Source organism: Pseudomonas parafulva NBRC 16636 = DSM 17004, from assembly GCF_000730645.1.
Lineage (GTDB): Bacteria > Pseudomonadota > Gammaproteobacteria > Pseudomonadales > Pseudomonadaceae > Aquipseudomonas > Aquipseudomonas parafulva.
On record NZ_BBIU01000016.1, the window covers coordinates 170,692 to 226,711 of the forward strand.

The window sequence follows — 56,020 nt, forward strand, 5'->3', positions numbered from 1 at the left end:
TGGAACACGCCACTCAGGTACTCGGCCAGATCTTCCGCAAGTATTTGCTGGAACTGCAGAACGCCGACGGCCGCTCTCCGTTCTCGCCATTGCCCTGAGTGCTGCATAGCCGGCAGCGCCGATCGGGGCTTTCGCCACTGCCATTCAAGGGTTATTCTTGGGCTCACACCCATTGCCGTCGAGCGGCTAAAAAAGACCTTGAACGCACCCATAGAACCCCATCGTTTCATCCTCGAGCCCTTCGAGGCCCCCCGTTTCGCCAACTTGTGTGGCCAGTTCGACGAGCATCTGCGCCTGATCGAACAACGCCTGGCCATCGAGATCCGCAACCGCGGCAATCAGTTCGAACTGATCGGCGACCCCAAGACCACCAGCGCTGCCGAGCAGCTGCTGCGCCGTCTTTACCGTGAAACCAAGGCCACCGAGCTGTCACCGGAGACCGTGCACCTGTACCTGCAGGAATCGGCCGTCGAGAACATCGACAACCCGGCGGTCAACGAGGTCAGCGTTTCGCTGCGCACACGCAAGGGCAATATCCGCCCCCGTGGCGTCAATCAGCAGCGCTACGTGAAGGAAATTCTGGCCAACGACATCAACTTCGGCATCGGCCCGGCGGGCACTGGCAAGACTTACCTGGCCGTCGCCTGCGCTGTCGACGCCCTGGAGCGTGAACAGGTGCGGCGCATCCTGCTGGTACGTCCGGCGGTTGAGGCCGGCGAGAAGCTCGGCTTCCTGCCGGGTGACCTGGCGCAGAAGATCGACCCGTACCTGCGACCGCTCTACGACGCACTGTATGAGATGCTGGGTTTCGAGCATGTGGCCAAGCTGATCGAACGCCAGGTGATCGAGATCGCTCCGCTGGCCTACATGCGCGGGCGCACCTTGAACAACAGCTTCATCATCCTCGACGAAAGCCAGAACACCACGCTCGAACAGATGAAAATGTTCCTTACCCGTATCGGCTTCGGTTCAACGGCGGTGATTACCGGTGACATCACCCAGGTAGACCTGCCGCGTGGCACCAAGTCGGGCCTGGCCCACGTGATCGAGGTGCTCAGGGACGTACCGGGTATCAGCTTTACCCACTTCCAGCCCAAGGACGTGGTCCGTCACCCACTGGTACAGCGCATCGTCGAAGCCTACGACCGCTTCGACGCCCGCCAGGCCAAGCCCGAGGCGCCTGGCAAAGATGCTTGAACTGGACATGCAACGGGCGACCGACGCGGCCGCCCCGGATGACGCGGCGTTCCGCCGCTGGTGCGAACTTGCCTTGCGTCAGCGCCAGGCCGATTCCGAGATGACCATTCGTCTGGTCGACGAAGCCGAAGGGCGGGAACTCAATCACACGTACCGGCACAAAGACTACGCCACCAACGTGCTGTCGTTCCCTGCAGACGTGCCCGATGACCTGCTCGATATCCCGCTGCTGGGCGACCTGGTCATTTGCGTGCCCGTAGTCGAACGTGAGGCTGCCGAACAAGGCAAGCCGCTGGAGGCCCACTGGGCGCACCTGGTCATCCACGGCTGCCTGCACCTGCTCGGCTACGACCACATCGACGATGACGAGGCCGAAGAAATGGAAGGCCTGGAACGGGATTTGCTGGCGGAACTGGGTCACCCCGACCCGTATGCCGACGATGAAACCGACTCAATCACACACTGATACACCAAGGATCACGAGAACCGCCATGAGCGAAGATCGATCGAGCAACGGGCAAAAGTCCTGGCTGGGCAAACTGACCCAGGCTTTTGCCCATGAGCCGAAAAACCGCCAGGAGCTCCTAGAGCTGCTGCGCGAAGCCCACCAGAACAAACTGCTGGACAGCGAAGCGCTGACTATCGTCGAGGGCGCCATCCAGGTGGCCGACCTGCAGGTACGCGACATCATGGTGCCGCGCTCGCAGATGAACAGCATCCGGGCGGGCCAGTCGCCGCGCGAATTCCTGCCGGCAGTGATTGATGCGGCGCACTCGCGCTACCCGGTCATCGGCGAAAGCCACGACGATGTGCTGGGCGTGCTGCTCGCCAAAGACCTGCTGCCGCTGATTCTCAAAGAGAATGGCGACAGCTTCAATATCAAGGACCTGCTGCGCCCTGCCACCTTCGTGCCGGAGTCCAAGCGCCTGAACGTGCTGCTGCGTGAATTCCGCGCCAACCACAACCACATGGCCATCGTCATCGATGAGTATGGTGGCGTGGCCGGTCTGGTCACCATTGAGGATGTGCTGGAACAGATCGTCGGCGATATCGAAGACGAGCACGACGTCGAGGAAGACAGCTACATCAAACCGCTGCCCAGCGGCGACTTCCTGGTCAAGGCGCTGACGCCCATCGAGAACTTCAACGAATTCTTCGACAGCGGCTTCTCCGATGACGAGTTCGATACGGTCGGCGGCCTGGTCATGAGTGCGTTCGGGCACTTGCCCAAACGTAACGAGACCACCGAAATCGGCTCGTACAAGTTCCGTGTCCTGAATGCCGACAGCCGGCGCATACACCTGCTACGCCTGACCCCGATCAACCGTTAAGGACAAACATGCACTGGATCACCCGCCCCGGCTGGCCCGGTAACCTGCTGGCCCTGGCGGCCGGTGCTTCCACCCTGCTGGCGCTGGCGCCCTTCGATATCTGGCCGCTGGCGCTGCTGTCCATAGCGGTGCTCTACCTGGGCCTGCGCGAGCTCAGCCCGCGCCAGGCCCTGTGGCGCGGCTGGTGGTTCGGCTTTGGCCTGTACGGGGCCGGCACCTGGTGGATCTACGTCAGCATGACCACCTACGGCGGCGCTTCGCCGGTGCTGGCGATCGCCTTGCTGCTGGCATTCTTTGCCGCCCTGGCCTGGTTTTTCGCCTTGCCCACCTGGTTGTGGGCCCGGTGGCTGCGGCGCAACGAGGCACCGTTGGCCGATGCCCTGTGCTTCGCGGCATTGTGGCTGGTGCAAGAGGCCTTCCGTGGCTGGTTTCTCACTGGCTTCCCGTGGCTTTACGCGGGTTACAGCCAGCTGGACGGCCCACTCGCAGGCCTGGCACCGCTCGGCGGCGTGTGGCTGGTCTCGTTCACCCTGGCTTTGACAGCTGCGCTGTTGTGCAACCTGCACCGCCTGCGTGCGCGCCCGGCATTCCTGGCTATAGCGTGCGTGCTGCTGCTCACCCCCTGGGGCCTTGGCCTGGCGCTTAAAGGCCACGCCTGGACTACCCCGGCAGGCGACCCACTGAAGGTGGCTGCCATCCAGGGCAACGTCGAGCAAGACGTCAAATGGGACCCCGCACACATCGACGCGCAACTGGCGCTGTACCGTGACCTGAGCTTCAGCTCCCGGCCAGTGGACCTGCTGATATGGCCGGAAACCGCAGTGCCGGTGCTCAAGGACCAGGCCCAGGGCTACATCGACATGATGGGCCGCTTTGCCGCCGAACGTCATTCGGCGCTGATCACCGGGGTGCCGGTGCGCGAGGTGGTGCACCGCCAGCGCCGCTATTTCAATGGCATTACGGTTGCTGGCGAGGGTGACGGTACGTACCTCAAGCAGAAGCTGGTGCCATTTGGTGAATACGTGCCGCTGCAGGACATGCTGCGTGGCCTGATCGAGTTCTTCAACCTGCCCATGTCCGACTTCGCTCGCGGGCCGGAAGACCAGGCTTTGCTGCAGGCCAAGGGTTACCAGATTGCACCTTACATCTGCTACGAAGTGGTCTACCCGGAGTTCGCCGCAGGCCTTGCCGCGCGCAGCGACCTGCTGCTGACCATCAGCAACGACACCTGGTTCGGCACCTCCATCGGCCCGCTGCAACACCTGCAGATGGCCCAGATGCGCGCACTCGAAGCCGGGCGCTGGATGATCCGTGCCACCAACAACGGCGTCACGGCCCTGATTGACCCATATGGCCGCATCACAGCCCAGGTGCCTCAGTTCCAGCAGGCGGTGATGTATGGCGAAGTGGTGCCGATGCAGCAGCTCACGCCGTACCTGCAGTGGCGCTCATGGCCATTGGCAATCGTGTGCGGCCTGCTGCTGGGCTGGGCGCTGCTGGCCGGGCGGGTTGCCAGGGCTGTCTAAACCTGCACCCAAAAAATGTAGGAGCTAGCGCAGCTCGCGATGCGCCGCGCGAGCGGCGCTGGGTACCTCAGGCTCTGCTCGCCCCGCACGCGGGCGCGGGCGCGGGCGGTTCAATAAAACAACCGGTAGCCTGCCAAGCCTGCCATTTCATTGATTAGCTGCCCGTTCTGCCACACCGATCGGCTCTCGGGCAGCAAGCCAGCGAAGGGGCGGCCATGTTCGCGCCCCAGGAACCCCACCGGTGCTGGCACCACCGTGAACCCCGCCTGTTCGAAGCTCCAGCGCGAGCGCTGCATGTGCCAGGCTTGCGTCACCACCACCACCCGGCGCACGCCAAGCGGCTGCAACAGCGCTGCGGTCAGCTGGGCATTCTCCCAGGTGGTACGGCTGGCTTCTTCACGCCACTTCACCTGAACCCCGAAATCTTCGGCCAGGCTATCAGCCATCAACCGGGCTTCGCTCGGCGGCGTGCCGTAATGCAGGCCACCGCTGGTCACTACCGGCAGCCCCGAAGCCTTGGCCAGGCGCGCCGCAAAACGCAGGCGCTCCAGCGCAGTCGGCGTCGGCTGGTCAGCCCCGGCCCAGGCAGGGTCGCCGCGCTCACGGCCAGCCCCCAGCACCACGATGGCATCGGCCCGGCGGCTGAGGTTCGCCCACTCGCCAGGCTCCAGCGCCGGCTCGGTTTCCAGCAACCGTGCCGCTTGCTGCACCGTCACTGGCAGGCTCATCAACCACAGGCCGCCGAGCCCCAAGGCGAAGCACAGCGCAGCAAGCCTGGGCCGTGTTCGCCGCAGCCACCAGGCGGCACCCAGTAACAGCAGCAACAGGCCAGGTGGCAGCAGCCATTGTTTGATGAAGTATCGGATGGGCATCAGCTACACCTCCTGGGCAGGCGTGCAGCCTAAAAGCATCGGCGCCGGCCAACAAGGGCAGACCGGCACCGATGGAGTACGCTCAGAAAATGGACCCAGGCCCGACGATGGCCTGGTCAGCGATGAGACGTTGCTCTTGAACGCGGCGCATGCGCGGGGCGTTTTCTGTCCTTGAGCCAGATGATCCTGGCCGATGCCGGCTCCGCTTGTGGGTAACTGCCGGCACAGCCCTCGGGGCGCGCCCGGAACGATTCCAGGTAAGCCCTGATCACCTCGAACTCGGCGTGGCTCAAACCACGCAATTCCAGTTCCGCAGGCATCTCGTCACGCAACTGCACCGACGCCCTGGCCGTCTCCAGGGCCAGCCCAAGGCGGTCGATCAGCCGTTCGTAAAGTTCTGGTTTGATTGCAGGTAGCTGCGACTCTCCCATCCGTTCACCTCATTGAAGATAATGACCATATCTCCCCCCACCACTGAGCTTAGCGTCGATGCCAAAAGCAGCCGGGCGCCGCGACCAGCGGGCATTCGCAACGAAGGTTTCCCACGATACGCAGCGCTGCTGTATGCTACGGCGTTCACTCCAGGCGACACCGGAGTGCCGGATGCAGCTAGGTTTCGCTGCCTGCAACAAGGTCTTTTCTCTCTCAGCCAAAAGTAGCCATGCACGAACAATACACGCCCCGTGACATAGAAGCCGCCGCCCAGACGTTCTGGGACGAGCAACAATCGTTCGCTGTTACCGAACAGCCAGGCAAAGATACCTACTACTGCCTATCGATGTTCCCGTACCCGAGCGGCAAGCTACACATGGGCCACGTGCGCAACTACACCATCGGTGACGTGATCGCCCGCTACCAGCGCATGCTGGGCAAGAACGTCCTGCAACCGATGGGCTGGGACGCTTTCGGCATGCCTGCTGAAAACGCGGCGATGAAAAACAACGTCGCCCCGGCCAAGTGGACCTACGAAAACATCGACTACATGAAGACCCAGCTCAAGAGCCTGGGTCTGGCCATCGACTGGGCCCGTGAAGTCACCACCTGCAAGCCTGACTACTACCGTTGGGAGCAGTGGCTGTTCACCCGCCTGTTCGAAAAAGGCATCATCTACCGCAAGAACGGCACCGTTAACTGGGACCCGGCTGACCAGACCGTACTGGCCAACGAGCAGGTCATCGACGGCCGTGGCTGGCGCTCGGGCGCGCTGATCGAAAAGCGCGAAATCCCGATGTACTACTTCCGCATCACCGACTACGCCGACGAACTGCTGGAAAGCCTCGACGAACTGCCGGGCTGGCCCGAGCAGGTCAAGACCATGCAGCGCAACTGGATCGGCAAGTCCCGCGGCATGGAAGTGCAGTTCCCGTACGACCAGGCCAGCATTGGCCATGCAGGGGCGCTCAAGGTCTTCACCACGCGCCCTGACACCCTTATGGGCGCCACCTACGTTGCCGTTGCCGCCGAGCACCCGCTGGCCACCCAGGCCGCGCAGGGCAACCCGGCGCTGCAGGCGTTCATCGACGAATGCAAGGGCGGCAGCGTTGCCGAGGCCGACATGGCCACCCAGGAGAAGAAAGGCATGGCCACTTCCCTGCTGGTGGAGCACCCGCTCACCGGCGAGAAGCTGCCGGTCTGGGTCGCCAACTACGTGCTGATGCATTACGGCGACGGCGCCGTCATGGCAGTGCCGGCCCACGACGAGCGCGACTTCGAGTTCGCCCACAAGTACAACCTGCCGGTCAAGGCTGTGGTGCGCACCAGCGCAGGCGATGAAGTGGGCACCGAATGGCAGCCTGCCTACGGCGAACATGGCCAACTGATCAACTCCGGCGAATTCGATGGCCTGGACTTCGCCGGCGCCTTCGATGCCATCGAAGCCGCCTTGCTGCGCAAGGACCTGGGCAAGTCACGCACCCAGTTCCGCCTGCGCGACTGGGGTATCAGCCGCCAGCGCTACTGGGGCTGCCCTATCCCGATCATCCACTGCCCGTCCTGTGGCGACGTTCCAGTGCCGGAAGACCAATTGCCGGTCACCCTGCCAGAAAACGTGGTACCCGACGGTGCCGGCTCGCCGCTGGCGCGCATGCCTGAGTTCTACGCGTGCACCTGCCCTAAATGCGGCGCCGAGGCCAAGCGCGAAACCGACACCATGGACACCTTCGTCGAGTCGTCCTGGTATTTCGCCCGCTACGCCTCGCCCAACTACGAAGGCGGCATGGTAGACCCGAAAGCCGCCAACCACTGGTTGCCGGTCGACCAGTACATCGGTGGTATCGAACACGCCATCCTGCACCTGCTTTACGCACGCTTCTTCCACAAGCTGATGCGCGACGAAGGCCTGGTCACCTCCAATGAGCCGTTCAAGAACCTGCTGACCCAGGGCATGGTGGTGGCCGAAACCTACTACCGTGTGGCCAGCAACGGCGGCAAGGACTGGTTCAACCCGGCCGACGTCGAAATCGAGCGCGATGCCAAGGCCAAGATCATTGGCGCACGCCTGAAAACCGACGGCCTGCCGGTTGAAATCGGCGGCACCGAGAAAATGTCGAAGTCGAAGAACAACGGCGTTGACCCGCAGTCGATGATCGACCAATACGGCGCCGACACCTGCCGCCTGTTCATGATGTTCGCCTCGCCGCCTGATGCCAGCCTGGAGTGGTCCGACTCCGGCGTCGAGGGCGCCAGTCGCTTCCTGCGCCGCGTCTGGCGCCTGGCCCAGGCCCATGTCGCCCAGGGCCTGCCGGGCAAGCTGGACGTCGCCGCCCTGGACGACGCGCAGAAGGTCATCCGCCGCGCCATCCATGCCGCCATCAAGCAGGCCAGCACCGACGTGGGCCAGTTCCACAAGTTCAACACCGCCATCGCCCAGGTGATGACCGTGATGAACGTACTGGAAAAAGCCCCGCAGGCCACCGAACAGGACCGCGCCTTGCTGCACGAAGGCCTGGAAGCGGTAACCCTGCTGCTGGCACCGATCACCCCGCACATCTCGCATGAGCTGTGGCAGCAACTGGGCCACCAGCAGGCGGTAATCGACGCAGGCTGGCCGGCCGTGGACGAAGCTGCCCTGGTGCAGGACAGCATCACCCTGGTGGTGCAGGTCAACGGCAAACTGCGCGGTCAGGTCGAAATGCCGGCCGCCGCCAGCCGCGAGGAAGTCGAAGCCGCCGCTCGCAGCAACGAGAATGTCCTGCGCTTCATCGATGGCCTGACCATCCGCAAGGTCATCGTGGTACCGGGCAAACTGGTCAATATTGTCGCCAACTGATGGCAACGTCGGCCCGCAACCACTGCGGGCCGACGGAACAGGCTCACGAGGGAGCATCAACATGATCAAACGCAATCTGCTGGTAGTCGGCCTGGCGGTCATGCTCAGTGCCTGCGGTTTCCAGCTGCGCGGCACCGGTTCCAACGAACTGAACATCAAGGAAATGGACGTCAGCGCGCGCAACGCGTATGGCCCGACCGTGGTACAGGTACGCCAGGTGCTGGAAAGCAGTGGCGTGAACGTTCACGCGGGCGCACCGTACCGCCTGGCCCTGACCAACGAACAGGAGCGCGAGCGCTCGGTTACCTACAACAGCGGCAACCGCACTGCTGAATTCGAGCTGACCACCGAGCTGGACTACAGCATCCAGGGCCTGAACAACCTGGAACTGCTGAGCGACAAGGTGCAAGTGCGTAAAGTCTATGTGCGTGACGCCTCCAACATCACCGGCTCCGAGCAGGACGCCAAGCGCGCCCGCGACGAGATGCGCCGGGACCTGGTAAACGCCCTGATGGTGCGCCTGCAGAACCTGACGCCGTCGCAGTTGGACGAGCTTCAGCGCAAGGCAGACGCGCGCGCCAAGGCGGAAGCTGAAGCACTGGAGGCTGCTCGCCGCCAGCAGGCCGAGACGCCGCAGCAGTCGCCATTGGAAGTGCCGGGCAACTAAGCCCGTGCAGGGCGCCTTCGGGCGCCCTGCTCATCGCCCATGAAGCTCGCCCCCGCCCAGCTCAACAAACACCTGCAAGGCACTCTGGCCCCGGTCTACGTAGTCAGCGGCGATGACCCGCTGCTGTGCCAGGAGGCCGCCGATGCCGTGCGCAATGCTGCCCGCCAGCAGGGCTTCGATGAGCGCCAGGTGTTCAGCGCCGATGCCAATTTCGATTGGGGCACACTGCTGCAGGCTGGGGCCAGCCTGTCGCTGTTCGCCCAACGCCGCCTGCTGGAGCTGCGCCTGCCATCGGGCAAGCCGGGCGACAAAGGTGCCGCTGCGCTGATCGAGTACTGCAACAACCCTGCTGAAGACACCCTGCTGCTGATCAGCTTGCCCAAGCTGGACGGCAGCGCGCAAAAGACCAAGTGGGGCAAGGCGCTGGTCGAGGGCGCTCACTGCCAGTTCATCCAGATCTGGCCGGTGGACGTGCACCAGTTGCCGCAGTGGATCAACCAGCGCCTGCAGCAGGCTGGCTTGAGCGCACAGCGTGACGCAGTGGACCTCATTGCTGCCCGTGTCGAAGGCAACCTGTTGGCTGCCGCCCAGGAAATCGAAAAGCTCAAGTTGCTGGCCGATGGTAGCCAGATCACGGTTGAAACCGTCCAGGGCGCGGTCGCCGACAGCGCTCGTTTCGATGTGTTTGGCCTGGTCGATGCCATTCTCAACGGCGAAGCGGCCCATGCATTGCGCATGCTCGAAGGGCTCCGCGGGGAAGGCGTGGAGCCACCGGTAATTCTGTGGGCCCTGGCGCGAGAGCTGCGCTTGCTGGCCGGCTTGGCCCAGCAATACAGCCAGGGTGTGCCACTGGACAAAGCGTTCAGCCAGGCGCGCCCGCCCGTATGGGACAAACGCCGCCCGCTGGTTAGCAAGGCCCTGCAACGGCTGACCGCGCAACGCTGGTCACAATTGCTGCAGGACGCCCAGCGCATCGATGCGCAGATCAAAGGGCAAGCCCAAGGCTCGCCCTGGCCCGGCCTGGCACGGCTGTGCCTGCTGATGGCTGGCCAACGCCTCGCCCTGCCGCCCCTGTAGGCGCGAAGGCCACCTTGCAACAGGTCACCCGGGTTGAAGCCGGACCATAAACACAATCAATTAGCCTCACCCGGCTGCAACCCCTACAGTGCGCCGCGAACCCACCCACACCGGGAGCTCCGCCATGAGCAAAAAGCCGAAAAAACACGGCCCCAACAAGGCCAAGTCCATCGTCGCCCAACCGCTGTTCCGCTGCCGCCAGGAACAACCGGAAAAAGGCAAAGGCAGCTACCGCCGCGAAGCCTTCCAATCGAGAGATTGGGAGGCTTCCTACTTTTTGGCTGCATGAAAGCATCCGGGCTGCAGGCATGATATGGTCTTCACCTGACCTGTAATTCTGGATCTGTGCATGCTCCTCCGTCCTCTTCCTCGTTGGGATACCCGCCAGCTGATCGCGGCGTCCAGCTTCATCCTGCTGGTCGCGTGTGCCGAAAAGCCCACGGCAGCCGACGCACTGCAGCTTGCACCTGCGCAACCGGCACCTGTGGTGAACGTGCCTGGCGCTGCACCTGACACCAGCACCGATATCCAACCCCTGCAAACTTTCGCCCAATGGCAGGCAGGCTTCCGCCAACAGGCCCTGCAAGCGGGTATCGCCCCGTCCACGTTCGACCGCGCCTTCATTGGCGTCACACCCGACATGGACGTGATCAAGGCCGATCGCAGCCAGCCCGAGTTCAGCCGACCAGTGTGGGAGTACCTCGAGGGCGCGCTGTCCCCTCTGCGGGTGCGCAACGGCAAAAAACTGTTGGAGCAGAACGCCGAGCTGCTGACCCGCATCGAGCAGCGTTATGGCGTGGACCGCCAGGTACTGGTTGCGGTCTGGGGCATGGAGAGCAATTTCGGCCAGTTCCAGGGCAACAAGTCCGTTATCCGCTCACTGGCCACCTTGGCTTACGAAGGCCGCCGCCCGCAGTTCGCCCAGGACCAGCTGATTGCCGCGCTGCAGATCATCCAGCACGGCGATATCCAGCCAGAGGCCATGCGTGGCTCCTGGGCCGGCGCCATGGGCCAGACCCAGTTCATCCCCACCACCTACAACACCCACGCCGTGGACTTCGACGGTGATGGCCGCCGTGACATCTGGAACAGCACACCCGATGCGCTGGCCTCCACGGCCCACTACCTGCAAAGCTCAGGTTGGAAGCGCGGTCAGCCATGGGGCTTCGAAGTGCAGGTGCCGGCCGGCTTCGACTACTGGCAGGCAGACGGCACCCAGCGCAAGCCGGTAGCCGAATGGCTGGAGATGGGCGTGAAACTGCCCGCAGGCACGCAATTGCCGGCCGGCAGCAACCAGCTGTCGGCAGCCCTGCTGCTGCCCGCAGGTGCCAAAGGCCCCGCGTTTCTGGTGCTGGACAACTTCCGCGCCATTCTCAAGTACAACAATTCTTCGGCTTACGCGCTGGCAGTGAGCCTGTTGGGTGACCGCTTCACCGGCTGGGGTTTCATTGCCGGTAGCTGGCCGAAAGAGGACCTGCCCCTGAGCCGCAGCGAGCGTGTGGAGCTGCAAAACCTGCTCAATGCCAGAGGGCATGAGGCGGGCAACGCGGATGGCATCATCGGCGCCAATACCCGTAAGGCAATACGCACCGCCCAGCAAGAGCTGGGGTGGCCGGCAGACGGCTACCCGACCCAGAAGCTGCTCGAAAGCTTGCGCCAGCAGTAACGCTACCGGGCTGCGGCGCTACCCTGCAGCCCCGGCACGCTCACACCTCGAACAGGTTCTGCTCCAGCACCAGCGCCTGAGCATCGCTGTCCAGGGTCACCCGTGCGCCAAGCGGCAGGCACACGTTGGGGTCGCAGTGGCCGCTGCGCCACCCCGCCAGCACCGGCACACCCAACGGCGCAAATGTATCACGCAGTAACGGCGTCAACGCCGCCGTGGTGATGCCGGCAAAGTCACCCACCAATACCCCTTTCACCCCCTGCAGCTTGCCCGCCAGACGCAACTGGGTCAGCAGGCGATCAACCCGGTAGAGCGGCTCATTGACGTCTTCGATGAACAGGATGCAGCCCTGGGTGTCTAGCTCCGCCAGCGTGCCCATCGTCGCGCCCAGCATCGACAGGTTGCCACCCAGCAGCGGCCCGCTGGCAGCACCTGGCAGTACGGTCGTCAGCGCGAAGTCAGCTGGGTGCACGATCGGCTCCCCTGCCCTCACCAGCCCGCCCAATTGTGCCAACAGCGACGCCTCGGTGGGTGCCCGCTTGGCACCCAGCAAGTCGGCATTGAGCATGCCACCGTGGAAGGTAATCAACCCCGTGTGCCGGTAGAAAGCGGTGTGCAGCGCCGTGATGTCGCTGTAACCGATCAAAGGTTTAGGGTTGCCCCGCACCTGCTCGAAATCGAGCTGATCGAGCAGGCGCATACTGCCGTAGCCCCCGCGCATGCACAAAATGGCATCGACCTCAGGGTCGGCAAACGCACCCTGCAGGTCGTGCAACCGCTGGCTGTCCGCGCCCGCCAGGTACCCCTCGGCCTGGATGGCGCCCGGGAAAACACGGCAGCGGTAACCGCGATCGGCAAACCACTGCATCGCCTTCTGCGTGTCCAGGCGTGCCGGGCCCGCAGGGGCAACCACCGCAAAACAGCTACCCGGGCGGACCGGCCTGGGCAACGCAGTGGCAAGGGCTTCAACACAGTTCATCATGCAACTCCGAATAGCGTATGCCCGACAGCTTAAGGCCTGTGAGCCGCAAAAAAAATGCCGATGCTACCCCAGGGCGCACCGGCATTTTTGCACACGCTATAACTCAGAGCTTGATCTTGGCTTCGTGCGCCTGCTGGTCGGCATGGTAGGACGAGCGCACCAGTGGCCCGGACGCAACGTTCTTGAAGCCCATCTTGTAGCCTTCCTCGGCGAACCAGGCAAAGGTATCCGGGTGCACGAAACGCTGCACCGGCAAGTGGCTGCGGGACGGTTGCAGGTACTGGCCCAGGGTGAGCATGTCGATGTCATGCTCGCGCATGCGGTGCATCACCTCGATGACTTCTTCGTCGGTTTCACCCAGGCCCAGCATCAGGCCCGACTTGGTCGGTACATGGGGCACCAACTGCTTGAACTTCTGCAGCAGGTCCAGGGACCAGTCGTAGTCCGAACCGGGGCGCGCGGCCTTGTACAGGCGCGGTACGGTTTCAAGGTTATGGTTGAACACGTCTGGCGGCTCTTGCGCGGTGATTTCCAGCGCAACGTCCATGCGGCCGCGGTAGTCCGGCACCAGGGTTTCCAGCTGCACACCCGGCGACAGGGCACGAATTTCGCGGATGCAGTCGGCAAAGTGCTGGGCACCACCGTCACGCAGGTCATCACGGTCTACGGAGGTGATGACCACGTACTTGAGCCGCAGGTCGGCGATGGCAACGGCCAGGTTCTTCGGCTCGTCCACATCCAGTGGCTTCGGCCGACCATGCCCCACGTCGCAGAACGGGCAGCGACGGGTGCAGATGTCGCCCATGATCATGAAGGTGGCGGTGCCGCCCGAGAAGCACTCGCCCAGGTTAGGGCAAGAGGCCTCTTCGCAGACGCTGTGCAGCTTGTGCTTGCGCAGCAGTTGCTTGATACGGTCCACCTCGGGCGATACCGGGATGCGCACACGAATCCAGTCGGGCTTCTTCGGCAGCTCGTCGGTGGGGATGATCTTCACCGGAATGCGGGCTACTTTTTCGGCACCCCGCAGCTTGACCCCGGCTTCCACCTTTTTTGGCGCCGGGCGTGGGGTGACGTCCTGGGTAGGGATCAGGTTCGGCACGGCTTCTTGCACAATAGTCATATTCAGTCGATTCCGCCCGTGAGGGTCGTCTGCTCAGCGTAGTCGAGGTGCTTGACCAGCTGTCCGCGCAGCCTCGTCCTGACCTCGTCGAGTTCGATCGGGCCTGCCAGGTCACGCAGCTGGGTCATGGCCAGCCCCGCATAACCGCAGGGGTTGATTCGGCGGAATGGCGCAAGGTCCATGTCCACGTTCAGGGCAAGGCCATGAAACGAACGGCCGTTGCGAATGCGCAGGCCGAGGGAGGCAATCTTGGCTCCGTCGACGTAGACACCCGGCGCGTCGGGCTTGGCGGCAGCCTGCACGGCGTAACTGCCCAGCAAGTCGATCAAGGTGCGCTCGATGCGGCTCACCAGGTCACGCACACCAAACCCAAGCCGACGCACATCCAGCAGCAGGTAGGCCACCAGTTGCCCGGGGCCATGGTAGGTCACCTGGCCACCGCGGTCGGTCTGCACCACCGGGATGTCGCCCGGCACCAGCAGGTGCTCGGCCTTGCCAGCCTGGCCCTGGGTGAACACCGCTGGGTGCTCGACCAGCCAGACTTCGTCCTGAGTATCCGGGCCGCGCTGCTCGGTAAAGCGCCGCATGGCCTCCAGCACCGGTTCATAGGGCTGCAGGCCAAGCTCGCGAAAACCGAGACAGCCGGGCATCACAGTACCATTTTCACGATGCCGGTCGCGCGCAAGGCGCTGTTGATATCGTGCAGCTGGTTTTCGCTTTCCGCCACGATGTGCAACTGCACGGTGGTGTACTTGCCTTCCTTGCTTTGCCGCTCGGCCAACGTGGACAGATCGACCTTGGCGTACTTGCTGAGGATTTCGATCACGGTGTCCTTGAAGCCGACAACGGTGTCGCCAATGACCTTGATCGGGTAATCGGCGCAGGGGAATTCGATTTTATGGGATTTGACGTCTGGTTCGCTCATGGCGGAAACGGCCTCACAAGCCGTGGCAACAACAACGCCCCCGCGGCTGCGCGGGGGCGTGCAGGTCACGTATCAGTTGAACAACCCGAAGAAGAATAGGCGGATGCTATCCCACATACGGCGGAAGATACCACCTTCCTCGACGCCATCGAGGGCGATCAGGTCGGCGCTGTGAACCACTTTGTCGTCCAGTTTGACTTCGACCTTACCAATCACGTCGCCTTTGGCGATGGGGGCAGTCAGCTGCGGGTTCATGGTCATCGAAGCCTGCAGGCGCTTGAGCTGGCCTTTAGGCATGGTCATGGTCAGGTCTTCTGCCAGGCCGGCCTTCACTTCGCTGGTAGCACCCTTCCACACCGGGGCCTTGGCCAGTTCGGTACCCTTCTGGTAGAAGGTCTGGGTTTCGAAGAAGCGGAAGCCGTAGGTCAGCAGCTTCTGGGTTTCAGCAGCGCGGGACTGCTCGCTGTTGGTACCGAACACCACGGCAATCAGGCGCTGGCCGTCACGTACGGCGGAGGCCACCATGCAGTAGCCGGCTTCCTCGGTGTGGCCGGTTTTCAGGCCGTCGACCGTCTTGTCGCGCCACAGCAGCAGGTTGCGGTTAGGCTGCTTGATGTTGTTCCAGAAGAACTCTTTTTGCGAGTATATGGCGTAGTGGGCCGGGTCGACGTTGATGATCGCACGGGCCAGGGTCGCCATGTCGTGGGCAGAGGAATAGTGCTCTGGGTTCGGCAGGCCGGTGGGGTTCATGAAGTGGCTGTTGGTCATGCCCAGGTCGGCAGCCGTCTTGTTCATCATGTCGGCGAAGGCATCTTCGCTGCCGGCGATGTGCTCGGACAGGGCCACAGACGCGTCGTTGCCCGACTGAATGATGATGCCGTGCAGCAGGTCGCTGACGGTGACCTGGCTGCCCACCTTGATGAACATGCGCGAACCACCGGTACGCCAGGCGTTCTCGCTGACGGTAACGGGGTCGTTTTCACCAATTTGGCCACGACGGATGTCCAGGGTGGCGATGTAGGCGGTCATCAGCTTGGTCAGGCTGGCTGGCGGCAGGCGCTCGTCACCGTTGTTCTCGACCAGCACGTTGCCGCTGGACGCGTCCATGAGTACATAGGACTTGGCTGCCAACTGGGGTGGTGCCGGGGTCATCTGCTCGGCCGCGAAGGCGGCCGGCGTGATCATCAGCAGTACGGGCAGGCAAAGTCGTTTGGCAAGGTTGGTGATATTCATCCGTCTCTCGAAAATCGCTAATGGTCTGAGATGTTTCCTGGGCAAGCGCATGCGCCCAGCACCCGTCATTCTGCTTGTATGGCCGTCGGCCTGATGCGGCATCATGCCGCTGCGGGCAAAACCGGCATTGTACATGGCCGGCACCGGCAGTTCATGACAAAAGCGGCAAGCTGCAAGCTTCAAGCTGCAAGAAAAGGCAGATTGGCTTTTCCTTGCGGCTTGCAGCTTGCGGCTTGCAGCTGGCGGCGTGCCGCCTGCCGCCCGCCGGTCAGTCTGTGACCAGCTTGGCCTGGCCCAAGTTCGCCAGGCGGATGCTGTTCTGCGCCTGCTGGATTTCACCTTGGCTGTTGATCGGCCCCAGGCGCACGCGGTGCAGGGTCTGCTGGTTGCGTACGATCGAGCTGATGAACACGGGCGCGCTGACCATGCTGCTCAACTTCGAGCGCAACAGCTCGGCGGCGTCCGGGTTGGCGAAGGCCCCCACCTGCAGGAAGCTGCCGGCGTTGCCACCCGGCACGTTGTTGCCACCCACCTGCACCGGCACCACAGGCGCCGCGTGCTGCTGCGGCGGCGGGGTCCACTGCTCTACACGCCCGGTGTTGGCCGGCATGGCCTGGGTCTGGGCTACCTGCGGCTCCTTGAGCACCAATGGCGGGGTCTGTCCACGCTGGGCCCACCACTGCTGAGGGTCGATGCCTTCCACACGCACGTGCGCGGTGCCGGTTTCGGCGTAGCCAAGCTTTTTCGCAGCCGCATACGACAAGTCGATGATGCGGTCCGAGTAGAACGGGCCACGGTCATTTACCCGCAGGATGACGCTGCGGCCGTTGGCCAGGTTGGTGACCCGCACATAGGCAGGCAGCGGCAACGTCTTGTGCGCGGCGCTCATGCCGTACAGGTCATACAGCTCGCCGTTGGCGGTGTTCTGGCCATGGAACTTGGTGCCGTACCAAGACGCAGTACCCTCGGCGCGGTAGTTGCGCGCATCCTGCATCGGGTAGTAGGTCTTGCCCAGCACCGTGTACGGGTTGGCCTTGTAGTTGCCGGTGTGCACGGTGGGGGTGGCGTCCGGGATTTTGTTGACATCCACATCCCACCAGGGCGCGCCGTCTTTGTGCGCCCGGTTGATGTCAAGGCCAGGCTGGCTGCGCACCACATTACCACCGCTGCTTTGCGGTGCCGGGCGGCTGGAGGAGCAGCTGGCCAGCACCAGGCCGACGGCCAGGCAGGTGAACAGCTTGAAAGAAGTGGCAGAGATGATTGCGCGCATTTACTTGACGCCCCGTGCTTGGACCAGCTGTTCCGAAAGCTGATGCACCGCCATGGCATACATCACGCTGCGGTTGTAGCGAGTGATCGCATAAAAGTTCTTCAGGCCCAGCCAGTACTCAGGGCCGTTTTCACCCTCCAGGCGGAAGGCGGTTACTGGCAGATCGTCACGCAGCGCATCATGAACCGACCAGCCAAGGGCACGCAACTGCCCCACTGTGCTCGCCGGTTCGATGCCGGTGGTCAGGCCCTGGTCGGCACGCTCACCCTGCACCGTGGCACGGCTGACTACGCCTTGTCCGGCAACCCAGCCATGGCGCTTGAAGTAGCTGGCAACGCTGCCAATCGCATCGTCCGGGTTGGTCCAGATGTTGATGTGGCCGTCGCCGTCGAAGTCCACCGCGTAGTTGCGAAAGCTGCTCGGCATGAACTGCGGCAGCCCCATGGCGCCGGCATACGAGCCCTTCAGCGTAAGCGGGTCCAGCTGCTCATCGCGGGCCAGCAGCAAGAACTCGCGCAATTCCTTGCGGAAGAACTCCGCCCGTGGCGGGTAATCGAAGCCCAGGGTCGACAGGGCATCGATCACCCGGTAGTTGCCGGTGTTGCGGCCAAAGAAGGTTTCCACGCCGATGATGGCGACGATGTACTGCGCCGGCACGCCATATTCCTGCTCGGCCCGCGCCAGTACCGCCTCATGCTGCCGCCAGAAGTCCACGCCCCGCGCGATGCGGGCATCGGTGAGGAACATCGGCCGGTATTCCTTCCACGGCTTGACCCGTTCGGCCGGCCGCGAAATGGCGTCAAGAATCGACTGCTTGCGCTGCACTTCACGGAACACGCCCATCAGTTGCTCGGGGGCAAAGCCATAGTCGCGGCTCATCTCGGCAACCAGCTCGGCCACCTGGGGCGAATGCTCATAGTCGCCGGCATGGGCCAGCTGTACAGCGCCGAACAGGCCCACCGCACCAAACCACGGCGCACAACGGGCAGCCCAGTTACGCACTGCTTGCATCAAATTCTTCACCTTTTTCAAACCTGTGCGATCCATTTGCGGTGCGTATGGATCGACATCAAAACGCCAAACGCTGACAGCAGCGTCACCAATGAAGTTCCGCCATAGCTGATGAAGGGCAGCGGTACGCCTACTACCGGCAGAAGGCCGCTCACCATGCCGATATTGACGAATACGTATACAAAGAATGTCATGGTCAGGCTGCCGGCCAGCAGCTTGCCGAACAGGGTCTGGGCCTGGGCGGTGATCATCAGGCCGCGGCCGATCAGCAGCAGGTACACGATCAACAGCAGGCAAATACCCACCAGGCCGAATTCCTCGCCGAGCACGGCGATGATGAAGTCGGTGTGGCTTTCGGGCAGGAAGTCCAGGTGCGACTGGGTGCCCAGCAGCCAGCCTTTGCCAAATACCCCGCCCGAGCCGATCGCCGCCTTGGACTGGATGATGTTCCAGCCGGTACCCAGGGGGTCGCTCTCCGGGTCCAGGAAGGTCAGCACGCGCTGTTTCTGGTAGTCGTGCATCACGAAGAACCACATCGCCACGGCCACCGGCACCGTGGCGGCCAGCACGCTGAGAATCCAGCGCCAGCGCAGGCCACCCATGAACAGCACGAAAGCCCCGGATGCCAGAATCAGCAGCGCGGTGCCCAGGTCTGGCTGGCGCACGATCAGGATGAACGGCACGCCGATCAGCACCAGGCTGATGGCCACGTGCTTCAAATGGGGCGGCAGCGTGCGCTTGGACAGGTACCAGGCGATGGTCGCCGGCATGATGATTTTCATGAACTCCGAAGGCTGGAAGCGTATGACCCCCGGAATGTTGATCCAGCGGGTCGCACCCATGGCGTTATGGCCCATGACGTCCACCACCACCAGCAGCAACACCCCCGTGAGGTAGGCCAGCGGCACCCAGCGGGCCATGAAACGCGGCTCCAGTTGGGCGATGACGAACATGGACACCAGCCCGATGCCGAACGAGGTGGCCTGCTTGAGCAGCAGGTCCCAGTTCTTGCCACTGGCCGAATACAGCACGAACAGGCTGCCCGCCGCCAGGGTGAGCAGAATGATCAGCAGAGGGCCGTCAACGTGGATGCGCTGCAGGAAGCTGGCGCGGCGACGCATCACATCCTCGCTGGAGAGCATGCGGTCGAAATTGTTCATCACAGGGGCGATTCCTGGGTAACGGTGGCAGGTGCGAGCTCAGGCTTGAGCCGCCCATTTTCATCGAGCAACCAGGCATCCATGATCTGGCGTACCACCGGCGCCGCCACACCCGACCCCGACTCGCCGTTCTCGACCATGACCGACACCACGATCTTCGGGTCGTCAGCCGGCGCAAAGGCGACGAACAGCGCGTGGTCGCGGTGGCGCTCCTGAAGCTTGTTGCGGTCGTACTTCTCGCCCTGCTTGATGGCCACTACCTGGGCGGTACCGCTTTTGCCGGCAATGCGGTACTGGGCGCCGAGGGCTGCCTTGCGCGCGGTGCCGCGGGCGCCATGCATCACCTGCTCCATGCCGTGGGTAACCCTGCCCCAGTCGGCCTTGTCGCGCAGCACGATGTTGTCCATGGGGTTTTCGTCCACCGGTGGCTGGCCTTCGATGGTCTTGGCCAGGTGCGGGCGGTTCCATACCCCCTTGTTGGCGATCAGCGCCGTGGCCTGGGCCAGCTGCAGAGGCGTTGCCTGCATGTAGCCCTGGCCAATGCCCAGAATGAGGGTTTCACCCGGGAACCACGCCTGCCTGCGGGTGGCGCGTTTCCATTCGCGGGACGGCATCAACCCGGCAGACTCCTCGAACATGTCCAGCGACACCCGCTGGCCGATGCCGAACTTGCCCATGTAGCTCGACAGCCTGTCGATGCCCATCTTGTGCGCAAGGTCATAGAAGTAGGTGTCGTTGGAACGCATGATCGCGGTGTCCAGGTCTACCCAGCCGTCGCCGGTGCGGTTCCAGTTACGGTATTTGTGGTCGTAATTGGGCAGTTGGTAGTACCCCGGGTCGAACACCCGGCTGCTGGCGTTGACCACGCCGCTGTCCAGGCCGGCAATGGCCACGGCAGGCTTGATGGTCGACCCCGGCGGGTAAAGGCCACGCAGAATGCGGTTGAACAGTGGCCGGTCGATCGAATCGCGCAGCTCGGCATAGGCCTTGAAGCTGATGCCGGTAACGAACAGGTTGGGGTCGAAGCTCGGCTGGCTGACCATGGCCAGCACCTCGCCCGTGCGCGGGTCCAGCGCCACCACGGCGCCACGTCGGCCCGCCAGGGCAGCCTCGGCGGCTTCCTGCAGCTTGATGTCCAGGCTCAGCACAATGTCCTTGCCCGGCTTGGGGTCGGTGCGCTTGAGTACCCGCAGTACACGGCCACGGGCGTTGGTCTCGACCTCTTCATAGCCCACCTGGCCGTGCAACGCATCTTCGTAGAACCGCTCGACACCGGTCTTGCCGATGTGATGGGTACCGCTGTAGTTCACCGGGTCGAGGGTTTTCAGCTCTTTCTCGTTGATGCGCCCCACGTAGCCTACCGAGTGGGCGAAGTGCGCACCCTGGGGGTAATGCCGCACCAGTTGGGCAACCACCTCCACCCCAGGCAGGCGAAACTGGTTCACGGCCACCCGGGCGATCTGCTCTTCGTTCAACTCGAACAGGATGGGCACCGGCTCGAACGGCCGGCGGCCCTGGCGCATGCGCTTCTCGAACAGGGCACGGTCGTCGGGGGTGAGTTCCAGCACCTCGACGATGCTGTCCAGCACCTCCTGCCAGTTGCCGGCACGTTCGCGGGTCATGGACAAACTGAAGCTAGGGCGGTTGTCGGCGACGACCACCCCGTTGCGGTCGAAGATCAGCCCGCGGGTGGGCGGGATCGGCTGCACATGCACCCGGTTGTTCTCCGACAGCGTCGAATGGTAGTCGTACTGGATGATCTGCAGGTAATACAGCCGCGCAATCAGCACGCACACCAGCAGCATGACCGCCACGGCGCCGACCACGACGCGGTTGCGCACAAGACGGGCGTCTTTCTCGTGGTCCTTGAGGCGGATCGGCTGCGACATCGGGCTGCTTACAGGTTCATTTGTGGTAAGGGTGCCCGGACAATACCGTCCAGGCGCGGTAGATCTGCTCGCCGATGAGTATCCTTACCAACGGGTGCGGCAATGTCAGCGGCGACAATGACCAGCGTTGCTCGGCCCGTGCACACACCTCAGGCGCCAGGCCTTCCGGGCCACCGACCATCAGGTTGACCGTGCGTGCATCGAGCCGCCAGCGGTCCAGCTCGCCTGCCAATTGCTCGGTGCTCCAGGGCTTGCCATGCACCTCGAGCGTGACGATGCGCTCGCCCTGCTGCACCTTGCCGAGCATGGCCTCGCCCTCCTGACGAATCAGGCGGGCGACGTCGGCATTCTTGCCGCGGGTATTCAGCGGAATTTCCACCAGCTCCAGCGACAACTCCGCAGGCAGGCGCTTGGCATATTCGTGCCAGCCTTCCTCCACCCACTTCGGCATGCGCGAGCCGACCGCGATCAGGCGCAGACGCATGGCGCCTTACTCGCGGTCTTTGAGCTTGTCGGTGAAGTAGTCACTGGTGTTTTCCGGGCTGTGATGCTTGGCATCGGCGGCGCGGCTTTGCTCGGCACCCACCCACAGGCGCTCCAGGTCGTAGAACTGGCGGGCAGCGGCGGTCATCATGTGCACGATGACATCGTTCAGGTCCAGGAGCACCCAATCGCTGTCGCCCTTGCCTTCTTCACCCAGTGGCTGGGCGCCTTCTTTCTTGACCGCTTCACGGACCTTTTCCAGCATCGCGTTGATCTGGCGGTTGGAGGTACCGGTGGCGATGATCATGTAGTCGGTCAGGCTGTGCTTTTCACGCACGTCGATGACCTGGATATCTTGTGCCTTCACGTCTTCCAGTGCGCTGATGGTCAGTTTGACCAGGTCTTCGCCAGCGATGCCGTTGGTTTTCTGCTTGCTCATATAAAACTCGTTCAACTCGTTGAATGAGGCGCCAGGGGCGCCGTCAGTTGGGTGCACGATACAGCTCGTGCGCCTCGATGTAGGCCAGTACGGCGTCCGGCACCAGGAACCTCACCGATCTGCCGCTGGCCAGCAGCTGTCGGATCTGTGTAGCCGACACCGCGAGCGGCGTCTGCCAGACGAACGAAATATTTCCCGCCGGGCCGGACATGGCGGTGGGATCGCTCTCGGAGCGCGCAGCCAGCAGGTTGCGCAACTCGTCAGGGGGTTCTACGTCGGCATCCGGGCGCTGCAGCACCAGGATGTGACAGTGTTGCAGCAGTTCGTCCCAGCGGTGCCAGCCAGGCAGCCCGCAAAAGGCATCCCAGCCCAGCAACAGGAACAGCTGGTCGTCAGCGGCCAGTTCGGCGCGCACCGACTCCAGGGTGTCGATGGTGTACGACGGCTTGTCTCGTGCCAGTTCGCGCGCATCCACACGCAGCCCTGGCACACCTTGTACAGCACGTTGCACCATGGCCAGGCGATGCTGCGCGGTCACCTGCGGGGTATCGCGGTGCGGCGGCCGGGCGTTGGGCAGCAGGCGCAGCTCATCCAGCCCCATGAACTCGGCCACTTCCAGCGCACTGCGCAGGTGGCCGATGTGCACGGGGTCGAAGGTGCCGCCAAGAATGCCGACGCGCCGGGTAGCCTGGGCCTTGCTCAACTCAGCAGGACTCCTGGCCACGCAGTTGGCCATCACCGATGACCACGTACTTCTCGCACGTCAGGCCCTCCAGGCCAACCGGACCGCGCGCGTGCAGCTTGTCGGTGGAAATGCCGATTTCAGCACCCAGGCCGTATTCGAAACCGTCAGCGAAGCAGGTAGGGGTATTGAGCATGACCGACGCCGAGTCGACTTCTGCCATGAACCTGCGCGCTTCACCTTGATGCTCGGTGAGGATCGAGTCGGTGTGGTGCGAACCGTAGTGGTTGATATGTTCGATGGCCTGGTCCAGGCCGTCGACCACACGAATGGAGAGCACTGCGTCGAGGTATTCGGTGTGCCAGTCCTGCTCGGTGGCGGCCTGTGCGTCAATCAATGCGCACGTGCGCTCGCAGCCGCGCAACTGCACGCCCTTGTCCTGGAAGCGGCGGGTCATTTCCGGCAGGAAGCGGGCCGCCACCTGCTGGTCGACCAGCAGCGTTTCCATGGCACCGCAGATGCCATAACGGTAGGTCTTGGCATTGAACGCCACAGGCCAGGCTTTCTCCAGGTCGGCATGCTGGCTGACGTAGATATGGCAGATACCGTCCAGGTGCTTGATGACCGGCACACGGGCATCGCGGCTGATACGCTCGATCAGCCCGCGCCCACCACGGGGCACGATGACATCGACGAACTCGGGCATGCTGATCAGCGCGCCCACCGCTTCGCGATCGGTGGTTTCCACCACCTGCACCACGGCAGCTGGCAACCCCGCAGCCGCCAGGCCACGCTGAATGCACGCAGCAATGGCGCGGTTGGAATGAATGGCCTCGGAGCCGCCGCGCAGGATGGTGGCGTTACCCGACTTGAGGCACAGGCTGGCCGCATCGATGGTCACGTTCGGCCGCGATTCGTAGATGATCCCGATCACCCCCAGCGGGACGCGCATCTTGCCTACCTGAATACCGGACGGGCGGTAGCTCATGTCACGGATGGCACCGACCGGGTCGGGCAGGCCGGCCACCTGACGCAGGCCAGTGATCATGCCATCGATGCGCGCAGGGGTGAGCGCCAGGCGATCGAGCAGCGCCGGCTCCAGGCCATTGGCGCGGCCTTGGGCGAGGTCCTGCTCATTGGCAGCCGTGAGTTCGGCACGACCGGCGTCCAGAGCGTCGGCAGCCGCTTGCAGCGCGCGGTTTTTCTGCGCGGTGGTGGCACGGCCGATCACCCGGGACGCTTCGCGTGCGGCGCGACCAAGGCGGGTCATGTAGTCAAGAACGGACTCAGTCATGGGTTCGGTGTCTTGTCGAAGGGGAAATCGGCTGATTATAACTGTCATGCAGGTGTACGCCCAGCGGCGGGTGGCGGATGGTCGAAATAAGGGTGGGCCTGGATTGCAGCGTTCAGCCTCGATTAAGCATTTCATTGCTATCATTGCGCCTTCCCACCCGCGAACCGCCCGCATGCCAGCACTGCCCGACAGCTTCTTCGACCAGGATGCCCAGGCCTTGGCCAAGGCCCTCCTGGGCAAGGTCATCCGCCACCGCCAAGGCAACCTGTGGCTGGCCGCCCGCATCATCGAAACCGAGGCCTACTACCTCACCGACAAAGGCAGCCACGCCTCGCTGGGCTACACCGAAAAGCGCAAGGCGCTGTTTCTCGAGGGCGGCCACATCTACATGTACTACGCCCGTGGCGGCGACTCGCTCAATTTCAGTGCCCAGGGCCCCGGCAACGCCGTACTGATCAAGTCTGCCTACCCCTGGCAGGACGCCCTGTCCGGCCCCGACAGCCTGGCGCAGATGCAACTCAACAACCCCGATGCCAGCGGCAACCTGCGCCCGCCCGAGCGCCTATGCGCCGGCCAGACCTTACTGTGCAAGGCACTGGGCCTGAAAGTGCCGCACTGGGACGCACAGCGGTTCGACCCCCAGCGGCTCTATGTGGAAGACTGCGCCAGCCCAGTACCCCGGGTGATCCAGGCCGCCCGCCTGGGCATCCCCCATGGCCGCGACGAACACCTGCCCTACCGCTTCGTCGACGCCGAGTACGCCCGCTTCTGCACACGGAACCCGTTACGCCGCGGCCAAGTCGAAGGCCGCGACTTCTTTACTCTGCAACAAGGGAGCTGAACCATGGACCAATGGCTCGACAGCCTCACCGGCTGGCTGGGTGCCAACCCCCAATGGCTTGGCCTGGCGATTTTCGTGGTGGCCTGCATCGAATGCCTGGCCATCGCCGGTATCATCGTGCCGGGTACCGTGTTGCTGTTTGCAGTGGCAGTGCTGGCCGGTAATGGCGCCCTGAGCCTGGGTGAAACACTGCTGCTGGGTTTTCTCGGCGGCCTTCTCGGCGATGCACTGTCCTACACAGTGGGCAAGTACTTTCACCAGAACATTCGGCGCCTACCCTTGCTGCGCCACCACCCCGAGTGGATCGGCGGCGCAGAAGCCTACTTCCAGCGCTACGGCATCGCCAGCCTGCTGGTAGGCCGCTTCATCGGCCCGCTGCGGCCTATGCTGCCGATGGTGGCCGGCATGTTCGACATGCCGCTGCTGCGCTTCGCTGCTGTCAGCCTGCTGGCGGCCGCCGGCTGGTCGGTAGCCTATCTGCTGCCCGGCTGGGCCACGGGTGCAGCCATGCGCCTGCCGTTGCCCGAGGGGTTCTGGCTGCAAGCCGGCATCGTCGCCGGCACCCTGGCGGTGATTATCGGGGTGAGCCTGAGCACCAGCATCCGGGACCACCGCCACGGCACCCGGGTAATTGCCGGGCTCAGCCTGCTGGCCTTGACCGGTGTGTTCCTGGGGTGGCCTTACCTGCACGCGTTCGACCAGGGGGTGCTGACGCTGGTGCAGGAACACCGCAGCCAGGCCTATGACGGCACCGTGGTACTGGTGACCCGCCTGGGAGACTTCCGTACCCAGCTGTTTCTGGGCGGGCTGCTGACCGGGCTGCTATTGCTGGCCCGCCAGTGGCGCCATGCCTTCTTCGCCGGCGGCGCGCTCATGGGCACCGCCATCGCCAACGGTACGCTGAAGTGGCTGTTCGCCCGTGCCCGCCCGGAGGTACTGACCGACCCACTGACCAGCTACAGCATGCCCAGCGGGCACAGCTCTGCTTCGTTCGCGTTTTTTCTGGTAATGGCAGTGCTTGCCGGGCGCGGCCAACCGCCGAGAATGCGCCTCACCTGGGTAGTGATCGGCTGCATCCCTGCCTTGTCGATCGCGCTGTCGCGGGTGTACCTGGGTGCACACTGGCCCACCGACATTCTGGCAGGGGCCTTGCTGGCCTGTTGCGTGTGTGCGATAAGCCTGACACTGGTGCAGTATCGCCAGCCTTTGGCGCCACTGCCGCAAAAGGTATGGTGGCTGATACTGCCAGCATGCCTGGCCCTGTTCGCCTACTTTGCCACCCACTCGTTCCCCCACGCCCTGCTGCGCTATCAGTATTCGTGAGGCAGCAGCCTAGGCGAACAGCTCGCCCTGTATCCGCTCCAACAGCTTCTGGATTTCGCCCAGCCGCTGCTGGGGCGAATCGAGGCTGAGCAAGTCCAGCTTGTCTTCTTCCATGAACGGCAGCAGGTAAGCCAGCTGGTTGGCCAGCGCCTGCCGCCCGTCTACCGGGCGCGGCATGTCCAGCGCTTCGACCATGGGGTGTTCACCCAGCGCCACCAACAGCGCCAGCAGGTCGTCGTCCGCGTCCTGCAAGGGGCTGTCTGGCGCCTCTGACAGCCACTGCACCTGCCCCACCAGCAACTGGTCCTTCTGCACCTCGGTGGCATCCAGGGTGAAACGCCGCACACCTTCCACCCGGATACCGAGCAAGCCATTGTCCTGCTGGGCGAAGTCGCGGATCACCGCTTCGCAACCAATGGAGGCGACCACCGGCGGTGCCTTGCCCACCTGCTCACCTTCGACGATGCACACTACACCGAAGCCCTCGCCCTGCTTCATGCAGCGCCCGATCATGTCCAGGTACCGGGCCTCGAATATCTGCAGGTCCAGGAAGCAGCCCGGGAACAGCACGGTATCGAGGGGAAACAGCGGTAACGTCATTTCAAGTCCTCATGCCACCAGGCTGACAGCCAGCGGCAGGAACACCGCAGTCGCCACGCCCATCAGGCTCATCGCCAGCGCGGCAAAGGCGCCGCATTCGTCACTTTCCTGCAAAGCCACCGACGTGCCGACCGCGTGGGCGGTCACCCCCAGCGACATGCCACGGGCTTCTGGGCTGTGCACACCGCAGCGGCTCAGCAAGGCCGGGCCAAATATGGCCCCGAGCACCCCGGTGATCAGCACGAACACCGCCGCCAGCGCCGCCACGCCGCCGATCTGTTCGGCCACCAGCATGGCGATGGGCGAGGTGACCGACTTGGGCGCCATGGTCATCAGGATCATGTGTTCGGCACCAAACCACCAGCCCAGCAGCAGGCAGCACAGCGTGGCGAACAGCCCCCCGAGTACCAGCGTAGTAAAGGTTGGCCAGAACAGCTGACGAATGCGCCGCAGGTTCAGGAACAGCGGTACCGCCAGGGCGACCGTAGCCGGGCCCAGCAGGATATTCATGATTTCAGTGCTCTTGCGGTACTCGCGGTAGTCGATACCACAGACAAGCAGCACGCCGATTACCAGGGCCATCGACACCAGCACCGGTTGCAGGAAAATCCAGCGCGTCTTCTCGTACCCTGCCAGCACCAGTTGATACGCACCCAGGGTGATGCCGATACCGAACAGTGGATGATGCACCACGGCGTCGAGTGCGCCCTGCCAGTCGAGCATCATGGCTGCTCCTCGCGCCTGGCCTGGCGATGGATGAGCTTCTGCATCAACACGCCGACGAACACCAGGGTGAGCAGGCACGAAATCAACAGCGCGCCCACAATCGCCCAGAAGTCATCGGCGATGTCACGGGCATACACCATCACCCCTACCGCAGGCGGCACCAGCAGCAGCGGCAGGTACCGCAGCAGGCTACCAGCCGCCAGGTTCAGGGGCTCGCCCACCTCGCCGCGCACCATCAGGAAGCACAGCAACAGCAACAGGCCCAGGATCGGCCCCGGCAAGAACGGCAGCAGCAGGTGATTGAGCGCCGTACCCAACAGCTGGAACAGCACCAGCCAGGTCAAACCACGCAACAGCATAAGCATCTCCCTATGGCATGCGGCCCATTATAAGCATGCCCCTGCAGTAGTCATCGAACCCTGCGTAACTTGACTGAGCGCAGGGTGCGTGCTGACCTTGCACTTTCGTACCAACTACAACAGTGGAGACATTGCGATGCCCCAGGTACCGGTAACAGCGCTGTCGCAGTACGTTGGCAAGCCACTGGGCCATTCGGCCTGGCTGAAAATTGACCAGCAGCGTATCAACCTGTTCGCCGAAGCGACCGGGGACTTCCAGTTCATTCACGTCGACCCGCAGAAGGCCGCTCAAACGCCTTTCGGCGGCACCATCGCCCATGGCTTCCTCACCTTGTCCCTGATACCCACACTGATCGAGGACATCCTGGTGCTGCCGCAGGGCCTGAAGATGGTGGTGAACTACGGGCTGGACAGCGTGCGCTTCATGCAGCCGGTAAAGGTAGGCAGCCAGGTGCGGTTGAAGGTGGACCTGGCCGGGGTGACGGAGAAGAAACCGGGGCAGTGGTTGCTCAAGGCAATTGCCACCCTGGAAATAGAGGGTGAAGAAAAGCCTGCCTATATCGCGGAGTCGCTTTCGCTGTGTTTCGTCTAGGCACCACGGGGGCTATCCCAGGCTTCTCTACAAACCCTCTGCACTCGCGTAAACTGCCTGCCTTTGTGCAGCCCAGGCTGCCCCTGTCGATTTAGCAAAGGTGCCCGCCATGCCCTGGCTGCAAGTACGCCTGGCCATCAGCCCGGAACAAGCCGAAACCTACGAAGATGCGCTGCTGGAAGTGGGCGCAGTTTCGGTGACCTTCATGGACGCCGAAGATCAGCCGATCTTCGAGCCAGACCTCAACACCACGCCACTGTGGTCGCATACTCACCTGCTGGCCCTGTTCGAAGCCGATACCCAGCCCGAGCAGGTGTTCGCCCACCTGCGCCTGCTGACCGACGACGAGCTGCCGCAACACCAGGCCGAGGTGATCGAGGACCAGGACTGGGAGCGCAGCTGGATGGACAATTTCCAGCCGATGCGCTTCGGCCGTCGCCTGTGGATCGTGCCCAGCTGGCACGACGCCCCGGAAAAAAACGCCGTCAACCTGCTGCTCGACCCGGGCCTGGCGTTCGGCACTGGCACCCACCCCACCACCGCGCTGTGCCTGGAATGGCTGGATGGCCAGGAACTGCAGGGCACCCAGGTACTGGACTTCGGCTGCGGCTCGGGCATCCTGGCCATTGCAGCCCTGCTGCTGGGGGCCCGTGAAGCCGTGGGTACCGACATCGACGTGCAGGCCATCGAGGCCTCGCGGGACAACGCCCAGCGCAACGGCATCGCCGATGACAAGCTGGCACTCTACCTGCCTGAGCACATGCCGGCCATGCAGGCCGACGTGCTGGTCGCCAACATCCTGGCCGGGCCGCTGGTCTCGCTCGCACCGCAGTTGTCCGGGCTGGTTCGCCCAGGCGGTCTGCTGGCATTATCGGGCATCCTCGCCGAACAGGGCGAAGAAGTGGCCGCCGCCTATGCTGCCGATTTCGAGCTCGACCCCATCGTCGTTCGCGACGGCTGGGTGCGTATCAGTGGTCGCCGCCGCCCAGCGCGCCCATAACCGTCCCCTGCACAGCCTCCGGATTGCCGCATGACCGACAGTTTCGTCACCCAGTGCCCGCATTGCCAGACCAGCTTTCGCGTCACTCACCACCAGTTGAGCGTGGCCCGTGGCGTGGTGCGCTGCGGCCAATGCCTGCAGGTGTTCAACGCCGCCAAGCAACTGCTGGAGCAAAACCGCGCCCAGGCAGGCAGCACACCGGTGGCACCCGCAGCCGACAGCGAGGGTGCAGCAGCGCCCGCCAGCCAACCGGTGGTGGCTGCCGCGCCCGTAGAGCCCGTCGCGGGCGAGCCGGCCGATACGCCAGAAGCCGCCCTGGCCCGCACCACCCAGGCCCTGGACGAACTCGACCTGGACATGGAACTGGAGCGCCTGGAGCGCCGCGGGCAGTCACCGCAATCGCGCCCGGCCAATGCTGACGGCGGTTTGCAGGCACGGCGCGACGAGCCCCATGCACAAGACCCTGCAGACGATCTGTTTGGTACCGCCACCGACGAGCCGCTGGAGCCGCAACAGGCCGCAGCCGCCCCGCTGCTAAGCGAACCACCGCCCCCAGGCCTGGTGCCCGGTGAGCGTACCGAACCCACCTTTACAGGCAGCCTGGACCTCGACGCCGACGATGAGCCCACCCTGCAGCGCGGGGTCGTGATCGAGGATGAACCGCACCGCGACCCGCCCATGCGCACTGACCCTGACGATGTTCCCATCCAGGGCCTGAGCGCCCTGGATGACGAACCGCCGGCACTGCACATTTCCGCCCGCGACGACGATGACGCTACCCCACACACCGTGGCAGGCGAGCGCCTGGAGCCCGGCCTGTCCGGCAAGCCCGAGCGCCCACGGCGCAAGGAGCCGTTGGTGGACGTGGTGGACGACCCGCTGCAGCTGGGCTGGGAAAAGCCCGCCCCCAACTGGGGCAAGCGTATTCTGTGGACAATACTGACGCTGCTGGCCGCAGGCCTGCTGGCTTTGCAGTACGTGTGGTTCCACTTCGACGAGTTGGCCCGCCAGGACCAGTATCGCCCCCTGTTCGAGAACATCTGCCCTGCCGTAGGCTGCCAGGTGCCGTCACGGGTCGATATCGCGCGCATCAAAAGCAGCAACCTGGTGGTGCGCAGCCACCCGGACTTCAAGGGCGCCCTGATCGTGGATGCAATCATCTACAACCGCGCCCCCTTCGCCCAGCCGTTCCCGCTGCTGGAACTGCGCTTCGCCGACCTCAATGGCCAGTTGATTGCCAGCCGGCGCTTCAAGCCCAGTGAATACCTGTCTGGCGAACTGGCGGGCCGCGGCGAAATGCCCAGCCAAACCCCCATCCACATCGCCCTGGACATCCTCGACCCAGGCCCGAAAGCCGTCAACTACAGCCTCAGCTTCCGTTCCCCGGAATAAGCGGCAAGCTGCAAGCTTCAAGCCACAAGACGAGCGAGGCCTAAACCGCGGCCGCCTTCTCTTGCCGCTTGAAGCTTGCAACTTGCAGCTCGAGGCCGGAAGCCGACAACTGCTCAGATTTTATCCAAATCCATCTTTATCCAGTCATCGAGAGCGGGTATCATGCCAACCCTTTTTCGAACTCCAAGATTCGGCCCCACAACAGGGATCACCTATGTCGGCGGTACGCATCGGCCCATACACACTGCGCAACAACCTGATCCTCGCGCCCATGGCCGGGGTCACGGACCAGCCTTTCCGAACACTTTGCCAGCGTATGGGCGCAGGCATGGTGGTGTCAGAAATGGTGTCCAGCGACATGTCCTTGTGGAACAGCCGCAAGTCGAGCCTGCGCCGCATCCATGAAGGCGATCCCGAGCCCCGTTCGGTGCAGATCGCCGGGGGTGATGCGCAGATGATGGCCGCAGCTGCCCAGGCCAACGTGGCGGCGGGTGCGCAGATCATCGATATCAACATGGGCTGCCCGGCGAAAAAAGTCTGCAACAAAGCTGCAGGCTCTGCTTTATTGAGAGATGAGGCACTGGTCAGCGACATTCTGCACGCGGTAGTCGCCGCGGTGGATGTTCCGGTGACCCTGAAGATCCGCACCGGTTGGGACCGGGCGAACAAGAACGGCCTGAACGTGGCAAGAATTGCCGAACAGGCTGGCATCCAGGCGCTTGCGGTGCATGGCCGCACACGCGCCGACCTGTACACCGGTGAAGCCGAATACGACACCATCGCAGCCATCAAGCAGGCGGTATCGATCCCGGTCTTCGCCAACGGCGATATCACTTCGCCAGAAAAGGCCCGGGCAGTGCTGGACGCCACGGGGGTTGACGGCTTGCTGATTGGCCGGGCTGCCCAGGGGCGGCCCTGGATCTTCCGTGAGGTCGAGCATTACCTGCGCACTGGGCAACACCTGCCAGCGCCGCAACTGGACGAAGTGGAACGCATCCTGCTGGAGCACCTGGCTGCGCTGCATGCCTTCTATGGCGATGTGATGGGCGTGCGTATCGCCCGCAAGCACGTAGGCTGGTACCTGGCAACACGACCCGGCGGCAAGGAGTTTCGCTCCCGGTTCAACGCTTTGGAAGACACACAAGCGCAGTGCGCCAACGTTCGCGCGTATTTCAGCGAACGTCGACAGAGCCTTGAGACAGAGGACGGACAAGGGGTGGCCGCATGACGATGATGACCGAGACTTTTGTGAGTGGAACAACGCCCGTGAGCGACAACGCCAACCTGAAACAGCACCTGAACACGCCGAGCGAAGAGGGCCAGACCCTTCGCGACAGCGTCGAGAAGGCGCTGCACAACTACTTCGCCCACCTGGAAGGCGCGACCGTCACAGACGTGTACAACCTGGTGCTCTCCGAAGTCGAGGCGCCCCTGCTCGAAAGTGTCATGAGCTACGTCAAGGGCAACCAGACCAAAGCCAGCGAGATGCTCGGGCTCAACCGAGGCACCCTGCGCAAGAAGCTCAAGCAGTACGACTTGCTGTAAGCCAGAATCCCAATCAGAAAAGGCGGCTCTTCACAGAGACGCCTTTTTTGCTGACTCCACCGCGTTATTTGGAACCCGAAATGACCGACCAGACTACCCGCCTGCCAGTCCGCCGCGCCCTGATCAGCGTCTCCGACAAGACCGGTATCCTCGAATTCGCCCGTGAGCTGCAACAGCTCGGTGTCGAGATCCTGTCCACCGGCGGCACCTACAAGCTGCTCAAGGACAACGGTGTCAACGCGGTGGAAGTGGCTGACTACACCGGCTTCGCCGAAATGATGGATGGCCGGGTGAAAACCCTGCACCCGAAAATTCACGGTGGCATCCTGGGCCGTCGCGGCACCGATGACGCCATCATGAACGAGCACGGGATCAAGCCGATCGACCTGGTCGCCGTCAACCTCTACCCGTTCGAAGCCACCATCGCCAAGCCTGGCTGTGACCTGCCGACCGCCATCGAGAACATCGACATCGGCGGCCCGACCATGGTCCGTTCGGCAGCCAAGAACCACAAGGACGTTGCCATCGTGGTCAATGCCGGCGACTACGCCAGCGTTCTCGACAGCCTAAAGGCGGGTGGCCTGACCTACGCCCAGCGCTTCGACCTGATGCTCAAGGCCTTCGAGCACACTGCCGCCTACGACGGCATGATCGCCAACTACATGGGCACCATCGACCAGGCCAAGGACACCCTGAGCACCGAAGCGCGCAGCGAATTCCCGCGCACCTTCAACAGCCAGTTCGTCAAGGCCCAGGAAATGCGCTACGGCGAGAACCCGCACCAGAGCGCGGCGTTCTACGTAGAAGCCAACAAAGGCGAAGCCAGCATCTCCACCGCCGTGCAGCTGCAGGGCAAGGAACTGTCGTTCAACAACGTGGCCGACACCGACGCTGCGCTGGAATGCGTGAAGAGCTTCGTCAAACCGGCCTGCGTCATCGTCAAGCACGCCAACCCGTGCGGCGTGGCCGTGGTGCCTGAAGACGAAGGCGGCATCCGCCAGGCGTACGAGCTGGCCTACGCCACCGACACCGAGTCGGCGTTCGGCGGCATCATCGCCTTCAACCGCGAGCTGGATGGCGAAACCGCCAAGGCCATCGTCGAGCGCCAGTTCGTCGAAGTGATCATCGCACCGAAAATCTCCCAGGCTGCCCGCGACGTGGTGGCGGCCAAGCAGAACGTTCGCCTGCTGGAATGCGGCGAGTGGCCAGCCGAGCGTGCTGCCGGCTGGGACTTCAAGCGTGTCAACGGCGGCCTGCTAGTACAAAGCCGCGATATCGGCATGATCGGCGCCGATGACCTCAAGATTGTCACCAAGCGCGCACCGACCGAACAGGAAATCCACGACCTGGTGTTTGCCTGGAAAGTGGCCAAGTTCGTCAAGTCCAACGCCATTGTGTACGCCAAGCAGCGCCAGACCATCGGCGTGGGTGCCGGCCAGATGAGCCGCGTCAACTCCGCGCGCATTGCTGCCATCAAGGCCGAGCATGCTGGCCTGCAGGTGCAAGGCGCGGTCATGGCATCGGACGCGTTCTTCCCGTTCCGTGATGGCATCGACAATGCCGCTAAAGTGGGTATCAGCGCCGTGATCCAGCCAGGTGGCTCGATGCGTGATGCCGAGGTGATTGCTGCCGCTGATGAAGCCGGCATTGCCATGGTGTTCACCGGAATGCGCCACTTCCGCCACTGATTTACGGCAATCGGCCGCACTGAAGCAGGCATCTGCTGCGTTGGGGCCGGTTCCGCTGATGCTCATTGCCAGAAGGCAACTCCGCTCATCGGAACCGGCCCCGCTTTGCATCTACCTGCTTCATTGCGACCTCGTACAGCGAGAGGCAAAGCCACTCGTTCGACAGATTTCGAGGTTTTGACATGAAAGTTTTGATCATTGGCAGCGGCGGCCGTGAGCACGCCCTGGCCTGGAAAGTCGCCCAGGACCCACGCGTCGAGAAGGTCTTCGTTGCCCCGGGTAACGCTGGCACCGCCATTGAAGCCAAGTGCGAAAACGTTGCCATCGACGTGTGCGCTCTTGAGCAACTGGCCGACTTCGCAGAAAAGAATGTCGACCTGACCATCGTCGGCCCCGAAGCCCCTCTGGTGATCGGCGTGGTGGACCTGTTCCGCAGCCGCGGTCTGGACTGCTTTGGCCCAACCAAGGGCGCGGCCCAGCTGGAAGGCTCCAAGGCATTCACCAAGGACTTCCTGGCGCGTCACAAGATCCCGACCGCCGACTACCAGAACTTCACCGAGATCGAGCCGGCCCTGGCCTATCTGCAGGAAAAAGGCGCACCGATCGTGATCAAGGCCGACGGCCTGGCAGCGGGCAAAGGCGTGATCGTCGCCATGACCCTGCAGGAAGCCGAAGAGGCCGTGCGTGACATGCTCGCAGGCAATGCCTTCGGCGAAGCCGGTTCGCGCGTGGTGATCGAAGAGTTCCTCGACGGTGAGGAAGCCAGCTTCATCGTGATGGTCGACGGCCACAACGTGCTGCCCATGGCCACCAGCCAGGACCACAAACGTGTCGGCGACCAGGACACCGGCCCGAACACCGGCGGCATGGGTGCCTACTCCCCTGCCCCTGTGGTGACCGCCGACGTGCACCAGCGCGTGATGGACCAGGTCATCTGGCCGACCGTGCGCGGCATGGCCGAAGAAGGCAACGTGTATACCGGTTTCCTGTATGCCGGTCTGATGATCGACAAAGCGGGCAACCCCAAGGTCATCGAGTTCAACTGCCGCTTCGGCGACCCAGAAACCCAACCCGTCATGCTGCGCCTGGAATCGAGCCTGGTGTTGCTGATCGAAGCCGCCTTCGCCAAGGCGCTGGACAAGGTCGAGGCCCAGTGGGACCCACGCCCGAGCCTGGGCGTGGTGCTGGCTGCCGGGGGTTACCCGGGCGACTACGCCAAAGGCGCGGCCATCAGCGGCCTGGACGCAGCGGCCAAGCTGCAAGGCAAGGTGTTCCATGCAGGCACCACACTCAAGGATGGCCAGGTGGTCACTGCCGGTGGTCGCGTGCTGTGCGCCACCGCCATGGGTGACACGGTGCAGGCCGCCCAGCAGCAGGCCTACCGCCTGGCTGAGCAGGTGAAGTGGGACGGCAGCTTCTACCGTACCGACATCGGTTACCGGGCCATTGCCCGCGAGCGTGGCGAGCAGCACTAAGCCGCATCGCTGCGTCGTTGTGCCCGGGCAGTGCGAGGCCCGGGCGCACGGCAGCCGCCCCGTCGGCAGGGCCCAGCCAGGCCTTGCCATCGGCTTGGCGCGCCGCGCATAGTTATCACCCCGCACATCGGCTAAGAAGGGATTTCGTAGTGCGCCGGCTCCGGATTGCCTCAGCGTTGTTCATCAGTTTGCTGTCCCTGCTGTGCGTGCTACCGGCCATGGCGGAGCATGATGGCGGGTGGGCGCTGCTGCTCGACGAACATGCCAACCTGCAACTGAGCGACGTGCGCTCCGAACGCTATCGCAACCAGTTCAGCCCCCTTGAGCTCGACGAACTGGATGCGGCCCCCGCCGACCAGGCGCTGTGGTTGCACTACCGCCTGGAACCCGGCACTCAGGAACAGCTGCTGCGGGTATTCGCCCCGGACCTTTCCGGCCTCGACCTGTACGCCCTGCAGGGCGACAAGCTGTTGCGCCAGCTGCATCACGGCCGCCACGCGGGTACGGCACAACCCACCCTGCGGGGCAGCGATCACGTGCTGCCCCTGCCCAACAGCACGCAACCCCTGGACATCTACCTGCGGCTGGTGTCGGAACACCAGCTGCGCCCTGCCATCAGCCTGGAACCCGCCGCCGAGGCGGCTGCCAGCCAGCACCAGCCGCTGCTGTTCGGCATGCTGTTTGGTGGGCTGGTGATGCTGATCCTGCACAACCTCATCCGCTTCATCTACAGCCGCTCGAGCACCACGCTGGTGCTAGCGCTCTACCACAGCCTGATGCTGCTCAGCGGTTTGATCCTGCTCAACCTCAGCGGCCCCTGGTGGCACGTGTGGCACAGTGCACAAACCCCTGCGGCCTACCTCACGCTGGTGCTGGCGGGCCTGGCGGGGTTGTATTTCACTCAGCGGTTCTTCTACCCCTTCCATTCGGCGCGCCTGAACAAGCTGTTGAATGGCGAAATGCTGGTCGTGGCGCTCAGCGGCTTGATCCTGCTGTTCGTCGATACCTTGCCGCTGAACCTGATGACGTATGCCCTGATGGCTTTGGGCAGCGTCACCATGCTGCTGGTCAGCAGCTACTACTGGTACAAGGGCTATGCGCCTGCCCGGCTGTTCAGCGTCGCCATGATCGTGTTCAACGTCGGTGGCTTGGTACTGCTGCCTGCGCTGCTGGGGCTGACGCGCACCTCGACACCCTGGCTGCTGTGCATTCTGCTGGGGCTGGCCGTGGCCAGCGGGCTGCTGCTCAACCTGGCCGTCAGCGACCGCCTGCGGCGCATGAACGAAGAGCGCTTCAGTGCCAGCCGTGCCTTGGCCGCCAGCGATGCCGAAATCAATGCCAAGGCCGAATTCCTGGCCAAGATCAGCCACGAGATCCGCACCCCCATGAACGGCGTGCTGGGCATGACCGAACTGCTGCTGGGCACGCCGCTGTCGGTGAAGCAGCGCGACTACGTGCAGACCATTCACAGCGCCGGTAACGAACTGCTCACCCTGATCAACGAGATCCTCGACATCTCCAAGCTCGAATCCAGGCAGATCGAGCTGGATGATGTGCAGTTCGACCTCAACGCGCTGATCGAAGACTGCCTGAATATCTTCCGGGCCAAGGCCGAGCAGCAGAATATCGAGCTGATCAGCTTCACCCAGCCGCAGGTCCCGCGGGTGATCAGTGGCGACCCGACGCGCCTGCGCCAGGCATTGTCGAGCCTGCTGGAAAACGCACTCAAAAACACCGACCAAGGCGAGATTCTGCTGGTAGTGGCCCTGGACCAGCGCGGCGAAGTACCGCGCCTGCGCATCGCTGTGCAGGACAGCGGCGAGCCTCTGCCCGCTGCCGAGCGCGAAGCCCTGCTGCAGGCCAAGTTGCACAGCCATCATTTTCTGTCCAGCAACAAGCTGGGCGGCCACCTTGGGCTGATGATCGCCAAACAGTTGATTGGGCTGATGCAGGGTGAATTCGGCATCAAGAGCAGCACCGGCACCGGCAACACCCTGTGGCTGACCCTGCCGCTGGACCCTTCCGCCCTGGAGCAGCCCCCGGCAGACCTTGACGGCCCGCTGCGCGATGCCCGGGTGCTGGTGGTGGACGACAACGACACCTGCCGCAAGGTGCTGGTGCAGCAATGCAGCGCCTGGGGCATGAACGTAAGCGCAGTGCCTTCCGGCAAGGAGGCCCTGGCACTGCTGCGCACCAAGGCCCACTTGCGCGACTACTTCGACGCGGTGTTGCTGGACCAGAACATGCCGGGCATGACCGGCATGCAGCTGGCGGCCAAGATCAAGGAAGACCCCAGCCTGAACCACGACATTCTGGTGGTCATGCTTACCGGCATCAGCAACGCGCCCAGCAAGATCATCGCGCGCAATGCCGGGGTCAAGCGGATCCTCGCCAAGCCAGTGGCCGGCTACACGCTCAAGACGACACTGGCCGAAGAGCTAGCCCAGCGCGGCCGCGACCAGCTGTCGTCCGTCACCGCGCTGGGCAAGCCCCAGGCGCTGGAGCTTCCCGGTGATTTCCGGGTGCTGGTGGCCGAAGACAACAGCATTTCCACCAAGGTAATTCGCGGCATGCTTGGCAAGCTGAACCTGGAGCCAGACACCGCCGCCAACGGCGAAGAGGCCCTGCAGGCGATGAAAGCCAAGCGCTACGACCTGGTGCTGATGGACTGCGAAATGCCGGTGCTGGATGGTTTTTCCGCCACTCAGCTGTTGCGTGAGTGGGAAGCCGCCCATCAGCGCCCACGCACCCCGGTGGTGGCACTGACCGCGCACATTCTCGCCGAGCACAAGGAACGCGCGAAACTGGCGGGCATGGACGGGCACATGGCCAAGCCGGTGGAGCTCTCACATCTGCGCGAAGTGGTGCAGTACTGGGCCAGACAGCGGGAAGCCAAAGCCGACCCTGCACCGCCCCGCTGACCTGCGGGGGCCATACCCGGCCCCACAGGTAGGCCGGGTATCAAAAGGCGTAGTCAAGCACACGCTGCAGGCTCAGCTGCACAACGCGGTCCTGCACTTTCGGTAGAAAACTGTGCTCGAACGCCAGCAGGTTGAAACGCACCAGTTCCGCCCGCACGTGCTTGTGGCTGCGCTTGCGGTTGATGAACCCTGCGCTGAATGCCGAGCGCACATCCGTTTCGTGGTAAATCACCATATCAACGCGGTTGGCGCCGGCCGGCGCACACGGCAGCAGCTGGAAATGCTGACGCTCCAGTGCGTAGTGCTCCAGCTTCTGCAACACCGAGGGGTTGGCCACCAACTTGTGCAAGGCCATGCCCGTGGCCGTGGCGAAATGCTCACCCGCGGTTGCAGCAATGGTTTCCAGCACCTGGTCCACCTGCCTGGTGCGCTGTTGATCGGGCCAGTGCACCTGCTCGGGCGACAGCGCATCCCAGCCCATGAACTTCAGTTGGTTGCGGTAATAGGCGAACCAGTCCTGCACCAGGCCCTCCCGGTGAGCCGCTTCGGTTGCGCGCTCGGCCAGCGCCAATGCCAGTTTCACCTTGTACTTGTGCGCGGCGGGCACGCCATCCAGAAAAGACACGACACCCGCGCCAATCACGGCAGCTGCAGCTTCACTCATGGCCGGCTCCTGTCTGCGGTGCGTGAGGGTCGAATCGGTACTCGCCCTGGCCATCCTTGGTTAGCATCAAGGCGTGCAGCGCCTCGCGCTGGTGCTGGAAACGCTTGTTGTCCAGGGCCAGGGAAATGCCATTGAACGCGGCCTCGCCCTTGAGTACCTGATCGCTCAGCAACTGTGCCAGCGACAGGCCCGAGAGCGGCGTTTCGGTGTGCAGGGTAATGCTGCACAGGTCCAGCACCGGGCCTGGTTTGAGCAGCCCGAGCTCAATGACCACCTGCGAACCACCGGCCTGGTCCTGTACGCAGAATTTCTTCAGATGCGCCACCCCGTCCGCTGACTGACCTAAACCCGCAGCGAAGGCTGCCAATACGGCTTGCTGTTGAATCGAGCGCACCTTGAGCCAGGCGTCCAGGGGCTGCAGCCGCGTGCTACGGGTCGGCTGCCCCAACTGCCTCTGATCGTAAGTGCTGGCCAGCTTGATCCAGCCCAGCCGGCGAAGGGCCGCCCGGTAGGCGTCGTACCAGGCGTCATGGTCGGCAAACCGCGAGCCTGCCTCCTTGTTCGCAACCAGCTGCGCGTACAGTATCGAGTCGAAGGCGGCCTGGCGCTCAACCCCGGCCCCGGCCGGTGCATACAACAGCGCCGTGCCGCCGATCAGCATGAGCTGCTCGTCTGCTTTATCCATGGTGTTGTCTCTTCGGTAAACCCAGGAAAGGCGGCGCCGTCACAGCGCCGCCCGGCGATCAGATGTCGTACTGCAGCACGTTCTCGACGCTGCGGACGCCGAGCTTGTTTTCCACGGTTTCGCGCACTTTGTCGTAGACGAAGTTGTTCAGCGTGAGCACTGCGGTGCCTGCGTAGTAATGGGTCTTGTCCAGCTTCCACTGAATGCCCAGCACGTCATCATCCAGCTTGGGTGCCGAGGCCTGGACGCAACTGACCACCATCACTACATCGTTGTTGGCGGTTTCGATGCAGGCGGCCATGCCGACCATGCCGCGGGCCTTGTTCTGGCGTTTATGGTCGACCACCTTGGCGTCATCCTGCACGGTGGTGAGCTTGTCGAACGCCAGCTTGGCCAGGCCGCCGAGCTTGGTGCCGCCGAGGATGGCATTGCCCGCCACGCCGATGGCGCGGATGGCGACTGCACCCACGGTCACCGACAGCTCTGCCGAGGTTTCCAGCTCGAAACTGCGCTTGGGGATGGTAAAGCCCAGGTCGCGCATCACGTCGACGAATTTGTCGTACCACTCGCGCGACTGTTTTTCCGCATCGAAGGCCTTATCAGCTACCAGGGTCGCGAAGTGAAAGGCGTTCTTCACATCGTGGCGGCTTTGCGTGGACATGCCTGCGCCGCAGGCCAGCAGGTTGCCTTCGACCAGGATGGCGGAATCGTTGGTTGTGACTTGTGTTGCATCGGACATCTGCAAACTCCTTGGTGATTACCCCTGAGATCAGGGGTAACCACCTTATCCAGCACGCCGGCAACGCGGCGCGCTGAAGGGTTTCCAGAGCAGCTAGCCGGCGCCGGGGTACCAGCGCGGGGTATAGGCCCAGACCCCGCCCGAAGCCCTCGGGAATACGCAGGTGGTCGACGAGCCAACCAGTACCATGGTGCGCATATCGACCATTTCGGGCACCAGTTCGTCCAGGGTGACTACCCGCAGTGTCTGCCCCGGCCTACCGATATCACGGCCAAGGACTACAGGCGTGCGCCCTTCGCGATGGCGACGCACCACTTCCAATGCAGTGCCCAGCTGGTGAGGGCGGGCTTTGGAAATGGGGTTGTAGAACGCCAGCACCAGGTCCGCCTGGGCAGCCAGGTCGAGGCGTTTCTCGATGATCGACCACGGCTTGAGGTTGTCCGATAGCGACATCACACAGAAGTCGTGCCCCAGCGGCGCGCCAGCCTGTGCGGCGGTGGCAAGGCATGCCGAAACGCCGGGCAGCATCTGCAAGTCAACCCGGTGCCACGCAGGGTCGTCGGAGGCGTGCAGTGCTTCGAGTACAGCCGCCGCCATGGCGAACACGCCGGGGTCGCCCGACGACACCACCACCACCGAGCGGCCTTCGGCGGCCAGCCGGAAGGCATGGCGGGCACGCTGCATTTCTTCACGGTTATCGGTGCAGTGCACCACCTGGTCGTCGCGGAACGGGCCGGCCATGCGCACATAGGTCTCATACCCCAGCACATCCTCGGCCCGTGCCAGCTCGGCCTTGACTGCCGGCACCATCAGCTCGGCTGCCCCGGGGCCCAGGCCGATCACCGCCAGCCGGCCGCGTCGGCGCCCAACCCCGGCGACATCGACCGGCGCTGGCGCCACACCGATCACCAGGCCCGGCTGTTCGATCAGCCGGGCACCGGGCACGGCAGCTGCAACCATACTCGCCAGCCCTGTTGGGCTTGGCGCGAACCGCAGGGCCACGCCAAGCGCCTGTGCGGCTTGATGCAAATCGGCATCGGCCATGGCCTGCTCGTCGGCCAGCACACAGGCCAGCGAAAGCGGCGCGATGCCCGCCTGCTGCAACGTTTCAGGCAGGTTGGCCAAGCTGCCACCGGCAACGCCTGCCACCACCGAGCGCGGGTGGATGAGCAGTTCATCACGGCTGGCCGGGCGTGCCTCGCAGCCCACATGAATGGTACGGGTGGCCGCGTCACTGGCCGGTAACTGCGCCTGTATCAACCATGGCGCTTCGCCTGCTATGCGCACGGGCTCGCCAGCCAGCAGGTCGGAAACAAAGCGCTTGCCCTGCTCCAGGTCAGCCAGTGCATAGCCCGCAGGCGGGTTCAGCAGGCAGGTACCGAAGCGCAGCTCGCCGCTGGTGGTGATGGCCGGTGTGGCACCCAACTGTTCGGCGATTTCCCGGGCCATCCGGTTTACCCCGGCCAGGCCCCCGAGCAACGGCACCACGGCGCTGCCGTCTTCGGCGACGGCCAGCACCGGCGGCTCGTCGTCCTTGTCGCCAAGCGCGCCGGCAAGGCTGCGAATCACGATACCCGCAGCGCACAGGGCAATGAGGGGCGTGCCGTCTTCATACAAGCCACGCAAGGTATCGCCGAACGCGGTGTAGTACGCATCGGCGCCCTGCACGCGACCGGCCAGGCCGTGGATACGCGCCTGGGGGTAGCGCTGCTGGATGCGCTGCGCCGTGGCCAGGCTGCCCGGCCCCAGAATGACGATGGCCGGTGCCCTGTGCATGTTCACCCCTGCCATTTTTCACCCGGCACGATAATCAGCGAGAAGTACGGCGACGACTGCGGGTCGACCGCGTCCAGCGGCACGATCTTCTGGTTGGCCATGGTCGCCCGTTCCACGTACAGCGCACGGCGGTCCAGGCCAAGCTCGGCGAGTACCTGACGCACCTTGGGGAAGTTGCGGCCAAGCTTCATGATCACCGCCGCGTCGGCGTCGGCCAGGCGGCGCTTGAGCTCTTCTGCCGGCAACACGCCAGAGAGCACAGACAAACTCTGGTTGCGATACACCAGCGGCGCGCCCAGCACCGACGCGCCACCGAGCATGGAGCACACGCCCGGGACCACCTCGGCTTCATAGCGCTGGGCCAGGCGATCATGCAGGTACATGTAGGAGCCGTAGAAGAACGGGTCGCCCTCGCAGATGACCGCCACGTCGCGCCCGGCATCCAGGTGCTCGGCAACCTGCACGCTGGCTTCGTCGTAGAAGTCGCTGATCACCTGCTCGTAGGACAGGGGGGCAGGCAGCACCTCGGTCGTCACCGGGTAAACCAGTGGCAGCAGCGTCTGCTCGGCCTGCAGGTGCGCTTCGATGATGCCGAAGGCGTTGCCGCGCTTGCCCTTGGCCACGAAATAACCCACCACTGGGGACTCACGCAGCAAACGCAGAGCCTTGAGGGTGATCAGCTCGGGGTCGCCAGGGCCTACACCCAGGCCGATCAGCCTTCCACGCGGGGCCATCATTCCACCTCCGTGGCCAGGGCGTTGACGGCAGCTGCGGCCATCGCACTGCCCCCCAGGCGGCCTTGCATGATCACGAACGGAACGCCGCGGCTGTCGGCGGCGAGCATTGCCTTGGATTCAGCGGCGCCCACGAAGCCTACCGGGAAACCCAGGATCAGCGCCGGGCGCGGGGCGCCGGCGTCGAGCATTTCCAGCAAATAGAACAGCGCAGTGGGGGCATTGCCAATCACCACCACGCTGCCTTCCAAGTGCGGCCGCCACAGTTCCAGGGCGACGGCTGAACGGGTATTGCCGGCTTCCTTGGCCAGCGCTGGAACGCTGGGGTCGCGCAGGGTGCAGATGACCGGGTTGTTGGCTGGCAGGCGCGCCCGGGTAATGCCTTCAGCCACCATGTGCGCATCGCAGAGGATCGGTGCACCGCCCAGTAGCGCCTGGCGCCCCGCCTGGCCTGCGCCTTCAGAAAATTGCAGGCCGTCGATGGCGTCGACCATGCCGCAGGCATGGATCACCCGTACAGCGAGCTTTTCGAGGTCTGCGGGGATCCGCTCCAGCCGTGCTTCCTCACGGATGATCCGGAAGGAATTGCGATAGATCTCCTGACCATCGCGGATGTAGTCAATCATCAAGGTGCTCCGTCGGCAGGGCGAGCATGGCGCCTGCTTCATTCAAGGTAATGTCGGTGGCGCGCAAGGCGCCAAACCCCGGTTGACGGGGGGTGCGCAGATACAGGTCGTAGCGGCCAGGGGCACGCGCCAGCAAGGTGACCGGGGCAACGTGGGCCACCGCGCAGGAACGCTCGCAGCCACTGAGGTGCACGCTGCCCGGGGCGCCCGGGCCCAGCAAGGCAGCCAGGGCCACGGCATCGGCCTTGGTTTCGGCCTTGGCTTTGGCGCAGCCGCTGGCGCCGGTACAGGCACTGATGCGCGCCAGCGGTTGCTGGCCGTCGCACATCAGGCCGGCCGCTGCCAGAGTGGCCCGGGCCTGCTCGTGGCCGTTGGCGTCGAGGTTGGTCAGCACCAGGCTTTGCCAGGGGCTCATGCGCAGGCTGCCATCACCCTGCTGGCGCGCCACCTGGGCCGCTGCACGCAGCATGGCCGTCGTCAGGCGGCCCTGGGGCGGGGCTACACCCAATGCCAGCCCGTGCGCCTGGGGCAGCAGCCCCAGCCACGACACTTGGCAGGGCTGGCGGTGCCAGCCGAGCACGGCAGCATCGCGGCGGATGGGCAGGCCAAGCCCGTCGACGAACGCCGCAGGTGGACACTCGCCCAGCAGGTGGCGCATGCGCGTCTGCGCCGGCGTTGCCAGGTCCAGAAAGCGCTCCAGCACCCCACGCACCAATGCCAGGCCATGCGCCACCGGCACCGCGCCAAGCACCTGGCCATCAGCCGGGCAGCTCGCCAGGCCGAACGCCAGCCAGGTTTGCCCCTCCACGTGCAGGGCAGACAGCCACAGGTCATGGGGGTGTTCCAGCATGGCCAGGCGCTCACCCGCGTCCAGTTGCACGGCAAATTTGGCCGATAACTGGTGATAACGCGGGGTACCTTCGAGCAGGTCGAGGATCTGCCCGGCCAGCGGCCTGGCATCAAGCAGCATGGCCGGGTCATGGCCGGCCAAGGGGCTGAGCATCAGGTTGCGCACATCGTCACCGGCTGCCTCGCGCGGGCCCAGGCCCGCAGCGAGCAGGGCCTGCACCAGGCCCTGGTGATCGCTGCCTACACCACGGATCTGCAGGTTGCCCCGGTTGGTGGCCTCGATCACCCCGCCCGCAAAGCGTTCAGCCGCAGCGGCCACGGCTTCGGCCTGGTCGGCCAGCAGCAGCCCGCCTGGCAGTTTGACGCGGCAGATGCCGCCATCCAGCGCACTGACGATGCGCCACAGCCCAGGGCAGGCCGAGGGGCGGGGCGAAGGGTGTGGGGTTCGAGCCTGCATCAAAGGGGTGTCCGGCAATCCGTGAAACTGCGCTTGAGTGTAGAAGGCGCGGTATTATGCCTGCTTTGTCTGCCGGCATGAAAAGCCGGTGGTCGAGCACCCTTGGCACTGGGTTGGAAAACCCCGCCCCCTTCGCGGGTAAAACCGCGCTCACAGGGGCGAGCAGCAGCCTCAACAATGGCGGAATGAAACACATGGCACCCTGGCTGACAGTAGTAGGCATCGGCGAAGACGGCTTCACTGGCCTTGGCAAGCAGGCCCGGCGCGCCCTGCTGGGCGCCGCGCGCATCTTCGGCAGCCCCCGCCAGCTGGCCCTGCTGCCCCGCTGTGTGGCAGGCGAGCGGCTGGGCTGGCCAAGCCCGTTCTCGCTGGCGCCGGTGCTGGCCCTGCGTGGCGAGCAGGTCTGTGTGCTGGCCAGTGGTGACCCGATGTTCTACGGCGTGGGGGCCAGCCTGGCACGCCAGGTGCAGCCGGGCGAAATGCACGTGCTGTCGATGCCCTCCTCCTGCGCCCTGGCCGCCGCCCGCCTGGGTTGGCCGCTGCAGGAGGTGCAGGTGGTGTCGCTGGTGGCAAGGCCGCTGGCTGCGCTCAATGCCCATCTGCACAGCGGCAACCGGCTGTTGGTCTTGAGCAACGACGGCGACAGCCCGGCCGCCATCGCCGCACTGCTGTGCGAGCGGGGTTTCGGCCCCAGCCGGCTGCGGGTGTTCGAACACCTGGGCGGCGACGCCGAGCGCAGGCTGGAAGGCAGCGCCCAAGGCTGGCCTCACCCGGCGACGGCCGCGTTGAACCTGGTGGCTGTCGAGTGCATCGCCAGCCCCGCTACCCCGCAGCTACACCGCCTGGCCGGGCTGCCCGATGCCGCCTACCGCCACGACGGGCAACTGACCAAGCGCGACGTGCGGGCCATCACCCTCGCCCGCCTGGCACCGCAACCCGGCGAGTTGCTGTGGGACGTGGGCGCAGGTTGCGGCTCGATCGGCATCGAATGGATGCGCGCGCACCCGGCCTGCCGGGCCCTGGCCATCGAGGCTGACGAAGGCCGCCAGGGCCTGATCGAGCACAACCGCGATGCGTTGGGTGTGCCAGGCCTGCAACTGGTGCGCGGCAAGGCGCCAGCAGCGTTGCAAGGGCTGGAGCAACCTGATGCCATCTTCATTGGCGGCGGCGTCACCCGTGAAGGGATGCTGGCCCAGTGCTGGGCAAGCCTGCGCCCTGGGGGGCGGCTGGTGGCCAATGCGGTGACGTTGCAAAGCGAGCTGGCCCTTGCGCATTTTCGCGAACAGCACGGTGGCGAGCTGACCCGCATCCATGTGGCCCACGCGCAGCCGCTGGGGGCATTCGACACGTGGCGCCAGGCGCTGCCCATCACCCTGCTCGAAGCGGTAAAACCCGTTGATGCGTGAAGAGACCCGCGAGCAGCCCGCGCCCCTGCGCAGCGGCCTCACCACCGGCAGCTGCGCCACCGCCACCAGCCTGGCGGCCGCGCGTCTGCTGCTGACCGGGGTGGCCAGCGATGCGGTCAGCATCACCCTGCCCAAGGGCAAGGTGGTGCAGATGCGCCTGGAGTTCTGCCGCCTTGCCGACGGCAGCGCGGAGGCCGGCACGCTCAAAGACGCAGGCGACGACCCAGACGTGACCCACGGCGCCCTGCTCTACAGCCAGGTACGGTTGCTGACCGAGCCGGGCACACGCTTCGTTGCCGGTACCGGTGTAGGCACCGTCACCCGCCCAGGCCTGGTGCTGGCGGTGGGCGAGCCGGCCATCAACCCTGTGCCCCGGCGCATGATCACCGAGCACCTGCACGCTCTAGGTGCCGAATGCGGCTATGCGGGCGGTTTCGAGGTGACGGTGAACGTGCAGGGGGGCGAGCAGTTGGCCCTGAAAACCATGAACCCGCGCCTGGGCATTCTGGGTGGCCTGTCCATCCTGGGCACCAGCGGCATCGTGCGCCCCTTCTCGTGCGCAGCGTACATCGCCTCCATTCACCAAGGTATCGATGTGGCCCACACCAACGGCTATACCCATATTGCTGCGTGCACCGGCAACGCCAGCGAGGACACCATGCGCCGGGTGTACGGGCTGCCGGAAATCGCCCTGATCGAGATGGGCGACTTCGTTGGCGCGGTGCTCAAGCACCTGCGCAAGGTACCGGTGCCACGCCTGACCCTGTGCGGGGGGTTCGGCAAGATCAGCAAGCTGGCCGCCGGGCACATGGACTTGCACAGCCGCCATTCCAGCATCGACCTGCCGCAGCTGGCCGGCTGGGCAGCGGCAGTGGGCGCCAACTCTGCGCTGCAGGCCGCCATCATCGCCGCCAACACCAGCCAGCAGGCGCTGGCAATGGCCCATGGGGCAGGCGTGCCACTGGGCGATGCGGTATGCGCCCACGCGCTGGCTTTTGCCCGCAGCGTGGTACCGGCCCAGGTCCAGGTAGAGGTGGTTGCCATTGATCGCCAGGGCGGCATCGTCGGCCGGGCAGGTGCCCAATGAGCCAGCGCATCCTGTTGCTCGGCGGCATCACCGAGGCCCTGGCCATCGCCCGGCTGCTGGGGCCGCAGCACATCTACAGCCTGGCCGGCATCGGCCGTGTGCCGGACGACCTGCACTGCCAAGTGCGGGTGGGTGGGTTTGGCGGTGCATCGGGACTGGCCAGCTACCTACGTGAAGCCGGTATTACACTGCTGGTCGATGCCACCCACCCGTACGCGGCGCAGATCAGCGCCAATGCTGCCAGCGCGGCACGCATGGCCGGTGTCCCCTGCTGGGCCCTGCGCCGCCCGGCCTGGCAGGCGCAGGCGGGGGACGACTGGCGCGAAGTGGACGGCTGGGCAGCGTTGATCAACCAGCTGGCGCCGTTCAGCCGCCCCCTGTTCACATTGGGCCGTGAGCCCCTGCGCCACCTGCACGAGATTCCACCGACGCAGTTCTGGACCTTGCGCGCCCTGCAGGCCTGCCCGGGCAACGCACGCTGCGAAGTGATAGGTGCGCGTGGGCCGTTTCAGCTGGAGGATGAGCGGGCGTTGTTCACCAGCCGGGGTATCGACGTGCTGGTCAGCAAGAACAGCGGCAGCCTGGCCACGGAGCCCAAGCTGGAGGTAGCGCGGGCGCTGGGTGTGCCGGTGTTGATCCTGAAGCGGCCAGTGCTGGCCGAGGTGGAGCGGGTGTTTTATAGCGGGGCGGAGCTAGCGGCGGCGATGGGACTGGACTGACTGCGGGCCCCTGGGCTGCGGCGCAGCCCATCGCGAGCTGCGCTCGCTCCTACAATGGTGGGCGATGTTTCTGACGGTTTGGACATGGCCGGATTGGCACTGCTGCCGTAAACTCGGGCACCCCCTCTGGAAGGCGCTAACCATATGGAAATGCAATGGTGGATCTGGCTGGTGTTCGGCATCGCGCTGATATTGCTCGAGCTGGTCCTGCCAACGTTCTTCATCCTCTGGTTCGGCATCGGCGCCGTGCTGGTGTCGCTGATCGCACTGGCATTCCCCGACCTTCAACTGGACATGCAGGGGCTGCTGTGGGTCGTACTGTCCTCGGCCACCACTGCACTCTGGTTCAAGGTGTTCCGGCGCAAGCAACCGGACGTGCGCTGGACAGCCGCCAGCGTGATAGGTGAAGTCGGGCTGCTCACAGCCGCCGTGTCCGAGTTCCACAAGGGCCGGGTGCGCTTCCAGAAGCCCATCCTGGGCAACGAGGAATGGGTCTGCATCGCCGACAGCGACATCCCCGCCGGCGAACGGGTACGCCTTACCGCCATCGAGGGCAACATCGCCCGGGTCATCCGGGCCTGAATCCGTAAAAAAGGAATTTGTCACCATGACCAGTCTCATCGTCGTCGGCGCCATCGCCCTGTTCGTACTCATCACCGTGTTCAAGGGGGTACGTATCGTGCCTCAGGGTGAAGAATGGGTGGTCGAGCGGCTGGGCCGCTACCACACCACCCTCAAGCCCGGCCTGAATGTCGTCATCCCGTACATGGACGTGGTTGCCTACCGCCTGCCCACCAAGGACATCATCCTCGATGTGCAAGAGCAGGAAATCATCACCCGTGACAACGCCGTGATCGTTGCCAACGCGCTGTGCTTCGCCAAGGTCGTCGACCCGCAAAAGGCGTCCTATGGGGTGCAGAACTACGCGTTTGCCGTCACCAGCCTGACCATGACTTCGCTGCGGGCCATCGTCGGCGCCATGGACCTGGACGAAGCGCTGTCCAGCCGTGAGCAGATCAAGGCGCGCCTGCGCGAAGCCATGTCGGAGCAGACCGAAGACTGGGGCGTGACCGTTCGTTCGGTAGAAATCCAGGACATCAAACCTTCCGAGAACATGCAGCTGGCCATGGAGCGCCAGGCGGCTGCCGAGCGTGAGCGCAAGGCCGACGTCACCCGCGCCGAAGGCGCCAAGCAGGCGGCGGTTCTGGAAGCAGAAGCGCGCCTGCAGGCCGCCAGGCTGGACGCCGAAGCGCAAATCAGCCTGGCCGACGCGTCTGCCCGGTCCATCTCGATGGTGAAGGACGCGGTGGGCAACGAGACCGTACCGGCCATGTACCTGCTGGGCGAGCGCTACATCGGTGCCATGGAAAACCTGGCCAGCAGCAACAATGCCAAGGTGGTGGTGCTGCCAGCAGACCTGCAGGAAACCGTGCGCGGGCTGATGGGCCGCAACAAGGTGTGAGGCGACCGGGGGCGCCAAGCCCCTGCGTCACGTCACCGCACCCCGGCATTTTTGCCTATACTCGCGCTTACAATAGCCACCACGATTCCTGACCGGATCTCTCCATGCCCCCACGTCGGCACATTGCCTGGATAGCCTGCCTTGCAGTGCTGTTCAACCTGCTGGCCATGCCGCTGTCTTCTGCTGCGCCCAAGGGCCCGGCAGAGCAGCTGCTGTGGGGGGCATTCTGTTCCAGCATGGCCAACAAGGCCAACGTCGATGTCCAGGCCCTGGCCAAGATCGACCTTGGCCCGCAAAGCGACAACAGTGCCAGCCTGATGAACTGCTGGTGCTGCTCGGGTGCAGCCCCCTTGCTTGCCCTGCCCACCCCGCCCCTGCAACTGCACAGCCCGCCAGTGCGTTTGGCCGGAACGCTGTCACCGCTAGCCCAATACACACCCACGCCACGCCAGCTCTGGCCTGCGCTAAACCCACGTGCCTCTCCGCTGGCCTGATTGCTTCACGCGTTGCGCCTGAACATCATCATCTCGGAGATTCACCATGCTCAAGCACGCCCTTGTCGCGGCCGCCCTGCTGCTGCCTGCTGCCTTCGCCAATGCTCACGAATACAGCGTGGGCGACCTGCACATCGCCCACCCCTGGTCGCTGCAGCTCCCCCCCAATGCGCCCAATGTCGCCGCGTATTTCGTGGTGCACAACAATGGCAAGGCTGACGACCGCCTGCTAAGCGCCGACAGCCCCATCAGCGACGACACGCAACTGCACGAGCACGCCATGGGCGCCAGCGGTGCCATGAAGATGCAACAGGTGCCCAGCGTGGTGGTGCCTGCAGGGCAAGACCTGGTGTTCGCGCCCAGTGCCTACCACGTGATGCTGATGAACCCCAAGGACCGCAGCCTGCTCACCGACGGAAAACGCTTCCCGCTGACCCTGCACTTCGAAAAGGCCGGTGACGTCACCGTGGATGTGGCCGTGCAGCAGCAAGCCCCTGCGGGCCAGCCTGAAGCCCACAAGCACTGATACCTGCTGACAGGCACTGGCCATGAGCCTGCCGCGCAACAGCCCACGCCGTACCACCCGCCCTGATAGCAGGCGCGTCGGTGGCGGATGGCTGAGCCTGTTCGCCATGTGGATGATCTTCATCGGCCCGCTGATATCGCAGTCGATGCCGATGGACCACTCGGCGGGCATGCCCATGAGCATGAACATGCCCATGGACATGCCGATGCCGGCTGCCCACGATCATGGTGACGGCCACCACGGCCAGGGCAGTGACGGCCAGCTGCATGTGATGTGGGAGAAGTGCGGCTATTGCAGCCTGCTCTTCAATTGCCCTGCACTGCCACAAACTCTCAGCCCGCTCAGTGTTGCGGGCATTACGCCCACCTCCCCCACCCCGGCGACCACGCACCAGGGCCATGCCCGGCAGGCTGTATTCCCCGGTGCGCGCAGCCGCGCCCCGCCATTCCCGATCAGCGTCTGAAACCCTTTCGCGTACGAGGCCACGAGGCTTCGCGCCCCCTTATGACTGATCGACTGGAATCATTATGTACGGCTGCACCCCTGTTTTTGCCCTATCCCTGCGTGGGACCATCGCCGTGCTCTGCGGCTCGCTGCTGGCCCCCGTGGCCCTGGCCGCCGACCCCGCACATGCAGGCCACCTCATCGATGCCCCCGAGCTCAGCCCCACGGTGATCACCGCCGTGGCCCCCAGTTCGCCCCTGACCGTGGTCACCAACCCCAAGGACCCGCGCCAGCCCGTGCCCGCCAGTGACGGCGCCGACTACCTCAAGACCATCCCGGGCTTCTCGGCCATACGCGCCGGCGGTACCAATGGCGACCCGGTACTGCGCGGCATGTTCGGCTCACGCCTGAACATCCTCACCAATGGCGGCCTGATGCTGGGCGCCTGCCCCAACCGCATGGACGCCCCAACGTCGTATATCTCGCCGGAAACCTATGACCGCCTGACGGTGATCAAAGGCCCGCAAAGCGTGATCTGGGGCCCAGGCGGCTCGGCAGGCACCATTTTGTTCGAACGCGAGCCGGAAAAGTTCGGCACCCTGGGCAGCCGCGTCAACGCCAGCCTTTTGACCGGTTCCAATGGCCGTTTCGACAAGGTGGTGGACGCCGCTGCCGGCAACAGCCAGGCCTATGCCCGCTTTGTGGGCAACCAGTCGCGTTCCGGTGACTACAAGGACGGCAACGGCCACCACGTGCCGTCGCGCTGGGACAAATGGAACGGCGACGTCGCCCTGGGCTGGACGCCCGACGCCGACACCCTGCTGGAACTCACCGCTGGCAAAGGTGATGGCGAGGCCCGCTATGCCGGCCGTGGCATGGACGGCTCGCAGTTCAAGCGCGAAAGCCTGGGCCTGCGTTTCGAAAAGTCCAACCTGGGTGAGGTGCTCGACAAGGTCGAAGCCCAGGTCTACTACAACTACGCCGACCACGTGATGGACAACTACAGCCTGCGCACCCCGTCAGGCAAAGGCATGATGGGCATGCCCATGGTCAGCAACGTTGACCGCCGCACCCTTGGCGCGCGTATCAAGGCCACCTGGCGCTGGGCCGACGTGCAATTGATCAGCGGCATCGACGCGCAGACCAACGAACACCGCAAGCGTGGCGGCATGGGCGTGGATGCACACCGTGGCCAGCCCTGGACCAAGGATGCCGACTTCCACAACTATGGGGCCTTCGGCGAGCTGACGTGGTACGTCAGCGGTGAAGACCGCCTGATCACCGGTGCCCGACTGGACCGGGCCTCGGCTCGCGACTTCCGCAAGGGCAGTGCCACTGAAAACGACACCCGTGCCGACACCCTGCCCAGCGGTTTCGTCCGCTATGAGCACGACCTGGCATCGCTACCGGCAACTGCCTACATCGGCCTGGGCCATGCCCAGCGGTTCCCTGACTATTGGGAGCTGTTCTCGCCAAAGAGGGCACCGGCCGGCGCTGTCAATGCCTTCGACGGCATCAAGCCTGAGAAGACTACCCAACTCGACTTCGGTATCCAGTACCGTGGCGAGCGCCTGGAAGCCTGGGCCTCAGGCTACGTGGGGCAGGTGCGCGACTACATTCTGTTCGACTACCGCACCGGCATGATGGGCATGACCACCTCCCAGGCGCAGAACATCGACGCCCGCATCATGGGCGGCGAACTGGGTGCTGCGTACCAGCTGACCGATACCTGGAAGGCCGACGCCACGCTGGCCTATGCCTGGGGCAAGAACAGCAGCGATGGCAAGGCGCTGCCGCAGATGCCACCGCTGGAAAGCCGCCTGGGCCTCACCTATACCCGCGACGCCTGGAGCGCCGGTGCCCTCTGGCGCCTGGTGGACGAGCAAAACCGCATCGCCCGCAACCAGGGCAACGTGGTGGGCAAGGACTATGGCACCAGCGCAGGCTTTGGCGTGTTCTCGCTGAACGGTGCCTACAAGGTGAGCAAGAACCTCAAGCTGAGCGCCGGGGTGGACAACCTGTTCAACAAAGCCTACGCCGAGCACCTGAACCTGGCCGGCAATGCCGGTTTCGGCTACCCGGCCAGCGACCCGCAGCCGGTCAATGAACCCGGCAGAACGCTCTGGACCAAGGTCGACTTCAGCTTCTGACAACAATAAAGGGCGCGGCAATGCTGCGCCCAACGGCTGTTCATACGGGAGGTTCCCATGAGAGGAACACGCGTTTCATTCTACAACCTGGCCTGGCGTTGGCATTTCTATGCGGGGCTGTTCGTGGCCCCATTCATGATCCTGCTGGCGATCACCGGGATCATCTACCTGTTCAAGCCGCAACTGGACCCATTGCTGTACCGCGACCTGATGGTGGTCGAAGCCGGTCATCACCGACAAGGTGCGGACGTGATGCTGGCCGAGGTTCGCAAGGCCCACCCCAAGGGGCACGTCGGCCAGTACCTGCCGCCTGCCACCCCCACACGCAGCGCACAGTTTGTTGTGCATGAAGACGGGCGCGAGCTGAACGTCTTCGTCAACCCGTACAGCGGCAAGGTGCTGGGCGAGCAGGATGCCAAGCGCAACCTGCAGGCCATTGCCCGCGCCCTGCATGGCGAACTGATGGTGGGCACCGTGGGTGACCGGCTGGTGGAGCTCGCAGCAGGCTGGGGCATCGTGCTGGTGGTGTCGGGCCTTTACTTGTGGTGGCCACGCGGGCGCAAGGGCGGTGGCGTGCTGTGGCCACGGTTGGCGGCCCGTGGGCGGTTGCTGTGGCGCGACCTGCATGCGGTCAGCGGCTTCTGGGGCTCGGCCCTGTTATTGCTGATGCTGCTCAGTGGCATGACCTGGACCGGGCTGTGGGGCAAGCAGTATGCCGAACTGTGGAACCGTTTTCCGGCAGCCATGTGGAACGACGTGCCCAAATCGGACCAGCAGGCGGGTGCGCTGAACAGCGCCCACCGCCAGACCGTACCATGGGCCATGGAGAACACGCCGATGCCGCAGTCTGGTGCCCACGCCGAGCACGCAGGCCACCACGGTATGTCGAACATGCCCGCCGCCCCCCAGGTCAGCGTGCAGCAGGTGGAGGATATCGCCACTTCGCGCCAGGTCGAGCCGGGTTACAGCATCACCCTGCCCACCACCGCCGAGGGCGTGTTCACCGTGGCCGTGTTCGCCGACGACCCACGCAACGACGCCACCCTGCATGTAGACCAGTACACCGGCAATGTGCTGGCCGACGTGCGCTGGCAGGACTACAGCCCTGTGGCACGGGCCACCGAGCTGGGCGTGATGCTGCATGAAGGCCGAATGTTTGGTGCTGTCAACCAGGTCATCATTCTGCTGATATGCCTGATGATTCTGCTGGGCTCGGTGAGCGGGTTGGTGATGTGGTGGCAACGCCGCCCTACTGGCGGGCTGGGCGTCCCCCCCTTGCGCCATGACCTGCCACGCTGGAAGGCGGCGGTAGCGGTGATGCTGGTGCTCGGCGTGTTGTTTCCGTTGGTGGGGATATCGATGATTGCCTTGTGGGTGGTCGATAGTCTGGTAATGAGGCGCAAAGCCCTGGCCAGTGTGTGATTTGTCTGGTTGGCCGTAACAGGGTCTGCGCCTGTGAAACCGAGCGCCGCGCAGGCGGCGCTCGATCTCGCAAGCGCTGCCCTCGCCACGCCGAACACTTTTCAGCACCATTCTGCGCCTCCCTGCTACCCAAAAGTCGAGTCGATCTGTCGCGCCCCGAAATGGGACGAGCGTGTTAGCCTAGCTGGCTAGCTCAGACAAGAAGACAGACCTTTACAAGGGAATGCAGCCTATGACGCAAACCGTACCCAACCCACCTGAAGAACAGCACCTGCAGCGCAACCTCACCAACCGCCACATCCAGTTGATCGCCATCGGTGGCGCCATCGGCACCGGCCTGTTCATGGGCTCGGGCAAGACCATCAGCCTGGCCGGCCCGTCGATCATCTTCGTCTACATGATCATCGGCTTCATGCTGTTCTTCGTCATGCGTGCCATGGGCGAGTTGCTGCTGTCGAACTTGAACTACAAATCGTTCATCGACTTTTCCGCCGACCTGCTCGGCCCTTGGGCCGGCTACTTCACCGGCTGGACGTACTGGTTCTGCTGGGTGGTCACTGGCATCGCCGACGTGGTCGCCATCGCTGCCTACACGCAATTCTGGTTCCCGGACCTTCCCCAGTGGATACCCGCACTGACCTGCGTGGCGGTGCTGCTGTCGCTGAACCTGGTCACGGTCAAGCTGTTCGGCGAGATGGAGTTCTGGTTCGCGCTGATCAAGATCATCGCCATCCTCGGCCTGGTCGCCACCGGCCTGTACATGGTGGTCACCGGTTTCACCTCGCCAAGCGGGCGTACTGCGCAACTGGCCAACCTGTGGAACGACGCCGGGATGTTCCCGCACGGGGTCATGGGCTTCTTCGCCGGCTTCCAGATCGCTGTGTTCGCCTTCGTCGGCATCGAGCTGGTGGGCACCACCGCCGCCGAAGCCAAGAACCCCGAGCGCACCCTGCCCCGGGCGATCAATTCCATCCCGATCCGCATCATCGTGTTCTACGTGCTTGCGCTGATCGCGATCATGGCCGTTACCCCATGGCGCGACGTGGTGCCAGGCAAGAGCCCGTTCGTTGAGCTATTCGTGCTGGCCGGCCTGCCGGCAGCAGCCAGCATCATCAATTTCGTGGTGCTGACCTCGGCAGCCTCGTCGGCGAACAGCGGCGTGTTCTCCACCAGCCGCATGCTGTTTGGCCTAGCCCAGGAAGGCGACGCCCCCAAAGCGTTTGAGA

General features: G+C 64.2%; 56 protein-coding genes (2 of these 56 running past the window's edge). 31 read left to right on the forward strand and 25 right to left on the reverse strand.

All coding sequences use genetic code 11. The features are described from left to right. The 5 genes from PPA02S_RS12310 to lnt form a co-directional block, all read left to right on the forward strand. On the forward strand, positions 1–98 hold the end of the coding sequence (locus PPA02S_RS12310) for a tetratricopeptide repeat protein (protein ID WP_028632737.1). It extends 448 nt beyond the left edge of the window; 98 of the gene's 546 nt are visible here — the last part of the coding sequence; its start codon lies off the left edge, out of view; the stop codon is at positions 96–98. A gap of 100 nt (positions 99–198) precedes the next feature. Then, positions 199–1,197, forward strand: a complete 999-nt coding sequence (locus tag PPA02S_RS12315; RefSeq protein ID WP_028632738.1) for a PhoH family protein — start codon at positions 199–201, stop codon at positions 1,195–1,197. After that, positions 1,190–1,663: an rRNA maturation RNase YbeY gene (ybeY, locus tag PPA02S_RS12320; protein WP_028632739.1), complete on the forward strand. Its 474-nt coding sequence runs from the start codon at positions 1,190–1,192 to the stop codon at positions 1,661–1,663. Before PPA02S_RS12315 ends, ybeY begins: the two co-directional genes overlap by 8 nt. Positions 1,664–1,688: 25 nt before the next feature. After that, complete coding sequence (locus PPA02S_RS12325; protein ID WP_028632740.1) at positions 1,689–2,528, forward strand: CorC family transporter; 840 nt, start codon at positions 1,689–1,691, stop codon at positions 2,526–2,528. Between the two features lie 8 nt (positions 2,529–2,536). Continuing rightward, positions 2,537–4,054 carry an apolipoprotein N-acyltransferase gene (gene lnt / locus PPA02S_RS12330; RefSeq protein ID WP_028632741.1) on the forward strand — a complete coding sequence of 506 codons (1,518 nt, stop codon included), beginning with the start codon at positions 2,537–2,539 and terminating at the stop codon, positions 4,052–4,054. 110 nt (positions 4,055–4,164) lie between these two features. Here the strand turns inward: lnt and PPA02S_RS12335 are convergent, their stop codons facing one another. Continuing rightward, positions 4,165–4,926 carry a YdcF family protein gene (locus PPA02S_RS12335; RefSeq protein WP_028632742.1) on the reverse strand — a complete coding sequence of 254 codons (762 nt, stop codon included), beginning with the start codon at positions 4,924–4,926 and terminating at the stop codon, positions 4,165–4,167. A gap of 116 nt (positions 4,927–5,042) precedes the next feature. Next, positions 5,043–5,357, reverse strand: a complete 315-nt coding sequence (locus tag PPA02S_RS12340) for a hypothetical protein (RefSeq protein ID WP_028632743.1) — start codon at positions 5,355–5,357, stop codon at positions 5,043–5,045. A 230-nt stretch (positions 5,358–5,587) separates the two neighbouring features. On the opposite strand from PPA02S_RS12340, the gene leuS reads away from it, so the two are divergent. From leuS to PPA02S_RS12365, 5 genes are all read left to right on the forward strand, one after another. After that, positions 5,588–8,194, forward strand: a complete 2,607-nt coding sequence (leuS, locus tag PPA02S_RS12345) for a leucine--tRNA ligase (RefSeq protein WP_028632744.1) — start codon at positions 5,588–5,590, stop codon at positions 8,192–8,194. A 61-nt stretch (positions 8,195–8,255) separates the two neighbouring features. After that, on the forward strand, positions 8,256–8,861 hold the full coding sequence (locus PPA02S_RS12350) for an LPS-assembly lipoprotein LptE (RefSeq protein WP_028632745.1): 606 nt from the start codon (positions 8,256–8,258) through the stop codon (positions 8,859–8,861). A gap of 39 nt (positions 8,862–8,900) precedes the next feature. Next, on the forward strand, positions 8,901–9,938 hold the full coding sequence (gene holA, locus PPA02S_RS12355) for a DNA polymerase III subunit delta (protein ID WP_028632746.1): 1,038 nt from the start codon (positions 8,901–8,903) through the stop codon (positions 9,936–9,938). 124 nt (positions 9,939–10,062) lie between these two features. Further along, positions 10,063–10,227 (forward strand): alternative ribosome rescue factor ArfA, encoded by a 165-nt coding sequence (gene arfA / locus PPA02S_RS12360; protein ID WP_028632747.1) that lies wholly within the window; start codon positions 10,063–10,065, stop codon positions 10,225–10,227. Between the two features lie 60 nt (positions 10,228–10,287). Then, complete coding sequence (locus PPA02S_RS12365) at positions 10,288–11,604, forward strand: lytic murein transglycosylase (protein WP_028632748.1); 1,317 nt, start codon at positions 10,288–10,290, stop codon at positions 11,602–11,604. 40 nt (positions 11,605–11,644) lie between these two features. On the opposite strand, the gene PPA02S_RS12370 is transcribed toward PPA02S_RS12365, so the two are convergent. The 13 genes from PPA02S_RS12370 to PPA02S_RS12430 all read right to left on the reverse strand — a co-directional run bounded on the left by PPA02S_RS12370 (position 11,645) and on the right by PPA02S_RS12430 (position 24,092). Further along, positions 11,645–12,583, reverse strand: a complete 939-nt coding sequence (locus PPA02S_RS12370; protein ID WP_028632749.1) for a S66 peptidase family protein — start codon at positions 12,581–12,583, stop codon at positions 11,645–11,647. 106 nt (positions 12,584–12,689) lie between these two features. Further along, complete coding sequence (gene lipA, locus PPA02S_RS12375; protein ID WP_028632750.1) at positions 12,690–13,706, reverse strand: lipoyl synthase; 1,017 nt, start codon at positions 13,704–13,706, stop codon at positions 12,690–12,692. Between the two features lie 2 nt (positions 13,707–13,708). After that, positions 13,709–14,356: a lipoyl(octanoyl) transferase LipB gene (gene lipB, locus PPA02S_RS12380; protein WP_028632751.1), complete on the reverse strand. Its 648-nt coding sequence runs from the start codon at positions 14,354–14,356 to the stop codon at positions 13,709–13,711. Continuing rightward, on the reverse strand, positions 14,356–14,631 hold the full coding sequence (locus PPA02S_RS12385) for a DUF493 domain-containing protein (RefSeq protein ID WP_028632752.1): 276 nt from the start codon (positions 14,629–14,631) through the stop codon (positions 14,356–14,358). Before PPA02S_RS12385 ends, lipB begins: the two co-directional genes overlap by 1 nt. Before the next feature lie 72 nt (positions 14,632–14,703). After that, complete coding sequence (locus tag PPA02S_RS12390) at positions 14,704–15,864, reverse strand: D-alanyl-D-alanine carboxypeptidase family protein (RefSeq protein ID WP_028632753.1); 1,161 nt, start codon at positions 15,862–15,864, stop codon at positions 14,704–14,706. A gap of 268 nt (positions 15,865–16,132) precedes the next feature. Beyond that, positions 16,133–17,134, reverse strand: coding sequence for a septal ring lytic transglycosylase RlpA family protein (locus PPA02S_RS12395; RefSeq protein ID WP_028632754.1), 1,002 nt, complete (start codon positions 17,132–17,134; stop codon positions 16,133–16,135). Next, positions 17,135–18,145, reverse strand: coding sequence for a lytic murein transglycosylase B (mltB, locus tag PPA02S_RS12400; RefSeq protein WP_028632755.1), 1,011 nt, complete (start codon positions 18,143–18,145; stop codon positions 17,135–17,137). Positions 18,146–18,162: 17 nt separating this feature from the next. Beyond that, complete coding sequence (gene rodA / locus PPA02S_RS12405; protein ID WP_042139378.1) at positions 18,163–19,266, reverse strand: rod shape-determining protein RodA; 1,104 nt, start codon at positions 19,264–19,266, stop codon at positions 18,163–18,165. Positions 19,267–19,304: 38 nt separating this feature from the next. Then, a complete protein-coding gene (gene mrdA, locus PPA02S_RS12410) occupies positions 19,305–21,194 on the reverse strand; it encodes a penicillin-binding protein 2 (protein WP_028632756.1) in 1,890 nt (629 codons plus the stop codon). A 16-nt stretch (positions 21,195–21,210) separates the two neighbouring features. After that, positions 21,211–21,678 (reverse strand): 23S rRNA (pseudouridine(1915)-N(3))-methyltransferase RlmH, encoded by a 468-nt coding sequence (gene rlmH, locus PPA02S_RS12415; RefSeq protein ID WP_028632757.1) that lies wholly within the window; start codon positions 21,676–21,678, stop codon positions 21,211–21,213. Positions 21,679–21,684: 6 nt separating this feature from the next. After that, positions 21,685–22,116 (reverse strand): ribosome silencing factor, encoded by a 432-nt coding sequence (gene rsfS / locus PPA02S_RS12420; protein WP_028632758.1) that lies wholly within the window; start codon positions 22,114–22,116, stop codon positions 21,685–21,687. A 43-nt stretch (positions 22,117–22,159) separates the two neighbouring features. Continuing rightward, a complete protein-coding gene (gene nadD, locus PPA02S_RS12425; RefSeq protein WP_042141678.1) occupies positions 22,160–22,852 on the reverse strand; it encodes a nicotinate-nucleotide adenylyltransferase in 693 nt (230 codons plus the stop codon). Beyond that, positions 22,821–24,092 carry a glutamate-5-semialdehyde dehydrogenase gene (locus PPA02S_RS12430; protein ID WP_028632760.1) on the reverse strand — a complete coding sequence of 424 codons (1,272 nt, stop codon included), beginning with the start codon at positions 24,090–24,092 and terminating at the stop codon, positions 22,821–22,823. The genes nadD and PPA02S_RS12430 overlap by 32 nt, the downstream gene beginning before the upstream one ends. 172 nt (positions 24,093–24,264) lie before the next feature. Between PPA02S_RS12430 and PPA02S_RS12435 the strand changes: the two genes are divergently transcribed. Further along, positions 24,265–24,933: a DNA-3-methyladenine glycosylase gene (locus PPA02S_RS12435; protein ID WP_028632761.1), complete on the forward strand. Its 669-nt coding sequence runs from the start codon at positions 24,265–24,267 to the stop codon at positions 24,931–24,933. A 3-nt stretch (positions 24,934–24,936) separates the two neighbouring features. Then, on the forward strand, positions 24,937–26,256 hold the full coding sequence (locus PPA02S_RS12440) for a bifunctional DedA family/phosphatase PAP2 family protein (protein ID WP_028632762.1): 1,320 nt from the start codon (positions 24,937–24,939) through the stop codon (positions 26,254–26,256). Between the two features lie 9 nt (positions 26,257–26,265). On the opposite strand, the gene PPA02S_RS12445 is transcribed toward PPA02S_RS12440, so the two are convergent. From PPA02S_RS12445 to PPA02S_RS12455, 3 genes are read right to left on the reverse strand one after another with little or no spacing between them, the layout of a single operon-like run. Continuing rightward, entirely contained in the window at positions 26,266–26,856 is a 591-nt protein-coding gene (locus tag PPA02S_RS12445; protein ID WP_028632763.1) for an LON peptidase substrate-binding domain-containing protein, read from the reverse strand. 9 nt (positions 26,857–26,865) lie between these two features. Further along, on the reverse strand, positions 26,866–27,582 hold the full coding sequence (locus PPA02S_RS12450) for an LrgB family protein (RefSeq protein WP_028632764.1): 717 nt from the start codon (positions 27,580–27,582) through the stop codon (positions 26,866–26,868). Next, a complete protein-coding gene (locus tag PPA02S_RS12455; RefSeq protein ID WP_028632765.1) occupies positions 27,579–27,941 on the reverse strand; it encodes a CidA/LrgA family protein in 363 nt (120 codons plus the stop codon). The genes PPA02S_RS12450 and PPA02S_RS12455 overlap by 4 nt, the downstream gene beginning before the upstream one ends. Positions 27,942–28,077: 136 nt before the next feature. Between PPA02S_RS12455 and PPA02S_RS12460 the strand changes: the two genes are divergently transcribed. The 8 genes from PPA02S_RS12460 (at position 28,078) to PPA02S_RS12495 (ending at position 38,554) form a co-directional block, all read left to right on the forward strand. After that, a complete protein-coding gene (locus tag PPA02S_RS12460; protein ID WP_028632766.1) occupies positions 28,078–28,533 on the forward strand; it encodes a MaoC family dehydratase in 456 nt (151 codons plus the stop codon). A 109-nt stretch (positions 28,534–28,642) separates the two neighbouring features. Next, the gene (gene prmA / locus PPA02S_RS12465; RefSeq protein ID WP_028632767.1) at positions 28,643–29,533 is read left to right on the forward strand and encodes a 50S ribosomal protein L11 methyltransferase; all 891 of its coding nucleotides are present in this window, start codon (positions 28,643–28,645) and stop codon (positions 29,531–29,533) included. Between the two features lie 30 nt (positions 29,534–29,563). Continuing rightward, entirely contained in the window at positions 29,564–30,925 is a 1,362-nt protein-coding gene (locus PPA02S_RS12470; protein WP_028632768.1) for a DUF3426 domain-containing protein, read from the forward strand. A gap of 214 nt (positions 30,926–31,139) precedes the next feature. After that, positions 31,140–32,153, forward strand: coding sequence for a tRNA dihydrouridine synthase DusB (dusB, locus tag PPA02S_RS12475; RefSeq protein WP_028632769.1), 1,014 nt, complete (start codon positions 31,140–31,142; stop codon positions 32,151–32,153). Continuing rightward, positions 32,150–32,470, forward strand: coding sequence for a DNA-binding transcriptional regulator Fis (gene fis / locus PPA02S_RS12480; RefSeq protein ID WP_023534526.1), 321 nt, complete (start codon positions 32,150–32,152; stop codon positions 32,468–32,470). The genes dusB and fis overlap by 4 nt, the downstream gene beginning before the upstream one ends. 80 nt (positions 32,471–32,550) lie before the next feature. Then, entirely contained in the window at positions 32,551–34,158 is a 1,608-nt protein-coding gene (gene purH, locus PPA02S_RS12485) for a bifunctional phosphoribosylaminoimidazolecarboxamide formyltransferase/IMP cyclohydrolase (RefSeq protein WP_028632770.1), read from the forward strand. 182 nt (positions 34,159–34,340) lie between these two features. Beyond that, the gene (gene purD, locus PPA02S_RS12490) at positions 34,341–35,633 is read left to right on the forward strand and encodes a phosphoribosylamine--glycine ligase (protein ID WP_028632771.1); all 1,293 of its coding nucleotides are present in this window, start codon (positions 34,341–34,343) and stop codon (positions 35,631–35,633) included. A 149-nt stretch (positions 35,634–35,782) separates the two neighbouring features. Then, positions 35,783–38,554, forward strand: a complete 2,772-nt coding sequence (locus PPA02S_RS12495; protein ID WP_028632772.1) for a hybrid sensor histidine kinase/response regulator family protein — start codon at positions 35,783–35,785, stop codon at positions 38,552–38,554. A gap of 40 nt (positions 38,555–38,594) precedes the next feature. Here the strand turns inward: PPA02S_RS12495 and PPA02S_RS12500 are convergent, their stop codons facing one another. From PPA02S_RS12500 to cobG, 7 genes are all read right to left on the reverse strand, one after another. Beyond that, a complete protein-coding gene (locus tag PPA02S_RS12500; protein WP_028632773.1) occupies positions 38,595–39,218 on the reverse strand; it encodes a hypothetical protein in 624 nt (207 codons plus the stop codon). Then, complete coding sequence (locus PPA02S_RS12505; RefSeq protein WP_028632774.1) at positions 39,211–39,903, reverse strand: hypothetical protein; 693 nt, start codon at positions 39,901–39,903, stop codon at positions 39,211–39,213. The genes PPA02S_RS12500 and PPA02S_RS12505 overlap by 8 nt, the downstream gene beginning before the upstream one ends. Positions 39,904–39,961: 58 nt before the next feature. Continuing rightward, positions 39,962–40,642 carry a hypothetical protein gene (locus PPA02S_RS12510; RefSeq protein ID WP_028632775.1) on the reverse strand — a complete coding sequence of 227 codons (681 nt, stop codon included), beginning with the start codon at positions 40,640–40,642 and terminating at the stop codon, positions 39,962–39,964. 93 nt (positions 40,643–40,735) lie between these two features. Next, positions 40,736–42,418 carry a precorrin-3B C(17)-methyltransferase gene (cobJ, locus tag PPA02S_RS12515; protein ID WP_033727958.1) on the reverse strand — a complete coding sequence of 561 codons (1,683 nt, stop codon included), beginning with the start codon at positions 42,416–42,418 and terminating at the stop codon, positions 40,736–40,738. Positions 42,419–42,420: 2 nt separating this feature from the next. Beyond that, positions 42,421–43,152 carry a precorrin-2 C(20)-methyltransferase gene (locus PPA02S_RS12520; RefSeq protein ID WP_028632777.1) on the reverse strand — a complete coding sequence of 244 codons (732 nt, stop codon included), beginning with the start codon at positions 43,150–43,152 and terminating at the stop codon, positions 42,421–42,423. Then, positions 43,152–43,778, reverse strand: coding sequence for a precorrin-8X methylmutase (locus tag PPA02S_RS12525; RefSeq protein ID WP_028632778.1), 627 nt, complete (start codon positions 43,776–43,778; stop codon positions 43,152–43,154). The genes PPA02S_RS12520 and PPA02S_RS12525 overlap by 1 nt, the downstream gene beginning before the upstream one ends. Next, positions 43,771–45,102 (reverse strand): precorrin-3B synthase, encoded by a 1,332-nt coding sequence (gene cobG, locus PPA02S_RS12530; protein ID WP_028632779.1) that lies wholly within the window; start codon positions 45,100–45,102, stop codon positions 43,771–43,773. Before cobG ends, PPA02S_RS12525 begins: the two co-directional genes overlap by 8 nt. 176 nt (positions 45,103–45,278) lie before the next feature. On the opposite strand from cobG, the gene PPA02S_RS12535 reads away from it, so the two are divergent. From PPA02S_RS12535 to cycA, 11 genes are all read left to right on the forward strand, one after another. After that, positions 45,279–46,490, forward strand: a complete 1,212-nt coding sequence (locus tag PPA02S_RS12535) for a bifunctional cobalt-precorrin-7 (C(5))-methyltransferase/cobalt-precorrin-6B (C(15))-methyltransferase (protein ID WP_028632780.1) — start codon at positions 45,279–45,281, stop codon at positions 46,488–46,490. Beyond that, positions 46,483–47,577, forward strand: a complete 1,095-nt coding sequence (locus PPA02S_RS12540) for a cobalt-precorrin-5B (C(1))-methyltransferase (protein ID WP_028632781.1) — start codon at positions 46,483–46,485, stop codon at positions 47,575–47,577. The genes PPA02S_RS12535 and PPA02S_RS12540 overlap by 8 nt, the downstream gene beginning before the upstream one ends. Then, the gene (locus PPA02S_RS12545; protein ID WP_028632782.1) at positions 47,574–48,296 is read left to right on the forward strand and encodes a cobalt-precorrin-6A reductase; all 723 of its coding nucleotides are present in this window, start codon (positions 47,574–47,576) and stop codon (positions 48,294–48,296) included. The genes PPA02S_RS12540 and PPA02S_RS12545 overlap by 4 nt, the downstream gene beginning before the upstream one ends. Positions 48,297–48,440: 144 nt before the next feature. Continuing rightward, positions 48,441–48,878, forward strand: a complete 438-nt coding sequence (locus PPA02S_RS12550; RefSeq protein WP_028632783.1) for an NfeD family protein — start codon at positions 48,441–48,443, stop codon at positions 48,876–48,878. Positions 48,879–48,903: 25 nt separating this feature from the next. Beyond that, positions 48,904–49,758: an SPFH domain-containing protein gene (locus tag PPA02S_RS12555; RefSeq protein ID WP_028632784.1), complete on the forward strand. Its 855-nt coding sequence runs from the start codon at positions 48,904–48,906 to the stop codon at positions 49,756–49,758. A 104-nt stretch (positions 49,759–49,862) separates the two neighbouring features. Continuing rightward, positions 49,863–50,252 (forward strand): DUF2946 domain-containing protein, encoded by a 390-nt coding sequence (locus PPA02S_RS12560; protein ID WP_028632785.1) that lies wholly within the window; start codon positions 49,863–49,865, stop codon positions 50,250–50,252. 46 nt (positions 50,253–50,298) lie between these two features. Beyond that, complete coding sequence (locus PPA02S_RS12565; protein WP_028632786.1) at positions 50,299–50,778, forward strand: copper chaperone PCu(A)C; 480 nt, start codon at positions 50,299–50,301, stop codon at positions 50,776–50,778. Between the two features lie 22 nt (positions 50,779–50,800). Continuing rightward, entirely contained in the window at positions 50,801–51,241 is a 441-nt protein-coding gene (locus PPA02S_RS12570) for a DUF2946 domain-containing protein (RefSeq protein WP_028632787.1), read from the forward strand. Positions 51,242–51,305: 64 nt separating this feature from the next. Beyond that, positions 51,306–53,372, forward strand: coding sequence for a TonB-dependent copper receptor (locus PPA02S_RS12575; RefSeq protein WP_028632788.1), 2,067 nt, complete (start codon positions 51,306–51,308; stop codon positions 53,370–53,372). Between the two features lie 57 nt (positions 53,373–53,429). Further along, a complete protein-coding gene (locus tag PPA02S_RS12580) occupies positions 53,430–54,794 on the forward strand; it encodes a PepSY-associated TM helix domain-containing protein (RefSeq protein WP_028632789.1) in 1,365 nt (454 codons plus the stop codon). 232 nt (positions 54,795–55,026) lie between these two features. After that, a protein-coding gene (gene cycA / locus PPA02S_RS12585; protein ID WP_028632790.1) for a D-serine/D-alanine/glycine transporter crosses the window boundary here: on the forward strand, positions 55,027–56,020 show its 5' portion. The gene runs 413 nt beyond the window's last position; 994 of the gene's 1,407 nt are visible here — the first part of the coding sequence; the start codon lies at positions 55,027–55,029; the stop codon falls past the right edge of the window.

Excerpts from the sequence above, each read along its gene's own strand:
- ybeY (WP_028632739.1), top strand. The coding sequence starts at position 1,190 with ATGCTTGAACTGGACATGCAACGGGCGACCGACGCGGCCGCCCCGGAT.
- PPA02S_RS12325 (WP_028632740.1), top strand. The coding sequence starts at position 1,689 with ATGAGCGAAGATCGATCGAGCAACGGGCAAAAGTCCTGGCTGGGCAAA.
- lnt (WP_028632741.1), top strand. The coding sequence starts at position 2,537 with ATGCACTGGATCACCCGCCCCGGCTGGCCCGGTAACCTGCTGGCCCTG.
- PPA02S_RS12335 (WP_028632742.1), bottom strand. The coding sequence starts at position 4,926 with ATGCCCATCCGATACTTCATCAAACAATGGCTGCTGCCACCTGGCCTG.
- PPA02S_RS12340 (WP_028632743.1), bottom strand. The coding sequence starts at position 5,357 with ATGGGAGAGTCGCAGCTACCTGCAATCAAACCAGAACTTTACGAACGG.
- leuS (WP_028632744.1), top strand. The coding sequence starts at position 5,588 with ATGCACGAACAATACACGCCCCGTGACATAGAAGCCGCCGCCCAGACG.
- PPA02S_RS12350 (WP_028632745.1), top strand. The coding sequence starts at position 8,256 with ATGATCAAACGCAATCTGCTGGTAGTCGGCCTGGCGGTCATGCTCAGT.
- holA (WP_028632746.1), top strand. The coding sequence starts at position 8,901 with ATGAAGCTCGCCCCCGCCCAGCTCAACAAACACCTGCAAGGCACTCTG.
- arfA (WP_028632747.1), top strand. The coding sequence starts at position 10,063 with ATGAGCAAAAAGCCGAAAAAACACGGCCCCAACAAGGCCAAGTCCATC.
- PPA02S_RS12365 (WP_028632748.1), top strand. The coding sequence starts at position 10,288 with ATGCTCCTCCGTCCTCTTCCTCGTTGGGATACCCGCCAGCTGATCGCG.
- PPA02S_RS12370 (WP_028632749.1), bottom strand. The coding sequence starts at position 12,583 with ATGAACTGTGTTGAAGCCCTTGCCACTGCGTTGCCCAGGCCGGTCCGC.
- lipA (WP_028632750.1), bottom strand. The coding sequence starts at position 13,706 with ATGACTATTGTGCAAGAAGCCGTGCCGAACCTGATCCCTACCCAGGAC.
- lipB (WP_028632751.1), bottom strand. The coding sequence starts at position 14,356 with ATGCCCGGCTGTCTCGGTTTTCGCGAGCTTGGCCTGCAGCCCTATGAA.
- PPA02S_RS12385 (WP_028632752.1), bottom strand. The coding sequence starts at position 14,631 with ATGAGCGAACCAGACGTCAAATCCCATAAAATCGAATTCCCCTGCGCC.
- PPA02S_RS12390 (WP_028632753.1), bottom strand. The coding sequence starts at position 15,864 with ATGAATATCACCAACCTTGCCAAACGACTTTGCCTGCCCGTACTGCTG.
- PPA02S_RS12395 (WP_028632754.1), bottom strand. The coding sequence starts at position 17,134 with ATGCGCGCAATCATCTCTGCCACTTCTTTCAAGCTGTTCACCTGCCTG.
- mltB (WP_028632755.1), bottom strand. The coding sequence starts at position 18,145 with ATGCAAGCAGTGCGTAACTGGGCTGCCCGTTGTGCGCCGTGGTTTGGT.
- rodA (WP_042139378.1), bottom strand. The coding sequence starts at position 19,266 with ATGCGTCGCCGCGCCAGCTTCCTGCAGCGCATCCACGTTGACGGCCCT.
- mrdA (WP_028632756.1), bottom strand. The coding sequence starts at position 21,194 with ATGTCGCAGCCGATCCGCCTCAAGGACCACGAGAAAGACGCCCGTCTT.
- rlmH (WP_028632757.1), bottom strand. The coding sequence starts at position 21,678 with ATGCGTCTGCGCCTGATCGCGGTCGGCTCGCGCATGCCGAAGTGGGTG.
- rsfS (WP_028632758.1), bottom strand. The coding sequence starts at position 22,116 with ATGAGCAAGCAGAAAACCAACGGCATCGCTGGCGAAGACCTGGTCAAA.
- nadD (WP_042141678.1), bottom strand. The coding sequence starts at position 22,852 with ATGGCCAACTGCGTGGCCAGGAGTCCTGCTGAGTTGAGCAAGGCCCAG.
- PPA02S_RS12430 (WP_028632760.1), bottom strand. The coding sequence starts at position 24,092 with ATGACTGAGTCCGTTCTTGACTACATGACCCGCCTTGGTCGCGCCGCA.
- PPA02S_RS12435 (WP_028632761.1), top strand. The coding sequence starts at position 24,265 with ATGCCAGCACTGCCCGACAGCTTCTTCGACCAGGATGCCCAGGCCTTG.
- PPA02S_RS12440 (WP_028632762.1), top strand. The coding sequence starts at position 24,937 with ATGGACCAATGGCTCGACAGCCTCACCGGCTGGCTGGGTGCCAACCCC.
- PPA02S_RS12445 (WP_028632763.1), bottom strand. The coding sequence starts at position 26,856 with ATGACGTTACCGCTGTTTCCCCTCGATACCGTGCTGTTCCCGGGCTGC.
- PPA02S_RS12450 (WP_028632764.1), bottom strand. The coding sequence starts at position 27,582 with ATGATGCTCGACTGGCAGGGCGCACTCGACGCCGTGGTGCATCATCCA.
- PPA02S_RS12455 (WP_028632765.1), bottom strand. The coding sequence starts at position 27,941 with ATGCTGTTGCGTGGTTTGACCTGGCTGGTGCTGTTCCAGCTGTTGGGT.
- PPA02S_RS12460 (WP_028632766.1), top strand. The coding sequence starts at position 28,078 with ATGCCCCAGGTACCGGTAACAGCGCTGTCGCAGTACGTTGGCAAGCCA.
- prmA (WP_028632767.1), top strand. The coding sequence starts at position 28,643 with ATGCCCTGGCTGCAAGTACGCCTGGCCATCAGCCCGGAACAAGCCGAA.
- PPA02S_RS12470 (WP_028632768.1), top strand. The coding sequence starts at position 29,564 with ATGACCGACAGTTTCGTCACCCAGTGCCCGCATTGCCAGACCAGCTTT.
- dusB (WP_028632769.1), top strand. The coding sequence starts at position 31,140 with ATGTCGGCGGTACGCATCGGCCCATACACACTGCGCAACAACCTGATC.
- fis (WP_023534526.1), top strand. The coding sequence starts at position 32,150 with ATGACGATGATGACCGAGACTTTTGTGAGTGGAACAACGCCCGTGAGC.
- purH (WP_028632770.1), top strand. The coding sequence starts at position 32,551 with ATGACCGACCAGACTACCCGCCTGCCAGTCCGCCGCGCCCTGATCAGC.
- purD (WP_028632771.1), top strand. The coding sequence starts at position 34,341 with ATGAAAGTTTTGATCATTGGCAGCGGCGGCCGTGAGCACGCCCTGGCC.
- PPA02S_RS12500 (WP_028632773.1), bottom strand. The coding sequence starts at position 39,218 with ATGAGTGAAGCTGCAGCTGCCGTGATTGGCGCGGGTGTCGTGTCTTTT.
- PPA02S_RS12505 (WP_028632774.1), bottom strand. The coding sequence starts at position 39,903 with ATGGATAAAGCAGACGAGCAGCTCATGCTGATCGGCGGCACGGCGCTG.
- PPA02S_RS12510 (WP_028632775.1), bottom strand. The coding sequence starts at position 40,642 with ATGTCCGATGCAACACAAGTCACAACCAACGATTCCGCCATCCTGGTC.
- cobJ (WP_033727958.1), bottom strand. The coding sequence starts at position 42,418 with ATGCACAGGGCACCGGCCATCGTCATTCTGGGGCCGGGCAGCCTGGCC.
- PPA02S_RS12520 (WP_028632777.1), bottom strand. The coding sequence starts at position 43,152 with ATGGCCCCGCGTGGAAGGCTGATCGGCCTGGGTGTAGGCCCTGGCGAC.
- PPA02S_RS12525 (WP_028632778.1), bottom strand. The coding sequence starts at position 43,778 with ATGATTGACTACATCCGCGATGGTCAGGAGATCTATCGCAATTCCTTC.
- PPA02S_RS12535 (WP_028632780.1), top strand. The coding sequence starts at position 45,279 with ATGGCACCCTGGCTGACAGTAGTAGGCATCGGCGAAGACGGCTTCACT.
- PPA02S_RS12540 (WP_028632781.1), top strand. The coding sequence starts at position 46,483 with ATGCGTGAAGAGACCCGCGAGCAGCCCGCGCCCCTGCGCAGCGGCCTC.
- PPA02S_RS12545 (WP_028632782.1), top strand. The coding sequence starts at position 47,574 with ATGAGCCAGCGCATCCTGTTGCTCGGCGGCATCACCGAGGCCCTGGCC.
- PPA02S_RS12550 (WP_028632783.1), top strand. The coding sequence starts at position 48,441 with ATGGAAATGCAATGGTGGATCTGGCTGGTGTTCGGCATCGCGCTGATA.
- PPA02S_RS12555 (WP_028632784.1), top strand. The coding sequence starts at position 48,904 with ATGACCAGTCTCATCGTCGTCGGCGCCATCGCCCTGTTCGTACTCATC.
- PPA02S_RS12560 (WP_028632785.1), top strand. The coding sequence starts at position 49,863 with ATGCCCCCACGTCGGCACATTGCCTGGATAGCCTGCCTTGCAGTGCTG.
- PPA02S_RS12565 (WP_028632786.1), top strand. The coding sequence starts at position 50,299 with ATGCTCAAGCACGCCCTTGTCGCGGCCGCCCTGCTGCTGCCTGCTGCC.
- PPA02S_RS12570 (WP_028632787.1), top strand. The coding sequence starts at position 50,801 with ATGAGCCTGCCGCGCAACAGCCCACGCCGTACCACCCGCCCTGATAGC.
- PPA02S_RS12575 (WP_028632788.1), top strand. The coding sequence starts at position 51,306 with ATGTACGGCTGCACCCCTGTTTTTGCCCTATCCCTGCGTGGGACCATC.
- PPA02S_RS12580 (WP_028632789.1), top strand. The coding sequence starts at position 53,430 with ATGAGAGGAACACGCGTTTCATTCTACAACCTGGCCTGGCGTTGGCAT.